Genomic DNA, 53,783 nt, shown 5'->3' on the forward strand with positions numbered 1-53,783 from the left:
CTCAAGGAAACCAAGGGCCAGCGGTTGTGCTGGTACATGGATTTGGGGCATCTTGGGGGCACTGGCGCAAAAACATCCCGGTGCTGGCTCAAAATTGCCGCGTCTATGCCATTGACTTAATTGGCTTTGGCGGTTCTGCGAAACCCACGCCAGGGGGCAAGATTTCCTACACCTTTGAAACTTGGGGACAGCAACTGGCTGATTTTTGCCGCGAGGTGGTGGGCGGTTCCGTTTTTTTAGTCGGAAATTCCATCGGCTGTATTGTGGCAATGCAAGCAGCAGTAGATCATCCAGATATTGTCTTGGGAACTGCCCTCATTAACTGTTCTCTGCGGCTGCTGCACGACCGCAAACGCGCCCAGTTGCCCTGGTATCGCAGCTTTGGGGCACCTATCGTTCAACGACTGCTGGCAGTTAAGTGGATTGGCAAATTCTTCTTTAGCCAACTTGCCAAGCCGAAGGTGGTAAGGAAGGTTCTCCTGCAAGCCTACAAGCATCCGGAAGCGGTGACAGACGAACTGGTGGATATGCTCATGGCACCCGCGTTTGATGAGGGGGCTGTGGACGTTTTTGTAGCCTTTACACGCTATTCTCAAGGGCCGCTGCCGGAAGACCTGCTGCCCCTTTTGCCCTGCCCGACAATCATTCTCTGGGGAACGGAAGATCCTTGGGAACCCATAGAACTGGGGCGAGAGTTTGCCAATTACCCGAAAATTGAGAAGTTTATTCCCATCGAAGGTGTCGGGCATTGTCCCCAGGATGAAGCGCCTGAGTTAGTTAACCCGATTTTGCAGGATTGGATATTGCAGATGTACTCGGACAATCAAGTTTTAGCTGAGAATACTTAGAAGTGCTGGAATTGGGGCATCTATAGCAATTCTCTATTGGATGCAGTACGGTTTAACCCCTCCTCTGCCCCTCCCCGTAAACCTCTCTAGGTTCAATATTCCCCCTCCCCGTTCACGGAGAGGGGTTGGGGGTGAGGTTCCGAGTGTGTATATTGCACCCAACCGAGAACTGCTAAATGCTTCATTTAAAATGAGTCCCGGTTAGCACTCCGCTTAAGCCAGTCTTGACCCAGCTGAATCGTTACATCCGAAACCAGATTGCCGGTGCTTTCAACACGCACTTCCCCGAATCCTAGCGAACGGTAAATGGCTTTGGCACTATTTCCATCTCCCTGTTGAGCCACTACGTGCGTTACCCGCAACGGTTCGGGCCACGGGTCGTCAACGTAGACGTTTCGGTAGCCAGCATTCCTTAGCGTGTTGATTAAAGATTGGACAGCCTTCATATCACCTGTACTATCTTGAATCGCTACCCGGATATAGGCTGGGTCAGTTGCTTCACCACCGTCCAATCCCTGGTCAAAATGCTGCGCCATCATCGTCTGGATGCGGCGGCGATTTGGCACCCAGTAACTTACCTCATGATGCCCACTGCCACTAAAGTCACCCGGTACCATTAACATTTGCACTTGGGAACGGTCGGTCTTGACACCATAGCCAACCAGGGCTAGTAACTCCTCAACCGTTAAGTTGGTGTCAATATGCGACTGAATAACCGAAAGAATCTTCGGCATTCTCGCTAAAGTGGTTGGATTCAGTGCTTGTTCCATCAGTGCCCGCATTACCATTTGCTGCCGCTGAATCCGACCGATGTCGCCATACTTGTCATAGCGGAAGCGCAGCAATTGCAGCACTTGATTGCCATTGAGATGTTGTTTTCCTGCTTTCAGGTTGATGTACAGGTGCTGGCTATCATCTCGATATTTCATATCCCTGGGGACATAGACGGTAACGCCACCCAAGGCGTCCACCAGCTTTTCTACCCCCTGAACGTTAATTCGGATGTAGCGATCGATTCCCACGCCGCTGAGGAGTTCGCTGGTTGCCTTAGCACTGAGGGCTGGCCCCCCCTCAAGATTCGCTGCATTAATCTTGGTAACGCCGACGCCCTCCACAAAGGTGCGGGTATCCCGTGGGATTGATAAAGCCGCGATTTTTTGCGCCTCCGGGTCAAACCGCAGCAAGAGCATGGTATCTGATAGACCCTCGAAGGAGTTTACCAGGGCGTGGTATCCCAGATTTTTCGTTTCAGGAGGAGGGTTATCCAGGTCGGAGGAGATGACCTTGATTCCCATGACTAAGATATTTACCGGGCGGGTCAGTTCTGGCAATCGCATACTGGTGCGGGAAATGCGATCGCCATCAAACACCGCAGCTTCTTCCGGACTTAGCTGGCTTTGCAGCAAAGGCGTACTGGAAAAAGACACGGCTAACAAAGCTCCCGCAGTTGCTGACAGCATTGCCACCCCAGTCAAGCCCAACCCAAGCCAAAGCCAGTTCACCTGGTTTCGTTTTTGAACAGGCCTTTTCTTGATGGGTTGATTGGATGTTTGCCCCCACGGGCGTTTTTCAGGAATTTTTCGGGCTGACACTGGCTTCCTCACACACGCAAAAAAGATAACACGAATTTGTGTTCAAGGTAGGGGCGCGGAATCTGGCAATCTGGAGCTGGGACGTTTATTTCTAACAAAATCCGTCCTTAAGAAGGATTGCACTAGAACACTCATAGCAGTTTTTCTACCGATTTACTGCAAAATCAGGCAAACACTGGCAAGAGTTTAACCTCATTTCGATAGAGATGCGTAGGCTAGAGGGAGAACCAGCTATCAAGTGCATAGGCAGAATCTTCATTCAACCTTCCCCATTCCTTACTTTTGTTCAAGGAAAGCATCCGGATACAAATGGGTTGCACTGGTAACTCCGGTTGCTTTCTTTAAAAAAATACTGTGCGCCTACAACCTCTCTTGCCTCGTCCCAAGCTGAGGCGAACCAATACACGCTCGTTTAGGACAAGTGTTTGCGAACGGCTCCCTCCGCAAGCCCGCTAACACCCGGAATACGTACAGACTTCCGTTGCCACAGACGCACCATCAACCATAAGCTGACCAAAAAATAACCCGATGTCAATAGACCATTGATAAATAACAAGCGTAGGGTTAACGTTTCTGAAGCTTGTGCAACTCCAGCCCCCAATAAACCATATGCCAACAGCCAACCGAGAGCCAGCGTCACCGACAGCCTACTCACGGTTTGTTGTTGCCGGTCGCTATCACGTCGGTATAACGTCCAGAGGGCTGGGAAAAAGCCAACTACAGGAATCAAATAGATAAACAGTTGGTAAAGTGGGGTTTCCAACCTGTCCCTCTTGATGTCTTGATTTTCAAACGGGTCAATGTCTTTCATTTTGGTTCCACAATAGACCCCATAAATAGAACGGTTCCAGTTTGATTATCCCGAATACAAGCGAAAAACGGGCGGTTAACAATCATCTCGAAGGGTTCCTCTGGCATCGGTGCAGATGTTGTCATTACTCCGACGACCGTGACTGCGGCTGCTTCGGTTCCTGCTTCGTTCACTTCCACAAAGGTTTTGTGCTTGACTTGATTAAGCTGGAGTGGGATAGAACTCATCTGAGTAAAATTAGCATTTGAGTCGAAAGCTACTTCCATACCCAGTGCTTTGAGAGCGTCGTTGAGTTCTATGTCGTAGTCCATTTTGAAGCGAGGCATCTGGATAAATCCCGGTTTCGTTTTGAATTGGGTCATCCATTCCTCCCATTTTTCAGTATTTAGCTGCTGGTAAAAATCTGTAAGTTTAAAATTTTCTTTTGGGAGAAACACATACAAACTAAGTTTTCCTTTCCCGTAGGGTAAGCTAATAGCTTGAAACTGGTCGTTTTCGTAGTATTTATATTTATCCCTTTGAGACATCATTGGGTGTTGTTTCTGAGTTCCATCGGAAAGGTAGAACGGTTCAGTTGTTGTTTGCTTCTGGTCAAATTTCTTTTTCCAAGTCCCTTTGAAGTAAAGAGCGTTGATCAAAAATAACACTTGATCGGGTGGAATTTCGTTGACGATTGAATTGATTTTACCGCGAGTATTTTGTTTTACCCAGTTATTAATGTCAGATATAGCGCTGGGTTTTCTAAAGTCTAGTTCTGCAATTTGCGCCTGATAAAATTGGCGATTTTTTTGAAGAAAATCTGGGTTAAAAGAGACGCCTTTCTTTGCCCAAAGAGAGTTGGCAATGGTGAGCTGCACTTGGGGGTCTGGATTTTCTAAGAGCGCTTTCAAGGCGTCATTGGATTGATTGACTTCTTGTAGGCTTAATCCTTGCAATTCCAAGGTTTTTGCCATTGCTTGTTGAGTATCGCCGCTAGCACCGTTGTAGGTCATCGAGAGTGCGATCGCTACACTAGAAGGCGAGACAAAAATATTCTTGCCGCTGTCCTCTTTTAAAATTTCCTTGAAGAGTTTGAACCCAAATTTTGTATTCGCCGCAACCAGTCTCGAATCCACGGTTTTCTTCTGGCGCTGACTGATGGTAGGAGAGGTTCCAGGCTGCCTGGGTTCGCCCATTGCAGCCTGCGGATTTTTGACCATCGACCATCCCAGTAAACCGAATAGGATGATACTGACTGATGCGATCGCTACCATTAAACTGAACATTGGTCGCTTCATATAGCTGTTTATATTGCCGTAACATTTCTTTTCTAGAATGACGGCTAACAGCCAGGGACGTTCCACTGGTTACGGTTTTGGCAACTGATACCAATTTACTATTTTGATGTCACATTTGCGATCGCCCCAACCCCCCTTCAAAAGGGGGGCAATAGACGTATTTGTGGCAGACATAAAGTGAAATGGTATGAACTGGATCGAAGAAGGTTTAAGGAGCGTGTCTATAGAAGGCGCGATATTTTGTTAAACGCACCCCTATATTCTTCAATCTCAAATCGCGATTTTATGTTTAATTTTTCCCTTTGAGTAGCTCTTTCGCCGGTACCGTCCACCAAGCTAAGGCATAGGCTTGAGTATTTTCATTGAATTTCTGACGATATTGGACGCGAATTTTGTAGCGACCCGTGGCAGGAATTTCCTGAAAAATGTGTTCTACACTATCAACATCGCTTTCCGAAGACCAGATACTCTTGCTGATATCATTATCTTCGGCTCGCATCAGGTAGATATCGAGATTGTTTAAGCCGCGATCGCTAAAACTCTCCCCGACATCAAACTGCTTGTTGTTATTTTGATCTTGTAACTCCACGCGCCTATCCCAGGCAAGCGTAATCGAGGCAAAACTCCCTTGCTGCAATGGTTGGTTCAAGACATAATCCTGAAATGCAGAGTCCTTCACTGTGCGGTAATCCCAGCCGACCAAGGGCACAGGCTTTTCAGAGTTCCACTGACCGGGACTAAATTGCTGGTAAGCCCGAAAAGTATTCATCTGTCCGGTACCCATTTGGAAGTCTAATGGGATTTTCCGGTCTTTGTAAGCATCGGAGGCTAACCAGTCGCGGTTATCTTTAGTCAAAATTGTGCGACTCATCGCTTGGCGCAGTCCATCGCCAGTGTCTTTGATTTTTTCTGCGGAGTTCAGCAGCACAGCTTTCATAACTTCATGACGACGGGCGTCTGGAGTCCAGTTGGGCTGTTGTGTTCGCAGTTGGCGATCGCTATATTCTTGTAATAACGCGACAGATGCGGTGACATGGGGAGCCGCAAAACTCGTTCCCGTAACCCGACTTTCCTTACCCTTAATATCTAATACCTCGATCTGGCTACCGGGTGCCACCAAACTAATCGAGCGACGGGGGCCAACATTAATTTCCCGGTCAAGCAGACGCTTCGCAATCCCGATAGGCGCAGCGCTCAAGTTGGCAAAATCTACTTTCGTAAAAATTCCCTCGCGGCGCGTTGTATAAGCAACATTGACGCCATTATAGTTATCGGTGGGAATCGGAATCCCCCCAGTCCCTTGATTCCCCGCTACTACATAAAGCGAGTCGTGGACGCGAGCCGACCAGTCAATACACTGGGTTAGTAGAGCGTTGCCATCCAGAATCGGGTTCGGTCGAGAATCTCGCTCCAGAGACTCTCCAAAACTAAAGTTAATTGCCCGAACATCGCCCCCATTTTGCATTGCCACATACTGCGTGGATAAGCACTCTTCCGGTTGACCTGTTTTTTGCGGTGCGCCTACAGCTGAAGCATACAGTCGTGCCTGCGGTGCCACTCCGGGGAAACCTTTATCCGAGCTAATCATCACGCTTGCTACCATTGCTGCGTGCCCATCAACATTACTATCAGCTTTGGCTGGGGCATCTCGATAAAAGACTCGGATCAAGGAGAAGGCTCGATTCCGGGAAACCGCTTTATCCAAACCAAATTGTCCCGGTCTTCCAATCTCCACTTGACCGATAGCAATCTTACGACCCAATAAGTTATAAGGAGCAGCGTGTAGCCTTTGGGCATCAATGCCCGCTTCTCCTAGTGATGAGGTTTCGTTAGCCAGAGAGGAAGGAGCGGTTAACGCGGTAATTCCCAGCCCCCAAACAAGCCATGTTAGTTTTTTAAAAATCTGCTGGTGAGCCACGCAAGCTTCTCCACTGAAGTTTTGAAGGTTGAAGGTTGAAGGTTGAAAATCTTAGTTTCAAGGTTGAAGGTTAGAGATTGAAGGTTAAATTCACACTTCATCGTTCATACTTCATACTTTTTTAAGGCTTGCCACGTCTTTTGTTAAACTGAATACCAGACGAGGACGCAAGAGAGTATAAATAACCATGACCCAAACGCCATCCCAGAAGCCGATTGTTATCGCTCCATCAATCCTATCAGCTGACTTCAGTCGATTGGGAGAGGAAATTCAGGCGGTTGATGCCGCCGGTGCAGATTGGATTCACGTTGATGTGATGGATGGTCGCTTTGTCCCGAATATTACAATTGGCCCGCTGATTGTAGAAGCGATTCGTCCGGTTACCCAAAAGCCGCTGGATGTCCACTTGATGATTGTGGAACCAGAAAAGTATGTGGCAGATTTTGCGAAGGCGGGGGCAGATCATATCTACGTTCATGCGGAACACAACGCTTCACCGCATCTGCACCGGACTCTAGGACAAATCAAGGAACTGGGTAAAAAGGCGGGTGTCGTTCTCAATCCTTCTACTCCTTTGGATTTGATTGAGTATGTGCTGGAGATTTGCGATCTGGTATTAATTATGAGCGTTAACCCCGGTTTCGGCGGTCAAAGTTTTATCCCAGAGATGGTGCCGAAAATCCGGAAGTTGCGTCAAATGTGCGATGAACGCGGTCTTGACCCTTGGATTGAAGTGGATGGCGGACTAAAAGTAGATAATACCTGGCAGGTTTTAGAAGCGGGAGCGAATGCAATTGTTGCTGGTTCTGCTGTGTTTAAGGCGAAGGATTATGCACAGGCAATTGAAGGAATTCGCAATAGTAAGCGTCCTTCACCAGAATTAGCGACTGTGTAAAAATAATTTAATAATTTGCCTGTAGAGACGCGATGAATAGCATCTCTACTAAATGAAAAAAGCCTGCGATCGCAGGCTTTTTTTGTTGTTAGCTGGAGAATGCGATCGCATTCTCCCCCTGTATGCCAAAAGTATCTTGTAAGTTAAGACAGAGATGATGACAATCAATCCCCGCCCATCGTAATTTTAGGTGAAGCTAATGCCACGCAGTGAAGACGAGTTACCGGATTTAAAGGCTGCGGTCGAGAACCTTACAGAACAGATTAGTAATCCCCAAACCTTTGTAGTTTCGGTAAAAAGGGACAGTACCGACATCAAGGAGTTCCACACCAAAATGGCTCATGTGGCTGATGCGCTTGAGAGTCGGTTGGGTGAGATGGAAATCAACATTATAGGTGCAGCCCGTGACGAAATGGGTGATTGGGCTAATAGGCTTGAGAGTCGGCTGGATAATATGGAAAAAAATATCATCCGCGAGATCGGCGATCTGCGTACCACAATAACAGAAGTAAATGACAAACTTGATGAACTTATTGCCAAGTTAGACAAATCGCTGGAGCCTGCCAAGTTAGACAAATCGCTGGAGCCGCATCAATCTTGGCGATGCGTACAGATGCTCAGTCATTCCGATGTTTGGTCTGTCGCCTTTAGCGCAGATGGGCAGCTACTTGCTAGTGGCAGTAGAGACAACACTATCAAACTGTGGCATCCGGGTACAGGCGAAGAAATCCGCATTCTCACTGGTCATTCTGACCGGGTTATATCCGTCGCCTTTAGCCCAGATGGGCAGCTACTTGCTAGTGGCAGTTGGGACGAGACTATCAAACTGTGGCATCCGGGTACGGGCGAAGAAATCCGCACTCTCACTGACTTGGTTTTGAATTCCATTGCCTTTAGCCCCGATGGGCAGCTACTTGCTAGTGACGGTTTGGACGAGACTATCAAACTGTGGCATCCGGGTACGGGCGAAGAAATCTGCACTCTCACTGGTCATTCGGTTAGTTCCGTCGCCTTTAGCCCAGATGGACAGCTACTTGCTAGTGGCAGTGGAGACAACACTATCAAACTGTGGCAACCGAGTACGGGCGAAGAAATGCGCACTCTCACTGGTCATTCCGACGGCGTTTATTCCGTCGCCTTTAGCCCAGATGGACAGCTACTTGCTAGTGGCAGTGGAGACAACACTATCAAACTGTGGCAACCGAGTACGGGCGAAGAAATCCGCACTCTCACTGGTCATTCCGACGGCGTTTATTCCGTCGCCTTTAGCCCAGATGGGCAGCTACTTGCTAGTGGCAGTGGAGACAACACTATCAAACTGTGGCATCCGGGTACAGGCGAAGAAATCCGCATTCTCACTGGTCATTCTGGCTTGGTTAGTTCCGTCGCCTTTAGCCCAGATGGGCAGCTACTTGCTAGTAGCAGTGATGACGAGACTATCAAGATTTGGCAGCGGGATTGAGGCAGGTAAAAGAAATAGAAAAGAGTTTGTTTTGATTTAGTGTGACATGAAAGGGAAAGTGCATTATGCGTAAATAAATTGTAGAGAGGTTGGCAGCACTCTTTTCAATGAAAATCAGCCCAAAAAACCGAACATCTCAGTTAGTCACTACCTAACTAACATCTAGTAAACACATTGAATTTCTTAAAGTATTAAGTTTTTAACCCGAAAAAGGCGCTCCAGTTAAATTGGAGCGCCTTTTTTGTCTATTACTCTCTAACAGTAACGGGTTTTAGTGTCTGCGACCACCCAGCCACTTAGCTGCCATGATGCCAAATACAGCGGCGACTACTGGATTGCTCAGAAACTTCATGATCGCTGGTTTGTCAGCTAATACATCTTGGAAGATGTCAGGATGAGTGTGATAGGTGAAGGTAGCCAATTTGCTAACATCATCCGCACTCATGCGGTTGGGATGATGGGTGGAGAGACTTAATTGTTGTTCCAATTGGCGGTCGTTGAGTCCTCTTTCCTTTAACCGCTTGAAGAACTCCCGTGCTACATCATCCCGTTCGCTGGGTTGAATTTGCGCGATCGCTTTTTGCAGTTCTGGTTCCATCTGGCTGACAGGAATGCTGTCTGGATGTAGAGACTTCCCAAACAGTTGACGGCGTTCGTCTCTAGAGGAACGTTGAGCAAAGTCATCAAAATTTTGATAGTCGCTGCTAGGATCGCTTGGAGCATCCTGCATCATTTCGGAGTCACCACCAGCCAAATCATTCATGATTTGACGCTTATATTGTTCGCTGCTGGTCATTTTCTTATCTCCTGATTCAAAAGCTGAAAGAAAAAATCGTAAATTTTGGGTAGAGAGGGGATTCACCCTATCTCTACAAATGCACCTTCTAAAGTAGTTAAAGCTAGATGAGTTGCCCCAGCTTTCACCGATTTCCCCTTAGTTAAACTAAGCGCCCTGATATTGAATTTGTTTTGACTGCTCATCATATTTGGCTGTCAAAATCAGTTTTTTATCTGGCGCATACATCAAAATGGTTAAATCTTGGTTGGGAAAATTCTTGTGGAATCCTTGAGCTAAAGAGCTTGCTAAACTTTTAACTTCGTTAGGACGAACTTGGGGCGTAATCACAACTCCCAATTTGTTGTTATCACGGACGTAGGCATCCTTGACTAATCCTTTCGCTGTCTGGACTACCCAGTTACCAAATTCTTGACCGGCGGCAGTGCTACCGCGTTCCAACTGTTGATATGCGACAATGCTGTTAGCACCGCTACTCGTACCCGGTAGAGCTTTCGGTTGAGTTGCTTGGCTGGCTCCACTACAAGCTGTAGCTGTAGAGAGGAACAGAACCAAGACTAAAGCCGTAAAAATTTTCCGAAATTGCTGAAGAAAATTCACCTCAGTCTCCTATTAAACTTGTCTTTACAAGACAGAATCAGGGTGTTGCCTGTCTGTGGTATTGGCTGCATTAAATAAGGGAGAAGGTCTAGATGAATCTTTTCAGTAGCTAGACCTCCAAAGTCAAGTATTAGGCGTTATCAACCAAATCTTTTGCCTTATCTTTCACATCTTCTTTGGTGTGACTTACTTGGGCTTCAGCTTGCTTGGCTTTTCCTTCAGCTTTATCTTCTGGATCGCCAGTTATATTGCCGAGCGCTTCTTGGGCTTTGCCTTCGATATTTTTGCCGGTTGCTTTAGCTCTATCTTCAACGCTCATTTTTTTCTCCTAATCTTTCAAACAGTTTTTATTTTAGAAGATGCGTTAAATTTACTTTATTGCCGCAGTCTTCTTTTGCTTCTATGTATTCAATGTATCTAGTTTTGTTTACATAGCCTTCTGCCCCCAGACAGAAAAAATGGGGATCGCTATTATTACTCTTTACCTATGCTCAAAGAATGAGCATTTCCTACGGCTAAAGGTAGATGATAATTTAAAAAACTTCTTAATTTTTACAATAGGAAATCTTGTCACGGCTAAAAACGTGGGATTATTATCCCATTCATAAGTTCCCTTCAACAGCTCTCTCGAACCTTTGCAGTAAAAGCGCCCCTGCGCTAGAAACAAGCAGCTTCCCAAAGTTGCAGAGGGAGTGCTAATCAAGTAAATGGGGAGAAGTAATTTAGTCCCAAGTGCAACTAAAATGCGATCGCTAAAAACTTGGATGACACAATCTCATTTGCAAGCAATGTTGAAGCCGATAAACGAATCAGCGATCGCTTTACCGCTTGAATACAAAAAATAAGAATTGTCAATATTTATTAAAATAATTATGCTGTTGGCGATGAACGTGCATGGCAGTGACAAGTTAGGATTTATTTCTGGCGATCGCTTAGATGAGCAAGGCATAGAAGAGGGCAAATGGCTAGGATGAGAGAGAAGAGAGATGTGGTAATCTGCCGACCAAGCTCCAGGCACGAAAAACAATTTTCTTAAAGCTTCTTAAAACTGTATGACGCAATTTTGTCTGCAAGCTCCCTTTCAACCGACGGGCGATCAGCCGAATGCGATCGCGCAACTCACGAAAGGCGTAAAAAAAGGCGATCGCTTTCAAACCCTACTGGGAGCGACGGGAACGGGCAAGACATTCTCAGTAGCAGCCGTTATTGAGAATGTCGGCAGACCCACGCTGGTATTGGCGCACAACAAAACGCTCGCTGCTCAATTGTGTAACGAATTGCGGGAGTTCTTTCCCCCAAATGCGGTGGAGTATTTCGTCAGTTACTACGACTACTATCAGCCAGAAGCGTATATTCCCGTCACCGACACATATATCGAGAAAAGTGCTGCAATTAACGACGAAATTGATATGTTGCGACACTCCGCCACGCGATCGCTTTTTGAGCGGCGCGATGTCATTGTCGTGGCTTCCATTAGCTGTATTTATGGTTTGGGAATTCCCTCGGAATATCTCAAAGCCGCGATTCCCTTAAAGATGGGGCGAGAAGTGAATCAACGCGAGTTGTTACGAGATTTAGCTTCCGTGCAGTATAGCCGCAACGATGTAGAAATGGGGCGAGGAAAGTTCCGAGTTCGGGGCGATGTGCTAGAAATTGGCCCTGCTTACGAAGATCGGATTATTCGCGTAGAATTTTTTGGAGATGAAATTGACGCCATTCGCTACGTTGACCCCGTAACCGGCGAAATTCTTCAGAGTATGGACGCCGTGAATGTGTACCCAGCGCGTCACTTTGTCACCCCAGAAGATCGGCTAGAAGCCGCTTGTAATGACATTGAACAGGAACTCAAAGATCGGCTGGAAGAATTAGAAAAAGCTGGGAAATTACTAGAGGCGCAACGACTCGATCAGCGCACTCGCTACGATTTGGAAATGTTGCGGGAAGTCGGATATTGCAACGGCGTTGAGAACTACTCCCGACATCTAGCAGGACGGCGTGCGGGAGAACCTCCAGAGTCTCTGATTGATTATTTTCCTAAAGATTGGCTATTGGTGGTGGATGAATCTCACGTCAGCGTCCCGCAAATTCGGGGGATGTACAATGGCGACCAAGCACGAAAAAAAGTGCTGATCGAGCATGGTTTTCGCCTCCCCAGTGCTGCTGATAACCGTCCTCTGAAGTCAGAGGAGTTCTGGGAGAAGGTGAATCAGTGTATTTTTGTTTCTGCAACTCCCGGTAACTGGGAGATAGAACAGTCAGAGGATCGAATTGTACAACAGGTAATCCGTCCGACTGGCGTACTCGATCCAGAAATTTTTGTGCGTCCCACGGAAGGACAAATTGACGACTTGTTAGGTGAGATTAAAGACAGGATTGACAAGCGAGAACGGGTGCTAGTTACTACCTTAACTAAGCGCATGGCGGAGGATTTGACAGAATATTTACAAGAACGAGGAATTCGAGTCCGCTATCTGCACTCAGAGATTAACTCGATTGAGCGAATTGAAATCTTGCAAGAGTTGCGCGAGGGCAATTTCGATGTGCTAATTGGGGTTAACTTGCTGCGAGAAGGGTTGGATTTGCCGGAAGTTTCTCTGGTGGCAATTTTGGATGCAGATAAAGAAGGTTTCTTACGCGCAGAGCGATCGCTCATTCAAACCATTGGTCGCGCCGCTCGTCACATCCGGGGACAAGCCATCCTCTATGCTGATAATCTCACCGATAGCATGATCAAAGCGATCGACGAAACCGACCGACGGCGGGGGATTCAGATGGCATATAACAAAATGCACAACATTACACCCCAGCCGATTATCAAAAAAGTCAATAACTCAATTTTGGCTTACCTAGATGTTTCGCGGCGGCTGAATTCTCAACAGTTGGAAGAAATTTACGAACAGGCGGACGATTTGCCTTTAGAGAATATTCCAGAGTTGATTACCCAACTGGAAGCGCAAATGAAGGAAGCAGCAAAGAATTTGCAGTTTGAAGAGGCTGCAAAATACCGCGATCGCATTAAGCATCTACGAGACAAATTACTCGGTCATTAAAAACGCTTAAGCGCCTCTCTTTTCTTACTTTGCGTCCTTCGCGTCTAAGCGCTTCGCGCAGGCTTCGCCAACGGGGTTCAAAAATTCAACAGCGATCGCACTTTGACTGGAAAAACAGGGTGAAGAGCGATCGCAGCCATACACCAATCAGCCATCTGAAAGCCAAGTTGAGCAATCTTCATAATTGAGTTCACCGACTCAGGCATCACCCGTGCAGCCTATGAACGCCATCACCAACGGCGTTGGCTTAGGATGGCTGATTGATCCAAAGACGAAGCAGGTAGAAATTTACCGTGTAGGGCAAGATGTAGAGGTGATGGAGTTTCCTTTAACTCTATCTGGCGAGGATGTGCTACCTGGATTTGAGTTGGATTTGGATGAGGTATGGTGAAAGCTGATTTTTGGTAAGCGATCGCATTCGGGTTGGATGCGATTCACTGCTAGAACATTGCTACACAGATGCCAATTCTCGATACGATCGGCACCACCTCATTAGTTCCGCATATTCCGGAAGGGCGCTAGATAAGGCATACCAAGGATTTCTGGAAAATTTAGCAAGCGCAATTTTTTGTCATCCCAGCTAATCCCCTCATCCAGAAATCATGCTCTCAAGGAAAATAAACCTTACCCTAAATTTCTACCTTTTGATTGTGGTGAATGGTACTGGCGATATCCGTACAATGTTGGCGAGCGCTGTCTGAAACTTCACTACCGTCAATGCAGTTAAACTTTATAAGAGGCGACTCTTACTTTGTCGTGCCCGTCTCATAACCCCAACGTTCAGGGTGCCACGAGAAAACCTAGCGTCCCTGGCGGCTCGTGGAGCGTCAATCTGGCTTTGAATCGTCAAATGTCGATTTTTCTCCGGCATCTACCCACAGCCGAGTCATCTCCCCGCGTCATCAGCGGCTGACGACGATCTTCCAGATTAGGCAGTGCTGAAACCAGAAAAACTAAATTTGCATCTGCATCTTCGATCTTGTTTGCAAAGGGCAGAGCTTCTCGATAATGTTAGCAATTCGCGCAGTCCTAATTATGTTCGTGGGGTTGCGATTTCAACCAGTACTTCTGGGCATACTAAGAGTATAGAAGAGCATCATTAAGCTTAGGAATGTAACATATGCTTAATTACGATCGCGTATCTGAAAAAACTGCTCTGAAACCGATGTCTGTTGATTTTACTGTAGCCATTCCGACTTATAACGGGGAAGACCGTTTACCTGATGTCTTAGAGCGACTGCGATCGCAAATTCATACCGAGCAATTTGTCTGGGAAGTTTTAGTTGTTGATAATAACAGCTCAGACAACACCGCCAAAGTTGTTCGAGAATACCAAGCAAACTGGCCTTTCGCTTATCCTTTAAGATATTGTTTTGAACCCCAACAAGGACTTGCCTTTTCCCGTCAACGTGCAGTCCAAGAAGCCAGAGGTAAGTTGATTGGATTTCTTGATGACGATAATTTACCAACATCTACGTGGGTTTCGGCAGCATACACATTTGGGCAAAATCATCCGAAAGTTGGCGGTTATGGGAGCCGCATTTATGGTGACTTGCAAGGGACTCCTCCCAAAAATTTTGAAGAAATCGCTTGTCTGCTCGCTATTGCAGACAGGGGAACAAATGCTCTATGCTACGAACCCCACAAAAAGGTTCTACCACCTGGAGCTGGATTAGTTGTGCGTCGCCAAGTCTGGCTGGAAAGCGTGCCGAAAAATTTTATTCTTCACGGGCGAATTGGCGACAATATGCTGGCAGGAGAAGATTTAGAAGCGCTATTACATATTCAACAAGCTGGATGGGAAATTTGGTACAACCCTGAAATGTGTATTTACCATCGAATTCCCCACTGGCGCTTAGAGAAAGACTATTTAATCAAATTATGTCGCGGCATTGGTTTGAGCCGCCATCGGACTCGGATGCTAAGTTTCAAACCTTGGCAGCGACCCGCCGTTTTTTTTATGTATATGGTTAACGATTTACGTAAAATATTATTTCATCTCATCAAGTATAAATTTTCCTTGAAAGATGATATTGTAGCTGCTTGCCAAATGGAGCTTTTTACTAATAGCCTGATTAGCCCTTTTTATATTTGGAAAACCCGACTACGTACTTATAACATAAAAATTGATTAAATTCTGTGTAGAGAATTTGCCGTTTATATTGTAAATATTCTCAATATAAAAGCTTTACTTTCTCTTCATACAGGGAGTATTCGTCTCGCTTAAACTGGTCTTTAGCTGGCTCAACAGTGAGAACTTTATGGAAGCGATCGCTCTAAAGGCCTAAGCTTTTCTTCCAATCAGTGCTGTTGATACCTCAAAAGGCATTCTCGTTGGCGATTCAAAAACCCTAGGAACTATCGGTAACTTTAATTCTCATACCGTATGAACAATATTACGACAGCAATTCCCTTTGTGGATCTTCAACTCCAACACCAGCCTCTTCAAACACAGATCGAGGAGGCAGTGCGGGGTACGATTCAACGAGGAGATTTTATATTAGGTCAGGCTGTAGCTGACTTTGAGGCGGCGTTTGCCAGTGCCTGTGGTGTGGCTTATGGCATTGGAGTCGCTTCGGGAACAGATGCGCTAGCGCTCGGATTAGAAGCCTGTGGTATTGGTGCTGGGGATGAGGTCATTTTACCCACCAATACCTTCATCGCCACTCTGATCGGCGTTGTCCACGCTGGTGCCACACCGATTTTAGTCGATTGCGATCCTCAAACTGCGCTAATTGACTTTACAGCCGCTGAAAAAGCAGTCACAGCCAAAACCAAAGCGATCGTTCCAGTGCATCTGTATGGGCAAATGGTTTCGCCCCGTCAACTTTTGGACTTTGCCAGCACCCACAACCTGATTGTATTTGAAGACGCGGCTCAGGCTCACCTAGCACAGCGAGAAGGTTATCGTGCCGGTTCTATTGGTAAAGCAGCAGCTTTTAGCTTTTATCCCAGTAAAAATTTGGGTGCCATAGGAGATGGAGGCATGGTCATCACCAATGATGAAGCAGTAGCGAAGAAAATGCGATCGCTCCGCAATTACGGGTGTTCCCGTAAGTATTACCACACCGAACCCGGTACCAATAGCCGACTTGATACCCTGCAAGCCGCTGTCCTCAACATCAAACTCCCTCATCTTGCCGACTGGAACCACTCACGTAACCAAGCAGCCCAGCAGTACGACGCCTTATTGAAGCCGCTGGCAAACTCTGGAATTTTCCCCATCCAAAACCAAAGTGGCAACGGTCACATTTATCACCTTTATGTTGTTCGTGTCACTGAAGCTTGTCCCCTCGACCGGCAGACGATTCAAGACAAACTAGCGGCTGTTGGTATTCAAACCGGCATCCACTACCCCATTCCCTGTCATCTTCAACCCGCCTTCGAGAATCTCGGCTATCAAGCCGGAGACTTCCCCCAAGCCGAAGCTCTAGCACTGGAAATTTTATCCTTACCGATGTATCCAGGCTTAAGCGATACCCAAGTCCATCAGGTCATTGATACTTTGCAAACCTTGTGTGTGAGAACCTGATGAATTTTCAATGTAAAAAACGCTAAGAATAATGATTCTAACTTTGCGCTTAGCTTTAAAAAAGCTTAGAAAATTAAGGTCAAACTATGCATTTTGAGCGAAAGATTCCGATTGCCATTGAGCGTTACTTGCTAGAAGGAACCATTGTTGCTTTGCTGGTGATTCTGTATGCTCCACTGTTATGGCACTGGTACGATGGCTGGTTGAACAAAAATATCAGTATTGAACATGAATATTACAGCCACGGTTTAATTGGGTTGCCTTTTGCCGCCTATATAACCTGGTCAAATCGACAACAATGGCGTCAGTTACCAGATACAAGTCATCCACTAGGCGCAGCCTTGCTAGCCTTGGGCGGAGTATTTTATCTCAGCGGCATTACTGACCTGATAAATTTATCCTTTCCTGCTGTATTAGCTGGACTTTGTCTGTGGCTGAAAGGAGTTCCTGGCTTCAAACTTCAAGGCTTTCCTTTGTTACTCGTATTTTTGGCAACGCCGACCCAAATTCCTTACTTACTAGCTCCCTATACCTTGCCCCTCCAGCGATTCATTGCTGCAACAGCTGGTTTCATCCTGACTCAGTTCGGGATGAATGTTACTGTCAACCAGATTTACTTATTCGTAGGCGGACGAATTGTAGAAGTTGCGCCTTTCTGCGCTGGACTTAAGATGTTATTCACCAGTCTTTATGTAACCTTGATGTTGCTTTACTGGACGGGTGCTTGGGCATCTCGTACGAAGACGATTTTGTTAGTCGTCGGTGCAGTAGTCATTAGCGTTACTGGTAATATCGTCCGCAATACGCTGCTAACTTTCTTTCATGGTACTGGCCAAGAAAAAACTTTTGATTGGCTGCACGAAGGCTGGGGCGGTGATGTTTATTCTGCCTGTATGTTGGGGTTAATTGTGCTTCTACTCAATGCGATCGATCGATATATTTCAGATGAGCCTCAGAAGGATGAAGCATGAAACTGCCCAAGAAATTGCAGCGCTTTCAATTTTCTAAAGTCGTCTTACTGAGTTTTCTTGTCGGACTGATGGCAATTGGCGCAGTTCCTAGTTACTTGACAGGACGCTGGTCTTGGGCAAATCCCCCACGAGTGACCAACCTCCAACAACTCAAAAATATACGGCAGGCTGGTCTATCGCTTCCCGGCTGGCAGACTCAACAACAGGATACCGTAACGATTGGCGGTCATAAATGGTCGATTCAGGAACTCCAGCAGGATGAAAAAACCCAGGTAACTTTGCTGCTTTTGCCTCAAGAAGATCGCAAGGCTCAACCAGAGGTTGAGTGGATGGATATTAATGGGTTTAAAGAGTGGCAGACCGATCAAGAGCAGCGGTTGCAGTTTAAGGTTGAAACTCAAGCACAAACGGGAACCCAAAACACTACAGAATCTGGAACTTCTGCTACACGTCCGACATCTTCCGATGTTAAAGCTCGTTTCTTTCGCGGTTGGACTCGGCAGCAGACCTTCGCCGTGCTTCAGTGGTACGCTTGGCCTGGAGGAGGCAATCCGTCTCCTAGTGGTTGGTTCTGGGCGGATCAAATGGCTCAATTGCACCGTCGCCGCTTGCCTTGGGTTGCTGTTAGCATCTTGATACCGATGGAGCCTTTGGCTGAGGTTGACACAGCTCTACCACTGGCTAAATCGCTCGGTCAAACGGTTCAAGCTGCTTTGATGAAAGAGTTATGAGTTGAGAGTGGGAGGAGAAATTTGCTTGACTCGCTTGGATTTGAAGAATGAATTTACTGATAACTACACTCTGTGCAATCTGTGCAACTTTTTGAGAATTGTCACCCTTGATGCAACCCGGTGGAGTTTAGAAGCCAAACGGCTTTCTAACGGGTAGAAGTTTATCGCATCTTGATCCAAGGATGTTGGAAGGGAACCTAAAGCTCCATAAGGGTTTTAGGATTTGCAATCGTGCCAGTCTAAAACATCACGGGATGAATTTCTGGGGAGGAATTTCTGGGGAGGAACTTCAAGACGCGATCGCTTTGTTGTGAATGCAAAGAAAGTTGCACAGTAAGTTATAACTGATAAATTTGATGATCGGTTCCCTAAGGTCTTAGTGAATATACTTATGTCTCGCACTTCTGGAGGCCGGTTCCACCGCTTCGCCGCCTTCTTTCTCTTCACTCTCCACACCACTGTCTACACGTTGCCGAGTAGTGTCCTACTCTGGATGCTACACTCAGGGACTTTTGCTGGTAGAGGGATGAGTCAAGCTTTACCCACCTTACCCAACTCGGTTGCGCCTCCCCTCCCGCCTCCACCTCCTCTCCCTAACACCAACGAGAACATACAATCGCCGGTGGTGATTCCAGCAGCAGCTCCTATCGATCCCACCAGTCCACCACCACCGCTGGGTTATCCACCGCCTCAGCTGTTTGAGGGACAGCCGACCCAGTTTAATAATCGCTACCTGCTGGGAACGGGAGATACGATTTCGGCGTTGGTTGAGCGTTTTCCAGACTTGAGTTTTCAAAGCGTCATTGACGCGGAAGGAAACATCGTGGCACCCCTATTAGGGAAAATATCTGTACTGGGTCTGACTCTGGAAGAAGCCCAGGAAAAAATTCGCTTGGGATTAAACCGCTTTGTCATCGATCCAGCTGTCACTGTAACGCTGGCAGGTCAACGTCCAGCCCAAGTTACTATCAGCGGCGAAGTCGTTAGACCTGGTTTTTACACCCTGGCTCCTGGCGCTCAACTTTCTGCGGCATTGCTAATCGCTGGTGGCAGCACTAATCTCGGAGATCTGCGATCGGTTTTGGTGCGTCGCGCCCGGATCGATGGCTCGACAATTGAGCAACGGGTTGATTTGTTTACGCCGCTGCTAAATGGACAGTCACTCCCCAATCTACGCTTACAAGATGGCGATGCAGTAGTCATCCCGAAGCTAGAAGTTGCCACGGAGCAAAACTACGATCGAGCGCTAGTTTCTCGTTCTACTGTGTCTCAGCAGCAGATCAACATCCGAGTTTTGAGCTACGCTGGTGGGGGAATTGGTAGTATTAGCTTGCCCAACGGTAGTACATTTGTTGATGCTTTAAGCGCGATTGGCCCTAGTCCAGATAATTCTAACCTGCGAAATATCGCCCTGATTCGATTCGATCCCGAACGCGGCAAAGCAGTTACTCAGAAAATAGATGGGAAAGCAGCGCTACTGGGAAACATTGCTCAAAATGTCCCCCTAAGGAACAACGATGTCATTGTGGTGGGTCGTAACTTAGTTGGGAAAATCACTTATGCCTTGAGTACTTTTACTCAACCTTTCCGGGATATTTTGGGATTTCTGCTATTTTTTGACCAACTAAGAGAAAGTGCTACCGATCTGTTTGGTCCGACGACTGATAGTAACAATAACTCTGACTAGAGAAGCTGGTAATAAATGCTGCCTGAAACCAAAAATATCTAAGAAAATAAATGTTAGAAAATATCAAGCCAAAGCAGCAAAATAAGGAAAATATTTAGCGTGAACTTTTGATTTCTACTTGATTTCTACTCCTGATTTCCTCATTAGGCCCTAGGCCCAAATACGACCATGACTCCTCCTATTGTTAAGCGTTATCTGATCGCCCTAGATCAACATAAATGGATTGGATTAGCTGGTTTTACTATCATTGTCGGTGCGTCAGCCGTCATGGGTATACAACCAGCACCAGCTCCTGTTTTCAAGGCCACAGGGGTGCTGGCTTATAACGGGCCGATTGCACCATTTTCAACGACGACGCAAGCGATTCAAAAGCAGGGTCAAGAGCTGAATGAGGATACGCTGCTAGCAGAGAATGTGGTCAAAGCAGCAGCAACGCGCGTGAAAGCAGACACAGCACAAATTGCTAAAAATGCGAAAGTAAAGCTGCCGGAGGAGGACGAACCGAAGGTTATTCAAGTTTCTTACAGCGATAGCGACCCGAAGCGGGCGGGTGCCACCTTGGAAGCGCTAATGCAGGGAATGGTGGAACAGAGCCGTTTGATTAACAGCTCCCGGCTACGGGCGATTATTGACTCTATCAGTGCCCGGTTATCTCCTGCTGAAATGCAACTTAAAGAGGCGCAACAGAGACTAGAGCAGTATATCCGCACAGAGGGACCCGCACTGGTTGCCGCTCAGGATGGGAGGACACTCGGTGCAATTTCTGGCAGCCAAGAACAGCAACGTCAGCTTCAGATGACTTTGGAGGGAATTGACACCCAAATTCGCAGTCTGCAAAACAAGTTGGGTTTGACGGCGGCTGAAGCTTACACGTCTTCTGCCTTGAGTGCTGACCCAATTATTAACAGCTTGCGATCGCAAATTCATCAAACTGAAACCCAGCTGCAAATTCTCAGCCGGGATTTGCGGCAGGAGCATCCTCAAATCATTCAGCTGAAAAAACAGCTAACAGCCTACAACGAACTGCTATCGTCGCGAGCATCGGAGGTGATGGGTGGAGGCGGTGTAGCAGCGCCCTTGCCCCCCAGCCAAATTCGCAGAGACAGCAGCCTTGACCCCACGCGCCAAGGTATGGCAAACACGCTGGTAGCTTTACAAACCCAGCGCGAAACGCTGCAACAGCAACTACAGGCTAGTCGCAAAACCGAGCAGCAACTCCGTGCTGAATATGTAAAAATCCCCAATAAACAGCTGGATCAAGCCCGACTACAACAGCAGGTTCAGCTCAAACAAGGTCTGTACGATAAGATGCAGGTGGCATTAGTAGATGCTAAGGCAGCAGAAGCCGAGACGGTCAGCAGTCTTACCATTGCCCAACCGCCACAAGTTGCCGCTAGCGAGCAGAAGAGCCAAAGCTTACCGATAACGGTAGCAGTAGGAGCTTTGGTCGGGGTATTAGTGGGTGGCGGATTGATTTTCCTGTTAGCGATGCTGGATGGCACGTTCTACACGGTCGAGGAAGTGCGAGCGGCACTACGACAACGGGATGTGCTGGTGCTGGGTGAAGTGCCTTTCGTTGCCCTCCAAGATCCGCAATTGGGCGAAACGCCGGTTCTACTCCAGCAGGATTCTGTTTATCACGAGTATTACGAACGCTTCCGCAGCAATCTGCGGCGAGCCAGCGATCAACCTTTGAAAGTCGTGTTATTGACCAGCACAATTAGCCAAGAGGGTAAGACAGTCAATGCTTATAACCTTGGAATCGCATCGGCTTGTGCTGGCAAGCGCACTCTAGTGATAGAAACTGATTTGCGATCGCCTTCTGAGTCCAAATTCCTGAAAGTCTCTCCCGATCCGGGTGCTAGTCTAGAACCCCTACGGTACTACACTCAGTTAAGTGAGTGTATCCGTTTAGTTCCAGATATTGAGAACCTATACGTGGTGCCTAGTCCCGGCCCGGTACGTAATGCTGCTGCCATTTTAGAATCCAGCGAACTCAGGCGGCTGATCGAAGATGCGCGAGGTCGTTTTGACTTGGTGATTCTCGATACCCCTGCCTTAAGCCGGTGCAACGATGCTCTCCTATTGGAACCCTACGCCGATGGTATCGTGCTGGTGACTCGACCCGGTTTCACCCAGGAGAGTATTTTGGTAGAGGCAGTCGATCAATTGACCGAAGCAGAACTACCACTGGTGGGAGCGCTCATCAATGCGGTAGACACGCCAGTACAGGTTCCCAGCGCGAACAATGAGGACATTGAAGCCGACATAGAAGAAGAAGAATTAGAACCTTCCCCTTCTCGGTCAGAAAAAGTGCCAAATGAGTACATTAAGCGCTAATCATCGCAAATCTGGTTCGGATATCCATCCCAAATGGAAACCGCTAATGACAAAAGGCTAACCGCTCATTGTAGAAAGGTAATGAGCAGTTAGCCATTCGTAAAAAACCAAGCTGTAAAGCGTCTAAAAAAACTAGTTTAGATTCTTGGTTGTAGCACAGGAGAAGAAGTGACTGCTTTTCCTGATTTTCCAAATATGCAGTTCCGCCAAGAACCGCTTGCTAAAAAGTTTGCTGTTCTGGATGATTGTCCGAATTAGAAGAAAACAAACCCAACAGCGGTGCTAAGATTGCCCCGAAAACAAAGCCACCAGCGTGTGCCCAATAGGCAACTCCACCTTGCTCCATACCAATATTCGCAGGCGCATTCAGACTCGCAACACCATAAAAAGCCTGCTGAACAAACCAAAAACCGAGGAAGAAAACAGCAGGAACGCGAATCGTGGTGAAGAAGATCCCCAGAGGAATTAATGTTAGCACTTGTATATTAGGGAATCTGAGAATGTAGGCTCCTAAGACACCCGCGATCGCGCCACTGGCCCCCAAGGAAGGAATGCCAGAGTTCATTGAAAAATACCACTGAGTTAAAGCCGCTAGAATCCCGCAAGTCAGGTAAAAAATTAAGTACCTAACGTGACCCAGCTTGTCTTCAACGTTATTGCCAAAAATCCAGAGGAACAGCATATTACCGGCAAGGTGTAAAAACCCGCCGTGCAAGAATTGCGATGTCACCAGTGTCAGCCACTCCGGTACCGGCTGATTCACGGGTATGCCACTAAAGCTAGCAGATAACTCTCTAGGAACCACAGCGGCAAGGCGAAAAAAACCTTCCAGCTGTTGTGGAGCCAAAGTCAACTCATATATAAAAGCCAAAATATTCGCAGCAATCAGTCCATAAGTGACATACGGAGTGAGGCGTGTAGGATTATCATCACGTAAAGGAACCACAGGCGTCTTTCCTAACTATCCAAGCAAAAGCTGGAAACAACATAACTTAATTTCTTCCTAGCTGTCTTTTCACCTCTGGATAGAGATCCAGTATGAGACGCTCTCGGTGAGAAGGTAGAGGCAATAAATAAACCCCTCTAGGGACATTAGAGGGGTTTAATCATGGTGCATGAAGAAATTATTGTCAGACTACCAGCCCTGTGCAGCCTTTTCCATGACATAGGCAGCAACATCCTCAATTTGTTGTTTATTCAGACGTCCTTTGAAGGCTGGCATAGCATTTTTACCATTCATTACCTGGTTGACAATGGCATCCATCGAGTACATCCCATACTTGTCTAGGGCATCCTTCTTTAAAGTTTTATTAGCCATAATCACGTTACCGCCGCCCACATGGCAAGCAGCGCAGTTAGCGCTGAAAATTTTAGCACCACTGACTGTATCAGCTGCATTGGCTGGGCGAGTCAAGGCAACTGTCAACACCGCAATCGTCAACAGTAAAACCGATAACAGTTTCCTCAACTTGATTCTCCTCTTCTTAACAGGTACAGTCATAAAAAAAAGCCTTGCAGAACTATTCTAAGCTTCTTCAAGGCTTTTTCTATCACCAAAGAGGAGAAGAAATCTTAAACCTCAAGGGTGATTATGATTGAATTGCCAGTCTAAAGGAACGGTTCTATTAACCCTCGACGGTGATTTTACCAACCATCCCAGCGCCTCTGTGAGGTTGACAATAGTACGTATAGGTGCCTGGTGGTGTGTCAGAGGGGAAAGTCGTTTCGTAGGATTCTCCTGGAGAGTTTAGCAACTTGGTGTGAGACAGATCTTTAGCCAGCGCTTTATCTCCGTTTGGCACTCCCTTATCATCAAAAACAGCATTATGGGGAGCTAGTTTATTATTGACAAATTTTACTGTGTCACCCGGCTTGATTGTGAGTTTAGCCGGTTCAAACTTCAACATCCCGGCATCTGTGCCCATTTTAATCGTATAGGTTTCTGCTGATGCAGGAGAAGCTGACAACACAAAGCTAGAGACTACTAGCAGAATTGTGCAAATTAGTAAACCTAAGCTTCGTGGAATTGCCATTCTCAATCTCATCGTTTCCTCCCAAAATTGTCAATTAATTTTGTTTAGTAGTATTTTAGCTTTAACGCTTACATTCTGTAGAAAATTAAAGCATTTTTGCTTTCTATCAATCGGAGGCATTGGCAGATGCATCCTGAATCGGCACGAAGATCAGAAATCATTTGTACCCCATCCCGGTGCTACCTGCGCGGCTCTAACAACAAAGGCTGCTATCGTTTCCACCTCCTGTCGCGGCATCCAACTTTCCGGTACTTGACGACACCAAAAGCTTTCTTCGCTCCCGTCGTAGGTCATCGGCTGTCGAAGGAAAGCCACGATGCTGTTGATGGTGTCGCGGGGTGGAGTGGCACCATTCAAGTCCTTCAGGGACAAAGACACGGCTGGATTTGGCAGGGTAGCACCGCCGACATGACAATTTAGACAGTGTTGTTCAAATAACTGCTTCCCTGCCGAGAAATCTTCCACAGAAAACTGGCGAGTCTGACCTTGCCCATCTAAGTCTAGGGAAATTGGTTCGGTAACTCGCAGGTACTGCCGAACGTAGGAGGCTGCGGCTTGAGCCGGTAAACTGACCATCCAGACGCCCCAGCAGATGCCCAAAATCAAAAATAAACGGCGAAGTGAGAAGAATTGACGCAGCATTGACCGTGTTACAGATTGACAAAATGTAAAAATTATGAGTTATGAATGCATTCAAAATTCATAACTCATAACTCATAATTTTACTTAGCGCACGGCTTTACCGCCTCCCCACTGTTCGCCGAGGATTTTCGGCTGTAGAAGGATATGACCGCCGATCTTAAACAGGTCATCATCTGTGAGATTTCTCATCACCGTATAAATATCGGAACTCTCTATGCTGGGGTGTACTTCAGAGATTGCAGTTTCCCCATCGTAGGTCGTGGGATGATGCATATAATCCACCAGAGCGGCAATGTTGTCGCGCGGTGGGGTTGCCCCAGCCAAATCGTCCGGACCTAGACCGACGTTGAAATCAGTCTTGGTAACGCCCCCAGCATGGCACGAAGCGCAGGCATAGTTAAATAGGCGTTTGCCTTCGGCGACTTGTTTTAGGTTTAATGTCACCTGCTGTCCTCGATCGTTTAATTTTACAGTGCGAACTTCGTCAGTTAGTTCGACTGCCATTACCTGAGTGACAAGCAATCCGAAGGTGAAAATTACAGTGGCTAAAGCCAGACTTATGTATCGCTTAAGCATGGTTCTCCTTAAGAAATTTGGTGCGAGTTTTTGATCCACAACACAGCTGGACTCAATCTTAGTAAGCCGACCCCTAAGTTGCAGGCTTCTCAACCAATCATCTGGACAAAAAGAAGCAAGCCGATTGCCAAAAAGGAAAATCGACTGTTGGGACTCAGGATAGTTGGTCGGGATTAATTTTACCCTCCGTCCGTGCCCGATCCCTGCTTTTGAGACAGAATCTTAGAAATGATGGCCTTGGCATCCTCCAGAGCCAGACGGCTCTGTTGGGTTTTATAGGCGATTCCCAATTGTTCGCACAGCTTGACAACCTCCTCTACTGGGAGGTTATAGTCTGCTGCGATTTCGGCAATGGACAGGTCTGCAAAACCCATGATGATTGAGAGAGATTGAACCGCTCTAATATCAATATCATCCCACTCTTGCGGTCGCTTTCCCTTCCCTGTCTAGTTGCTTGGGATCAATCTAGAAACTGGACGCTCGGAGTCGATCGTTTCTGACAGGGGAACGGGGGGCGGTGCAGGGGGGAGAAATTGGTGTAGCCGAATGAGTTGGGCTAGAGTTTTCTTTAACTGAGTGCGGGGCACAATAGCATCTACAAAACCGTGCTGGAGCAAATACTCAGAAGTTTGAAAATCATCGGGGAGCTTTTCTCGCAAGGTTTGTTCGATCACGCGACGCCCTGCAAAGCCAATTGTGGCTTTTGGCTCTGCGAGAATGATGTCTCCCAACATGGCAAAAGAAGCCGTGACGCCTCCCGTTGTAGGGTGAGTGAGAACCGGGATATACAGCAGTCTGGCTTCTTGATGACGCTCCAAGGCTCCGGAGATTTTCGCCATTTGCATCAGACTTAGCATTCCCTCCTGCATCCTGGCACCGCCGGAGGCACAGACAACCACGACCGGCTTTCTTTCCCAGGTAGCTCGTTCAATCAGGCGGGTAATTTTTTCTCCAACGACAGAACCCATGCTACCGCCCATGAAGCGGAAGTCCATGACACCGAGGGCGACAGGCAAGTTTTCCAATTGCCCCATTCCTGTCTGCACGGCGTCCACCAAGCCAGTTTTGTCTTGAGTTTCTCGCAAGCGATCGCAATATTGTTTGCGATCGCGGAACTTCAACGGATCGGTGGGAAACACCTGTTCATCCAACGGCATCCAGGTATTGGCATCGATCAGCTGGCGGATGCGTTCATCGCTGAACACCCGGTTGTGATGGTTGCACTCCAGGCAAACCATATTGTTTGAGCGGAGGTCTTTGGTATAAGCAAGGACACTACATGCCTCGCACTTTGTCCACAGCCCATCCGCAATCTCACGCTCTTGCCGCTGTTCACTAATTGGCTCTGATTTTCGTCGATTTGCAAACCAATCAAATAGAGACATGAAAACGGTTAATTCCTCTTATTAAAATGATTTTCCTACGCTTTAAGCTTGCTCTTCCTGAATCGGACTCAATAATAGCAGAGCGGCCCACCGATCCTGCGATCGCACCTGTAAGGCAGTAGGACTCCCCGCACCAAAATAAGGTGCCACACCGAGGTCGAGAATCCGACTAGGAATTTGATGAGCCGCTAGCATTTGCTGCATTAATTCAGCTTCCCAGCGAGCGCAATTTGTTTTTAGGGTAATCCAAGACACTGGAATATCTTACAATACGGCAGTATTGCGGTAAATCAGGGCAGGGGGAATGCGTTAATTGAGGGGGAAAAAGAGTTGCAGGTAAGCAGACCAAATCGCCTCACCCCAAAAAGCTGCCAAAAGCGCTCCCAGTGCTAGGAAGGGACCAAACGGCATGGGGCGGTGCCGGTCAAGCCAGCCAAGCGCGATCGCTCCCCCACCGGCAAAGGCTCCCACTACACAAGCCAAAAACCCAGCCAGTAGCAAATTCTTCCAGCCCAACCAGGCTCCCATCATTGCCGCCAGTTTAGCATCTCCTCCACCCATTGCCGCTCGTCCCAAAGCGATCGCTCCCGCAAAAGCAATGATGTCAAACAACCAAATTCCGACTACACCACCCACAATGCCTGACATCAAATGATTTGCACTTTCCGCCCAACTTGCTGCTGGCAGAAAACCTGCGATCCCCTGAAACACTAAACCCAAAATTAAGCCGGTTTGAGTAAGTGGATTGGGCAATGTCATTGTGTCTAAATCGATCAGCGATAGTGTTAACAACCAGCTAAAAAAAGCCCAATATCCTAGCGTTTGCACCGAAATGCCAAACGTCAAGAAAACTAGCAAAAACAACATCCCTGTTGCCGCTTCTACCAGTGGATAGCGCCCGGAAATCTTGCTTCTACAGTGGCGACAGCGCCCCTGTAACCGCAGCCAACCGACAATTGGGACATTTTCACCTTTACCCAGTCGATGCAGACATTGCGGGCAACGAGAAGGGGGCCAAAGAATCGATAAACCTGCTGGCAATCGATAAACTACCACATTGAGAAAACTGCCAATTGAGGCACCCAATGCGAAGACAATCGCAGCAGCAGGCAACGCCATCAAATCATCCATAGCAATTAGTTATCAGTCACGGGTCATGAGTCATGGGTCATTAGTAGTGGGTCATGACTCATGACTAAGGACAATTTAGACTAATCACTAATATATTTCCGACTCAATTTGACTAAAAGGCACAAAACATTCTTGCGGCAACAGAATCGGTTTGCCTGCAAAAATCAGCTTGCCCCGATAGGTATACCGATCGATTGCCACCCCTAGAGGGCGCTGCATACGGTCTGGATGGACTTCCGAGTAAGTCCGATAGATTTGTCGAGCTGCTCTGACGATGCTGGGGTCTAGCAACACGGGGATATCTATCCTTTCCGTCCGATTTTCTAACCGTTGCTGTGAAGCGTAAACCACTCATCTACCCCTGTTATTTGAGCTAGTCTATAATCTACCAGTGCAATTACTGCAATAGGTATACCAATTTTTGTTGCAGTTGAGGATGAAATTTTCTTAAGGCTTTTCTAGTGCTTGGATTAATGCATTGCCCATTGCACTGCACCCTAAAAGATTCATCCCCTCAGACATAATGTCACCCGTGCGATCGCCGCGCTCCAGAACTTGCATCACCGCTTGCTCAATTCTGTCGGCAGCAGCAGGCTGATCTAAGCCGTAGCGCAGCATCATCGCTGCACTCAGAACCTGCGCTAGCGGATTTGCTTTATCTTGCCCAGCGATATCGGGGGCAGAACCGTGGACGGGTTCAAAGACACCGGGGCCAGATGCACCTAAACTGGCAGAAGGTAACATTCCAATACTGCCAGTAAGCATAGCGGCAGCATCAGACAGGATATCACCAAATAGATTACCTGTCACAATTGTGTCGAATTGTTTAGGCCAGCGAAGAAGTTGCATAGCAGCGGCGTCTACATAGAGGTGAGACAATTCCACATCTGGATATTCTTTAGAGAGCGCAGTTATGCGATCGCGCCACAACTGCGACACTTCCAGCACATTTGATTTATCCACCGAACATAGCTTCCCACTGCGTTTTTGCGCTGTCTCAAACGCTACTCGCCCAATCCGGTCAATCTCTGATTCCGTATAAGCCATTGTATTGACGCCGCGCTTCTCGCCTGTTTCCGTAGCAAAAATTCCCCTCGGTTCCCCAAAGTAGATACCACCAGTCAATTCGCGCACCACCATGATATCAACGCCCTCAACCACTTCCCGTTTCAAGGACGAAGCATCCACTAACTGGGGTAATATTTTGGCGGGACGCAAATTGGCGAATAAGCCAAGACCAGCCCTGAGTCCTAGTAAACCCGTTTCCGGGCGTTGATGGCGAGGGAGGTTATCCCACTTATAACCGCCAATAGCAGCGAGTAAAACAGCATCGCTATTGCGGCATGTTTCCAACGTTTGGGCGGGTAGCGGTTCTCCTGTAGCGTCAATCGCCGCACCCCCCACAAGGGCTTCTTGAAATTCAAACTGAATCTCAAATTGTTTCCCGATAAGTTTCAGCACGTCTACCGCCACTGCCATAATTTCAGGGCCAATGCCATCGCCGGGAAGTAGGGTAATACGGTAGTTCTGCTGTGTCATAGGTTGTTCAAAACTCTTGCGAGTTATTAATCATACAGGGGAAATGTACCTGAAAAACGTTCAGATTCAGTTACAATCTGCCCAGCTAGAGCTAAAGCCCAGCTAGACCTAAATAGGTGCGGGAATACCAGCAATTCCTCTGATTGCTAACTTTCTGCCAAAAAAGAAGGCGGTGAGGGCAGCTAGGAGCGGGATGTCTGAGAAGTTGGTTATAACACCATTCATAATGTAATGGGCAAAGCATTCAGTCAATGCTGCTAACAAGGAGAAATTGCCGCTCGAATCGCTTCGTCTCTATAAAATGTCAATACTATTTTTCAGCATTTTATCAGCTCGATATCGGATGATTTATGTGCCATTGTCGAAGTTGATTTAGGACTTGTGTCTTTTACTAACTGGCTTTTGAACCTCTTTTGAATTTATTAAATAGTTACAAGTAAGAAAGTTCAAGATTAAAGAATAAAATATCTAAGGCTGATTCGCAAGCAAATTTATTAAAGTTTTTTTCAATAAATGATGTAATGTATTGGAGTTGTGAATGTGCAAAAAAAACAGTAAGCTTTATTAAATAAAATTAATTAAAATGCTTGCAGAGAATTATTAAAGATTACAGGCGTGCTATTTGAGGATTGGAAGAACAGAGCATCCGAATATTAACGAACGGCATTGACACAGAGCCAAAAGTGCGATCGCTCTTGTAAGAGCCTTCTATGCTTGAAGGTGCTAGCTGAACCAAATAGTAAAATGTCTGATCCCCCTGAAATTATCCTAATTGGGACAAATTAAGGAATTACAAGGCTAATCGGTTCTACAATCTTGTTTAAATTTCAGAAACGCTCGTGGCAAATGCTGTAGGTAAAGGCTACGCTAGCACTCAAGCAAGCCATCTTACAGTCAACCCTCAGCAGCTATGGCAAAAGAACTGGCAATTCAAACTTGTGGACTCACCAAGCAATTCGATCGACATATTGCAGTTAATGATATTGATTTACAGGTAAAAGCTGGTGAAGTCTATGGACTAATTGGACCGAATGGAGCCGGTAAAACAACTTTGCTGCGGATGTTGGCGGCGGCTGAAGAGCCAACGACAGGTGAAATTTATATTAATGGCGATCGCCTGCAACGCGATCACAGCAACCCTACCCTGAAGCGGCGACTCGGCTATCTACCCGATGACTTCCCCCTGTATGACGATTTGACAGTCTGGGACTACCTAGACTATTTTGGGCGTCTCTACCGCTTGCGAGAACCACACCGCAGCCAGCGCTTGCGGGAAGTTTTAGAACTGGTGCAGCTAACGGGTAAGCGCAATAGCATGATTGCCACTCTGTCGCGGGGGATGAAACAGCGCCTGAGTCTGGCGCGGACAATTATTCACGAACCAATTTTGCTGCTTTTGGATGAACCCGTTTCCGGATTAGACCCTCTTGCCAGGATGCAGTTTCGGGAAATCATCAAAGTATTGCAGGAAGCCGGGATGACGATTGTCATTTCGTCACACGTCCTCAGCGACTTAGAGGAACTTTGCACCTCAGTCGGCATCATGGAACTCGGCTTTCTCGTAGAAAGTGCGTCACTCAAGGAACTTCGCCGCCGCCTCAGCCGCCAGCAAATTTTCTTGTCTACGTTGGGTAAGCTAGAGTCACTTGTATCAAAGCTGAAAAACCATCCTTTAGTCGAAGAATTGGAGGTGATGACGGGACAAGAGCGAGTGCGCCTTTACTTTGCTGGGGGTCAGGAAGATTGTGCTAAGTTGTTGCGATCTCTTGTTGAATCTGACATCCCTCTGACCGAATTTCATTGCACTCAGGAAGACTTGGAAACCATTTTCCTGAAGCTGGGACACCAGCAAGCATCATAAGACAAGATTGAGGACTGAGGGCTGAGGACTGAAGGCTTTGGACTGAGTTATTAACAATGCTTACTCTTCACTCAGCACTGAATTTAATTCTGGAGATTTTTTAGTGATGAAAATTAATTGGAGCGACCGGCTGGGAGATTGGAATCCCCAGCTGTTACGAGAAATTAAAGGGCGTCTTAAACCCCGAAATGTATTAATTGCAGTAGCGATCGCGCTGATGGGTCAAATGCTACTGCTGATGAGTTTCGCAACTCAACTGCCAGTTGATACGGGTATGGGCGATATCTACAGTAGATATTGCCTAGACAATCGTCCTGATTATGGGCAGAGGTGCCTTGTAGATGCCCTGGGCAATTTTGCCATTAACTGGCAGTTGTGGTGGCTAGATGTGTTCGTGTGGCTGAGTGTTATTGGCTTCATGACCGTCTTGGTGGCTGGCACCTATATGCTAATTAGCGACCTATCGCGGGAAGAAAATCGCGGCACACTGAATTTCATTCGCCTCAGCCCCCAGTCAACAACCAGTATTTTCAGCGGCAAGTTGCTGGGAGTGCCGATTTTACTTTATCTCCTAGCCGGTCTGGCGATTCCTTTGCATTTGTTGGCGGGTCTGTCGGCTGAAATTCCTTTAGTCCTCATTCTGGGCTTTTATGGTGTCGTGGTTGCCAGCGCTGCTTGTATCTATAGCGCTGCCTTACTTTATGGATTAGTCGCTGGTGGACTCGGTGGATTTCAATCTTGGATTGGCAGCGGCATCGTGCTGATGTTTCTGACCCTCATGACTGGCTTGAGCCTTAACAGCAGCACAATCATCCATAATTCCCCCCTAGATTGGCTGCATCTATTTTCTCCTTCAATTGTGCTGGCATACCTCATTAATGCCAGTTCTCAAGGAAGTGCCTATCAAGCATCATCGGGAATGGTGCAACTGGAAGCCTGGAAATGGTTTTACTTACCTCTAGGTACCAGCGTCTGGAATGTCATCGGCTTTAGCGTGCTGAACTATGCGGTGGGAACCTTATGGTTTTGGCAAGGGATGAAGCGTTGCTTTCACAACCCCAGTACGACTCTCCTCAGCAAACGGCAGAGTTATATAATGACGGCTTGCTTTGAAGTGGCTGTTCTGGGATTTGCTCTAACCTTACCCAAATGGCGCGCAGATAATCCAGAATCTATACCAGGCGGACTGTTTGATAATTTTGGTGGTTTGCTGTTGTTAAATTTGCCGCTGTTCTTGTGTCTGATGGCAGCGTTGTCGCCGCACCGCCAAGTTTTGCAGGATTGGGCGCGTTACCGACGGGAGAAAACATCTTCTCGCGTGAAAAACTTGGTGCAGGATTTGGTTTGGGGGGAAAAAAGCCCCTCAGTGGTAGCAGTGGCACTGAATTTACTGATTGCTTCAACTATCATGGTGCCTTGGATACTCCTTTGGCCTGCAAGTGCGTATAAAGCATCAGCGCTGGCGACCTTCCTGCTGAGTGTCAATTTAATCTTGATTTACGCAGGCGTCGCTCAGCTAATGCTGTTCATGAAGACACCGAAGCGATCGCTCTGGGCAGCGAGTACAGTGGCTGGATTGATTATATTGCCGCCGATTGTGTTCGGCTTACTATCAATCTCTCCCGCTAAAATCCCTGGCGTATGGCTGTTTTCCGTCTTCGCCTGGGGTGCTGTAAAAGATGCTGCTGCGACTAGCCTGGGTCTGGCAGTGCTGGGTCAGTGGCTAATGTTCAGCTTGTTGAGTATTCAGACAGCGCGACAGTTACGACAGGCGGGTGAGTCCGCGTCGAAATCGCTGATGTCCAATCGTCCCTCTTTACCCGCTAACGGCTTGTAGAGAAGCGATCGCTCGAATCGATGCAGACACAGAAAAACTAAATCTAGAAAAACCCGTTTTCGAGGCAGAAAACGGGTTTCTTCTCAAAACTTGCGATCAAGGAAAACAGAGATGAACCTACTTTGGATGGAGCGATTGGGCGATTGGAACCCTCAGTTTCTGCGCGAACTCAAAGGACAACTGAAAACTCGCAAGTTAGCGATCGCTATTAGTGTGTCTTTGATTAGTCAGTTTTTACTGGTCTTGTATTTTTACGAACAACTAAATTTGGATGGAACCTACAGCAGCTTTTGTGTAAGAACCAGTAACTACAACTGCCGGTTGGATGCTGCCGGTCAGATTATCATCGAGTGGCAGCATTGGTGGCAGGCCATATTCAGCATTTTGAATTGGACTTTGCCTTTCATCTTATTACTCGCTGGGGTCTATATGATTATCAGCGACCTTGGCAAAGAAGAGCGTCGAGGCACCCTGAATTTCATTCGATTAAGTCCCCAATCCAGTCAAAGCATTTTGACGGGGAAAATCCTGGGAGTGCCTATCTTACTTTATCTGGGTGTAGCCCTAGCACTACCTTTGCATTGCTGGTCTGCGATTAGTGCCGGTGTACCTTTTCACTTTCTGGTGAGTTTTTATTTGCTCTCAGGTGCTAGTTACTATTTCTTCTATAGCGCTGCCTTACTTTATGGATTTTTGAGCGAATTTCAAGCTTCGTCAGCCAGTTTTTTAACCTTTGTATTTGCTTTGCCTTGGCTAAATGTAATTAATTGGTCTGTGTCCCTGGTTACACAGGCCAATTATGATTGGAGCGATTCAGTACTATACTATTGGCAATGGTTTTATATACCGCTCGGTAGTAACTTTTTGTTAGCTGAGACTTTTGCAATTCTAACTTTTAGTTTGTGGACTTACTGGATTTGGCAAGCCTTAAATCGGCGTTTTGCTAATGCCAACGCCACGCTTATCAGCAAAAAACAAAGTTACTGGATGGTCGCTTATTTTGAATTCCTGCTTCTAGGTTTTTGTCTACAAAAGAACCACTTAAATCCGGCACAATTTGCTGAATCTGGATTTCTGTGGGGATTGTTGGTCTTTATGGAAACCGTAAATCTGCTATGGTTCTTGGGTTTAATTGCTGCTTTATCCCCTCACCGTCAGGCATTACAGGATTGGGCGCGTTACCGCCGCGAAAAGGTTTCTAACCGGAAAGGTTTTTGGAAAAGCAGCTTAATGCAGGATTTGCTGTGGGGTGAAAAAAGCCCATCACTGGTGGCAGTAGCAGTAAATTTGGGCATTAAAACCGTAATTTGGGGTGCTTGGATTCTGTTTTGGCCTCAAAACAGTGCCAAGATTTCAGCTATTTTAGGTTTGATCTTGAGTCTAAACTGGATCTTGATATTGGCGGGTATCGCTCAGACGCTGCTATTTATGAAAACAGCAAAGCGATCGCTCTGGGCTGGCATAACTGTAATAGCCTTGATTGCATTTCCCCCAATCTTTTTCAGCGTGCTGTCGATGCCATTTTATCAAAGCTCTGGTGTGTGGCTGCTTACCGCCTTTCCGTGGATAGGGGTAAAAGAAGCCTCCACAATTCCCATTTTTCTGACAATCTTGGGACAGTGGAGCGTTACGACATTGTTAAGCTTACAATTGACGCGGCAGATGCGATTAGCAGGCGCATCTTCCTCCAAAGCAATCTTTGCCAATCGTCCATCAGCGCCCGCCCGCTAGAACACTTCAGAGAGGGAGAAATATCGCGACTGCTTCTCCCTCTCTTCCCGCTCTAACTCAATTTTCAACCCGACTTTTTGAGCGCCTTTTTCACCAAATCTGGAATTTGGGAAGGGCGCTCTGCTATTGGAATTTTCGCTTGCTTGAAAGCGGCAATTTTTCGGTTTTCAGGTGTCTGTTCGGCCGCAAGTTCAGCCTGTGGAGAAGCGAGCATCGCTTCCTGACGCCAAAAACCAAGTGCATTCCCTGGGCCTAAAAGTTTTTCTTGTGGAAGCAAGCGACCGACAAAATATACAATTACTGGCTTATCAAGTGTAGCAACGATGTATTCTGCTGCCGCCTGTTCATCACTAGAACTGGTATGGCTGATATGGCTGACTAAAACAATGACCTTCGTGTTTTTATCTGCTGCCAAAATTTCCAGCCATTGTACGACAGAAGATCCGACAAACGGCTCGCTGCCAATACTGACAGCAATCGACTGACCATAACCGGCTCGTGTCATTTCCCCGGCTACTTCGTAGGTGAGATTGCCGCTGCGGCTGAGCAGCCCCACCGATCCAGGACTATAAAATTCAGGTTCATGAGTGCCTAGTAAAACCTTGCCTGGAACAATAATCCCAGCACTGCTGGGACCGACGATGAGAGTTTGAGTCGCCTCTGCCTTTCTGAGCAGCCGAACCATATCCAGGGGAGGTATCCCACCCGTAATCAGAATAATTTGTCGGATACCTGCTGCGATCGCTTCTAGCGCAGCATCAAGCGCCGCGTAAGGTCGTACAAAGATAATGCTAATGTCAACCGCTCCGACCGACTGTATCGCCTGCTCTACCAGGTCGAACACCGGAATGCCATCCAGCGTTTGCCCTCCCTGACCGGCACTGACCCCAGCTACTACCTTCGTGCCGTAAGCTGTCATTCGGGCAGTGTAGGTTGACGCAAGTGGTTCTGCGATGCCTTGTATCAGGATTTTACTGTCTGGCGTTAACTTCATGATCCTTTACCAAAGTCTATTTTCCATGCAACGTTCGTGCGCGAACAGCACATGAGGTCTAATAACAAATGTCGGTATCTAACATCTCCTATACATCTATATCAGGTTGAGATGAGCGAGTCAGGTTGACAGGAGCAAGCCAACGTCCTGAATGTAACTTTAATGCCAAGCAAAGCAGCATGAAAGCTCGACCGCTAAAACAACCTTGCCTCACGATTTGGTGCTGGGAGTCCCGGATCTACTTTTAGCTGCTGCTTTGGCTAGGGAAATCGCTTGCTCAACAGCGTCATCCAGATTATCGCTCCAGTGTACGGGCATCGTGGCTAGAGGCTCTTGGCTTTTGTCGAGTTCGCCACCTGCTAAGCGCACAACAAATTGGGGAAGCAGGGTGAGAAATTCTGGTCTGCGATCGCCGATCCGGGTGCGAGAGTCCTTGGGGCTGGGTGTACTAACCCGTCGAGTCATTCGCTGCGGATGCTCTGTCATTTCATTAACTTTTCGTTGCAAATATGAATCAATCACTGCAACGACTTCCTGACTCGCTGCGATATTGCCCAAAATATTAACCAGCAATACTTTAATGTTTTTATTTTGAGTGAGACGCTCCAGCGCTTGTTCGAGCTGTTCTCTCCAAGATGCGGGTGTCAAATTTCCACTTGCCTCCTCACCCACAATTAGGCAAAGTCTCGGCTTACCGCCAGCGCTGTAAACCAAATCCACCATTGCCATCGCCAAGCTGGTGCCGTTACAGAGAATCCCAATATTACCATCTCGATTCAGCCAGTTCTGAATGGGTAGAAACTTACCGGGATCGATGTCTGTAGGCGTTTCCTTCGCGATATCGGACTGAGGCATTTTTGCCGCTAGAGAAGCCAAAGCGGGATGCCGTCTGAGAGCAGCATCATTGACTGTAATTTTGCCATCTAAAGCCATCAATTCGCCTGTAGGACTTACACCCAGGGGATTGATTTCCACTCCATCTAAATCGTTTTGGATAAACAGATGGTACATCTTTTCGATAACGGTGCTAACTGACTGGATCAAGGAACCTTGGAGTCCCATTTTCAGGGTCAGATGGCGGGCATAAAAGGAGGAAAATTCTTGGTCAACAACAACTTGCTGAAGAAGCTCCATCACCGCTTCCAAGTTCATGCCTCCTTGTGAGGAACCTAGCAGCACCGGGCGACGAAGGTCGTAGTCTAGGGTGACGGCTAGATAAAATTCACGAGTAGCATCGTATTTTGCTTCTGCTAGAAGCACTTGGGGATATTCACCCAGAATCGGCAAATTAAAAATCGTCCGTGCTGCCGCGATCGCATCGATGGTGTTTTCTGCAAATCGAATTCCACCCGCTCTACCCCGTCCACCAGCACGCACCTGCGATTTTAGGACAACCGGGTAAGGAATTTGCAAACCCTTGAGGTCTCTGGAATTATCAATTCGTTGAGAAGGCAAAACGGGAATGCCCATCTCCCGAAATAATTCTTTAGCTTGATATTCTAGTAAATCCATGAATGGCAATTTAAGGATGAGGGATGGGGAATGGGGAATGGTAATTGAGAAAAAAGGGATTCGTTATTCGGCAGTCGCAGCAAACCAAAGACGAATGGCTAACGATAATGACGAGTGACAATTACCCAATCCCGATTACCCCTGTTTCTGACGACTTTGCCAGTCTTTGGCGACTTTATCAATTCCATAGAAACGCTGCCAAAAGGCATCAACCGCCCTGGTAGGCAACACTTTGTTCATTAAAAACAGTAGAATATCTCCCCCAGTAGCAGCCACGTAGCGGGGACGAGGGTGACGGTCGGTGAGCGATCGCACAACCACTTTAGCAACCCGTTCGGAAGTCCAAGCTCGACTACTGGTTCGTTCCTCTAGCCCTTCTAGCCGCTCAAAAGCAGCCCGGTAAGGTGTATCTTGTGGCGTTGATATCGCTTGCTCAACCCGTTGCGCTGCTACCGCGAAAAACTCCGTACTGACTGGGCCTGGTTCAATCACGCTGACTTTGATATTGAATGGAGCCAGTTCCATCCGAAGTGCATCGCTAATTCCTTCCAAAGCAAATTTAGAGGAACTATATAACCCTCCAAAGGGAAACGCAAGCCGTCCGCCTAGAGAACTAATATTAACGATCCGTCCACCCCCTTGGTCCCGCATTCCTGGAATTAAAGCTTGAATTAAGGCAAGCGGGCCGAGTAAATTGACCTGAAACTGCCGCTGCACCGCCTCAAATGGAATCAACTCTACTGGTCCCATCTGTCCATATCCGGCATTATTGACCAAGGCATCCACGCGCCCAAAATGGTCGATCGTTTTAGTTGCCAAAGCTTTAGCCTGCTCAACTTGAGAGATATCGGTGGGAACAACCAGCACATCAGCACCCGCTTTGCGGCAGAAAGTTGCGACTTCCTCCAATTTTTCCTGGTTTCGAGCTGCTAAGACGAGCCGGATTCCCAACGACTGAGTCGCTAAAACTTGCGCCAGAGCAGCGCCAATCCCAGTAGAAGCTCCTGTAATTAGGATGACTTGTTCAGATAGCGGTGGAGTATCGATCTTCATAACTTGAGTTCAGTAGGCTAACACCTTAGCCGCGTGCCCGTACAGTTGTTAATGGTAAGCCCTAGCATTGCAAGCAATAGCCAATTCGCTGTAGCCAAGACAAATTTTTAGATTTTTGATTAGATTTTTTAATTATTGCAAGCACTACTGATGCGATTCCTCTGCTTGAAAGTAGAAAATTGAGCAAGCTTTTTAGCTGTCCTGCCTCAAAATGGAAGAAAGTGAAACGGAGGGTGTTGCTGGATGGAAACAGTAGCCCGCGAAAGCGAATTAGAGGTACTGGGGCGAATTCTACAAAATCGCCTTTACTCGGCATTACCGGAGAAGGTTCCCTTTCAAGTTCGGTGTGCCTTACCGCAGGAAGCGTTAGTTATTTTGACACAACACCCAGCGGATTTTCTGCCTGACCCGCAACGAACTTTTAGAACGTTAGAGCAAACTCTCAAAAGTCTGCAACCGGAATTTGCCCGTCAAGTCCAGCTGTATCTAAGAGTAGTCGGGCAAAAGCAACCCTATGCTTTCCATGCCTTCAGTGTCGATCCGCCTGTTGTGTCCCCGTCACCTGTGTCAACGTCAACTGTGTCAACGTCAACGACTGCTCTTGCTGATGCTACGGTTGTTAGCGAAGAGACAATCCCACATTCGACAGAAGTCAAAAATCCACCCAAAAAATTGAGGCGCGAGGAGACAATTCCAGAAAATCTCCCCAACGAGACACCTGCGGCAGATGACAGCATTGGAGTGGATACCGATTCGGCAGAAATCGGCTCAGCACCAACGATTGATGAATCTTCCTCCCTTCCCGCCGATGAACTTAGTTTAGAGCCGGATGATTCGCCGCCGGATGATTCGCCGGGGGAGGTTAAAAGCGAGGCACCACCGACTTCACTGGCTGGTAAACTCCAGCGATTGCCACTGCCGGTACTGTTGGCAAGCGCGGGGGTAAGTTTATTGACGTTTCTGCTCACTCTCTACGCCTTGACACGTCCCTGCGTCATCGGAACCTGTACGCCGTTACTCACGGCACAAGCGTTGAGCCAGGAGGCATCTGCAACCCTTCAAAGACCAAAATCTGGGCAAGAAATATTAGAAGCAAGAGAGAAACAACAAGAGGCAATCCGCCTTTTGAAGCTGATTCCATTCTGGTCTGGTTCTTATTCCGAAGCTCAGAAGCAATTGAACGACAATTCGCAGCAAGCCGAATTGCTCGATCAGCTGGTAATGGCTTTGAGTAAAGGTTCCGCGGCGGCTAGACAGAGCCAAAATCCTCCCCATTCAGCGACAGAATGGTTAGAAATTCAGAAGCTATGGCGAGAAGCGATCGCACTTTTGGAACCCGTGCCCAAAAATAGCACGGTCTACCAACTGGCTCAGCAGAAAATTAAGGACTATCGAATAAATTTAGCCGCTATTAACGGGCGAGTGAATGCCGAACGACAGGCGCTTAAAAACCTCGACGCTGCAAAAGAAGGGCTTCAGGTAGCAGAAGCCCGTGAAGGAGTGGCTAATTCGATCGCTACTTGGCGACTGGCTGAAATGAACTGGGAGATGGCAATCAATCGGCTCAAGGCGATTCCTGTCGGCACGACTTCCCGTCCGGAGGCGCAGCAACTGCTGGCGACGAATCTGCCCAAATTGTCAGCAGCACGCGATCGCAAAAACAAAGAACAAATTGCCGCTAACGCCTACAATTTCGCTCAAACCCTCGCACGCAATGCCAAAAATTACGAACAGCGCAACCAATGGACATTAGCGGTGCTGAACTGGCGCAATGCAATCGTTAACATTCAAAAAATTCCTAGAGGCACTTTTTTCTACAATCAAGGCGATTCGCTAATGAGTTCTTATAAAGCCGAACTCAGGCAAGCAGAAATCCAACTAGGGTATGCCAGCTTGCTCCAAAAAGCGAGTACCGATTTGATTAAAACTTGCGCTGGGACGCCGAAAGTCTGTGAATACACTGTCACCAGTCAGCTAATCAGAGTTCAGTTGACACCCGCTTATATGCAGATGGTGACGCAAACCGTAAACGCCGCACAATTAAGGGGAGATGCTAATGCTCAAGCTGGGATAGCTGCTCATTTGCGAACCCTAGGAGATGCACTGGAAGCGATTAGCGATAACGCCCGTATTCCTCTTGAACTCTATACTCCAGATGGGTCTTTGTTGAACAAGTATCCCAAGGTTAGCTAGGAGTAAAAGCCTCAGCTAGGGTCGATTCTGTTTTCTGTCTCAACCCAAAAAATCCTGACGCCGGGTTAGTTTTTGCTGTTGCTACTTATACCATTTTACCGCTACATTTAAGCTTCTCTTCGCCCCCAATTAATCGGGGGTGGGGAAATCAAATGTGTAGCCTTATCAAGGGAATTTGGGATTACATCTTGCATCTGTCACACCACCAGTACGCCACAGATGCAAGGTTGTAACCAGACTAATTACTAAATTCGAGCTAAACTAACCAGCAGTTATTTTTAACAAAACCTATTTATAATTTTTAATGATTCTTGAGTTGGGCTTCGCTAGTAAAAAACTGGCGGCAAAGCCCTTGAGTGACTAATAAAGTTGTCACTAAGTTGGTAAAAGCAAGCATAAACATAATTAAAATTTGGTAGGATGCAGCATTCAGCGGGTCAACACCACTCAATAATTGACCTGTAATAATTCCCGGTAGTGTCACGACTCCAACAACCATCATTTGGTTCAGAGTGGGAATCAAACCGGCGCGGATGGAATCTTTGCGGTACTGTGCAACCGCCTGTTGTGGCGTTGCACCTAAGCTCAGGTGGGTTTCAATTTCGGCGCGACTAGCGCTGACGGTGCTGCTCAAACGTTCGCCCGCGATCGCTGCTCCATTCATCGCATTTCCGAGTACAATTCCCGCTAAGGGAATCAGGTACTGGGGTTCATACCAAATGGGCGGTTCAAGGATCAACAAAGTGGTGTAACTCAATGTCAGGGCGCTACTCACCAAAATCGACCCCCACACCACGGGCAATACTTGGGGAATTTTTTTGCCGATGCGATTGCGAGCAACAATTGCGGCAATGCTCAGCATCACCATCAAAAGTGCCAAAACTGCCCAAGGATTTTTCCAGGCGAAGACAAAGGCTAATACATATCCAACGCCCAACAGCTGGATAATAGTGCGACCAGTCGCGATCGCCAATTGCCCTTCTAATCCGAGTTGTTGAATCCTGGATAAACCAATGGCAACTGCCATCATGCCTAACGCCAAGACAAGGTCTGTAAAGTTCAGTGCGATTAAAGAATCCACAGTTCAAAATGAGGTCTTGCTTTCTCCCTAATTCTGCCAGGATTGAGGAAGTTTTGATTGCGGAGGGCGGAGGACTGAGGGCTGAGGGCGGAGTGCTGAGGACTGAGGACTGAGGACTGAGGAGTTAGGAGTTAGGAGTTAGGAGTTAGGAGTTAGGAGTTAGGAGTTAGGAGTTAGGAGTTAGGAGTTAGGAGTTAGGAGTTAGGAGCTAGAGCTGAGGAGTTAGGAGTTAGGAGTTAGGAGTGAGTGAAAATAGGAATGCTCCCCTTGTCCTCTGTGGGTCTGCCTCGTTTTCCTGTTATCGTCCCTCTATCTGCCAAATTCTGCGAAACAATTTTGTAAGTTCGGCATTCTGAATCAAAAAGGATGGTGAGGCGTGGATTCCCTTTCTGAGCAAAATTTGGTTCTATGTAGATAAAAATTTGTGGTGTCAACGAGTGAATAATATTCCCCCCCTAGACCTGTCGCGGCAGTACAAAATTATCAGTGAAGAAGTGAATGCAGCCGTTCTAGGCATCTTAGCTTCTGGTCGTTATATTGGTGGTCCTTCGGTTGCAGGCTTCGAGCAACAGTTTGCAGCTTACACGGGCGTTGCAGAGTGTGTAGCGTGTAACTCTGGTACAGATGCCCTCTATCTAGCTCTCAGGGCTTTACAGATTGGGCCGGGGGATGAGGTAATTACGACGCCGTTCACCTTTATTGCCACTGCTGAAGTAATTAGCGTAGTGGGGGCAACGCCGGTTTTTGTTGATATTGATGTCCAAACGTTTAATTTCAATATCGATCAGCTGCAAAAGGCTATTACCGCTAAAACTCGCGCCATTATCCCAGTTCACCTGTTTGGGCAGCCGGTAGATATGACGACAGTGATGGACGTAGCACAGGCTCATAATCTAGCGGTGATTGAAGACTGTGCCCAAGCCACAGGCGCTGAGTGGGCAGGATCTAAAGTAGGCAGCATCGGGCATATTGGCTGCTTTAGTTTCTTTCCTACCAAGAATCTGGGTGCTTGTGGAGATGGCGGTGCGGTGACGACGAACGATCCAGCGATTGCTTCTGCTATACGGATGCTGCGGGAGCATGGAATGCGCGATCGCTACCATCATGAAGCAACTGGCATCAATAGCCGCTTGGATGCTCTACAAGCCGCCATTCTGCAAATTAAACTGCGTTATCTGGATACGTGGAATGACCTGCGTCGCTCAGTTGCACAGCAGTACCACCGATTGTTAGAGCCGGTGCCTGGGGTGGTGAAGCCGCAAGAAACGCCAGGAGGTCACTGTGTTTGGAATCAATACACGATTCGCCTCACCCAATCCAGTAACGGCAGCTATCGGGATGAGGTTCGCAATCAGCTACAGCAGCAAGGCGTTAGTTCGATGGTTTACTATCCCCTGCCTTTACACCTACAGCCGGTCTACAAGAATTTAGGCTATAAATCTGGGGACTTCCCTGTGGTGGAGCAAGTCTGTCACGAGGTTTTGGCCTTGCCCATGTTTCCAGAACTTTCTCTGGAGGAACAGGAGCAAGTGGTTTACAGCTTGAAAGACTGCTTGGGATAAGTTTTGAGTTTTGAATTTTGAGTTTTGAGGGTCGATTTATTAACCTCGATTTCTGGCGTAGGGGCATAGCACTGCCATGTCCCTACAGAACGTGAATCAGTGTAAGTTTTTTAATCCACGTTCCTTAGCCAAGATTTATTCAAAATTCAAAACTCATCACTCATCACTCCGACCGCTTAGGGATTACGCATGAATACGTTCGCGGCTGACAGTGGATAGTGCTTCCACCAAGCTACGAACAGCCGCTACCATCGCGACTTCACTGTTGAGTTGGTTGATGGCAGAACCGACGCCGACACCCGCAGCACCGGCAGCGATCGCCATCGGTGCGGTAACGCTGGAAATCCCGGAAGCACACAGGACTGGAACGGAAACAGCGCGGGAAATTTCGTAAGCTGCTGCTAAGGTAGGAGCCGCTTTTTCAATCAGTCCCAGCGTACCGGCGTGAGTTGGGGTTGAGGAAGTGCCTCCTTCGGTTTGGATAATATCGGCACCGGCTTTTACCAATGCTTCTGCGAGTTGAACTTGCCGATCTAGCTCCAGAATATGGGGCACGGTGACAGACAAGGTAATATTTGGCAGCAGCGATCGCGTTGCTTGCGTCAGCGCCAACACTTCTTCTGCTTCAAACCGCCGTCCCTGCGCGTAAAAACTATCAAAGTTGCCGATTTCAATCAAATCCGCTCCAGCTTCCACTGCGATCGCAAACAGTTCTGGTTCTACTGCTGACACACAAATTGGCAGGCTTGTCAACTGACGAGCCAACCGCACCAAATTAGGTTCTGCGGCAATATCGACGAAAGTAGCACCGCCTAAGTCGGCTGCCTTAACGGTGGCAGCAACTCGCTCCGGATTGAAGTTATTCAATCCGGTAATAATTTTTAAAGCACGACCTTGGTCAAAGACACGCTGTAGTGTAGTATTCATGGTCATAAGCCCGATTCGGCTCGCAAATTTTGCATCTTAATTGTACAGACCGAATCATCCGGTCTCTACATTCAGAACGATCTACCTGGGAATATTACTGCGGAAGGTTGTGCATCCCCGCTGATTGCCATACCATCAGGAAATAAAAATTACGCTCTGCTTTTTATCACAACTGGGATCTAGACTAGGAGCATAGCGCAGATCCTGCCCCCTCCTGCCCTCCTCCTGCCAGTGACGGTCATGAATTTTCCACCCACAAATCTGTCAACTTTTCACTCAGATGTTTTACAGCAAACTGAACTAGGGCAGCTGTGTGGTACCGAGCAGTTGTTCCGCGATCGCTATGAGATCCTGCGAATGTTGGGAAGAGGTGGCTTTGGTATCACCTTTTTAGCCAGAGATGCCAACTTGCCAGGCGATCCTTTGTGCGTGATTAAGCAGCTGTGTCCCAAGTTTAGCGATCCGATTGGACTGCAAACAGCGCGGAAACGCTTCGAGCAAGAAGCAAGAACCCTCAGTAAGTTGGGCAGCCATTCCCAAATTCCTATGCTGCTAGATTACTTTGTAAACGAGGGAGAATTCTATTTAGTTCAGGAATATGTACGAGGGTATACCCTCGCACGCTTGGTGCGGCGCGGAGGTCCTTTATCGGAAGAGGGCGTTAAATATTTCCTTCGTCAAATCCTGCCATTGTTGCAGTACATCCACGGCAATAATGTAATTCACCGCGATATTAAGCCCCAGAACATCATCCGTTGCCAGGACGATGGGAGGCTGGTACTGATTGACTTTGGTGCTGTCAAAGAGGAGATGGTTCCTTTAAGCGATACAGGAGGTCAGAAGCAAACCACCCAGTTTATCGGCACGGTTGGATTTGCACCGCCGGAACAATTTTCACTGCGTCCTGTTTATGCCAGCGATATTTATTCGTTAGGCGTAACGTGTCTTTACTTGTTGAGTGGGAAAGCACCGCTAGAATTTGATAGCGATCGCTCTACGGGTGAGATTCAGTGGCAGGACACGATATCAGTCAGTAAAGACTTTGGCAAAATTCTCAACAGAATGCTGAAAATCTCTTTACGCGAACGTTATCAATCTGCAACAGCGATTATGCAGGCATTTGGCTGGGAATCGCCTCAAGACAATTTAGCGCAGTTTATGACAACTCAGCGTCCTTCAGGGAAAGATTCAGATAAGAAAAAATCAGAAGCAAATTCACCAAATTATGTTTCTCCTACCGCCAGAACAGCGATCGCGCTTCGAGATTGGAAAGCTAGGTGGCAGGCAAAGCAACGAGATCCTAAGAAAAGACACCGTCATAGCATCATTAGCAGTTCTGGTAACTCAGGACTTTAGGAATTGGTAGTGGAAAAATTATAGTTGGTTATTACACCATTGCTCGACAAAAGCTTCCGCTTTTGAGCAGAAGTTTCCTATTGGGTGCAGCAGTTTATTTCCTGAGAGTGAAAGCCCAGACAAGATGCCAATATCCCTTTCAGATATCTTCTAAAAAATTTTTTCCCTAAAGGAAAAAGGGGAACGGTTGCTTATATAGCAATCCCATTTAAGTGGCGGACCAGCGGTTCATATCCTCGAATTCTCTAAGAATTCGAGGATATCACCTTCATGAATCGTTTAGGCTCACTGCATTATCTCGGTCTATTATTAATTGATAAAATATAAAAAGTTGTTTTAGATTTCTCAAGCTTACAGAGGGAAACATTTAGCTCAATCAAGCGTCTAATTTAGTAAAAAGTTTGAGAGCGAGCTGATATCAATTCACTTGTTTAAGCGCTAAACTTCAGTTCCTTATTATCTCTTTTTCTTCTAGCGTAGCAGCACTCCCACCTCAGGGGGTGAGGTATCTGATGTGTATCACCAAAGACCAAAGGAAAATCTTATGAAAATAATTTGTTTTAGATCATAATCATTAACCATAGAAAAGCCAATGAGGTTGTGACAGTTATTTAAAATGGCACTCAATCAAAAAAGCTTTAGTCACGAAAATACCTTAGAAATTATGTGGCAACTTAAAAAACTGGCATCGCATTGATGAAGCTTGCTACTTAGAAAGCTCAAAATCAGTTTTATAAGTTATTTCCTCGTCAAAAAATGATTGGTGAGGGTATTTCTATGAGTAAAAAAATGGGAATAAATACCCAACTGCTTTAGCAAGTTAATCCTGAAAGCAGTAAAAACAAACAAGCAAGATTTGCGCTGGCTCCGCCAAAGATAAGGCATTGAAAACGTAGGAACTTGGAATACTGAACAGGAGGGGAGAATGAAACCTTATCAAATTTTAATAATATGCGCGATCGCTATAGGAGCGATCGCAGGTTCCACTTTAGCAACGATTAGCTACCGCAACAGCCAAGCACCACAAGCCACAACTGAAGTTCCATCTCCTCCAGCGACAACGGAGACACTAGAACCGACAATATCCCCGTCTGTGGCGGTATCGCCCCCACCGTATACGCCGCCGACTTCAAAACCAACTGGGACTCAAACAACTCCGCCAGACAAAAGTTCGTTTTCTCAGTTTCGCGTGCGTCTTTTAGATGCCATTAGTCGGCGGGATGCTAATTTTATTCGCACGCTTGTCACCTCAGAAACTGAATGGAACTATGGCGGTACGCTCAATTTGGACAGCTACAACATTGATGACAAAAATTCTAAATTTTGGGCATACATGGATAAGGCACTTAGTTTAGGTTGTGCTACCGACAATCAGGCAAAAGTGGCGAACAAAGAACCGGGATCTGATGTTTGGATGTGTCCAGATATCGCAAAAGCACTGGAGTCAATTCGCCCAGATAAACCGAATGTTGGACAACTGGCAATTTTAGGACAAAATGTGAATGTCCGTGCAAACCCTGGGGCAGGTAGCAAAGTTGTGGGGGTTGTGTCTTACGATTTTGTAGGGTTTGATGGCAACACCTTTAACAGCCTACCAGAGCAGATGCAGAAAGCGGTGAAGGAAAAGGTTATCGATGGTTGGACGCCAGTGAAACTCGGGAATGGTAAAAAAGGTTGGGTTCTCAACCGCTATGTGTACGATTCAGAAACCGATTACCGCGTCAGTTTTGTGCGGACTCGCGGACAATGGCGACTACGTTACTTCTTGCCAGGAAATGGGAATTAAGCGGTCGCAATTTCTGAAATAAAAAGGTTAATCCACAGTCAAAGTCTTCGTCAAATTTCTGGGGCGATCGACATCTAATCCCCGGTGAACAGCCGTGTAATAGGCTAAGAGTTGCAGCGGAATAACTGTCAGGATGGGAGAAAGTAATTCGTCCACCTCCGGGACAGTCAACATCCGCTCAAATAAGCCAGTAATTTCTGAATTGTTTGTGGATGTCACGCCAATGAGCCGAACCCCCCTTGCTTTTGCTTTTTGGGCATTAGCAAGGATTTTTTCGTACACAGTTCCGGGCATCGCGATCGCTACTACAGTTACAGAAGAATCTAGCATCGCAATTGGACCATGCAAAAACTCTCCAGCGTGATAACCTGTTGCGTGGATATAGCTGGTTTCTTTCAGTTTCAGTGCTGCTTCTAGAGTGATGGGAAAATTAATCCCGCGCCCTAAAATAATGCAGTTTTGGGTATGGGTAAAGTCTTTGGCTAGCTGCTCGACGGCGTGCTTTTGGCTTTGTAAAATTAAATCAATTTGATCGGGGATTTGGCGCAATTGCGTGAGGATTTGATGCAGTCGATCGCTCGATAGAGTTTGACGGCAGTATGCTACATCAAGCGCCCAACAGTAGAACGCTATCAACTGAGCGACAAAGGTTTTGGTGGCAGCGATCGCTACTTCACTTCCTGCCAAAGTATGAATTGTACGATCTACCAGCTTTTCTAAGGAACTTCCCGCCTGATTGGTAATTCCTAAAAATCGAGTTTCACCAGAACAATGCTGTTTTTCTATTTCTAAGGCCGCGAGAGTATCTGCGGTTTCTCCAGATTGGGTAACGCCAACAATGAGAGTATTCGGAGTTGCAGGCGATGGTGCATCCCGAAATTCTGAGGCATAGTGTACGCTTGTTGGCACTTTAGCCACTTGCTCTAATAGATATTTACCTACCAAGCTGGCATGAAGACTACTGCCACAAGCAAGAATTTTAATCTGGTCTATACCATCGTAAAAGTTGGATGATAAACCTAAGTTTAGAGGTTGTTGAGTCAATTCAAGCCGTGGCTGTTGATCGTTGAAACGAATTTCTGAGAAAGCCTCTAAACAAGTTCGGACAACTTCTGATTGCTCATGGATTTCCTTGAGCATGAAGTGGGAAAATACCTTTTCTTTAGGAGAATTCACGCTGCACTAGAAATGTTAATTGGATTGGCTGCTGCCGATAGGAGCTAGAGCCTCCTATCAGCAGTATTCCCGGACTTAGTTGGGGAAGAAGGAAAAATAACCTACCCTTAAAAGGAAATTGCTCCCTCTTCTAGGTTCCTATGCCCTACTACGAGCAGTTTAGCGATGGGGAAATAACTTCGGCTCTGTCGCTGAATTTGTAGCTGCCTGGTTAGAGGTAGGTGGTGAAGCCGATGAAGTTGAGCGCAACTCTTGATAGAAACCAAGAACTTTTTCTGTATAAGGGCCGGTTTCGTTGCTGTTATAGCGGGTCGGATCGCCCGTCATCCACCAGGAAGCCGCCCGTTGTACCGCTACCACCTCATTGTTGCCACTCGCCTGAAACTCGTCCCGCAACACGTCGCGCATGACACACACCAGAATGCTTCGTGCGGTTACGGGACTGCTTTCAAATTGCGCTGGTGTTAGTTCCCGATTGATACATTGTTGTGACCAGCCGGGTATATTGTCTGGTTTAACTTGCCACTCGCTGTACAGTCCATCATCAGCGGTGCCAGTTTGCGGTGCTGCCCGTCGTAACGCTTCCACCAGTGCCCCTACATGGGTATCAGAAATCTTTGCTGAATTGGTAGCCGCCGCCGTTGTGACAGGGGGTTTTGCGGGTGGCTGGTTTGAGGTGGGTGATGGTGATGGCGTGGGAGTTGGAGTTGGTTTAGCCGCTGGTTGGGTAGCAGGTTTGGGTGGGGTTGAGGCAGGCGGTACTGCGGATGAAGTTGAGCGCGACTGCTGGTAAAAACCAGAAACTTTTTGGATGTAGGAAGCGATGTCTTTACTGTTATAGCGGGTGGGATCGCCTGTCATCCACCAAGCAGCCGCCCGTTGTACCGCTACGGATTCATTGTTACCCGCCGCTTGATACTGTTGGCGAAGAATATTGCCCATGATGCACTCTACAACTTTCCGTGCGGTGGCGGGATTTGCTTCAAATTCCGCTGTGCTTAGGGCACGTCCGGTGCATTGTTTTGACCAGCGGGGAATGTTGTTTAGTTTGATTTGCCAGTCGCTGTAGAGTCCATCGTCCTGTCTTCCGGTTTGGGGTGCTGCCTTCCTGAGCGCTTCTGCGAATGCCGCTACTTTAGCATCTGTTATCTGTGCTTGAGCGGGCAGTGCTGACAGCCCAACGCTGAGGATTGCTCCCCACAGTAACCACTGTAATCGCATGGCTTGCGTCCTACGAACTTAAAACTCTTTTTTATCCTAAGTGCTATTCAATGATGCGCGATCGCTCTTAGCTATGAGAATGCGCTGAGAATGCGATCGCGGCCCTTGCTTCAAAATGAGAAGATATCTTGGGATAATCGGTGGTCGAAAAATCCTCAACCAGCATGAGCAAACGATGCAAAATTTCCTGGAAGCGATCGCTCAGTGCCATTACCCTTAGTCTGGTCCTGTTGTCTCTGGGACTCTATGGTGTCTTCTATGGCGTTTCGTGTCTAAGACGTCCACCCCGCACCGACGTTCAGCAACCGCTATTTCAAGGTATCGTTTATCGGCGCATTCCCCGCTCAACACCGCGCCCCCTAACGATCCACGTTGTCACTATCGACCTAAAAGCGCCAGGAATTGGGGTGTTAGTAACGCCAGGAAAACCCACCCAAGGAAAAGAAACCGTAGCACAAACGACCAGTGACTTTTTGCGGGAATTTAACTTGCAATTGGCAATCAATGGTAGCTTTTTTTACCCATTCCAAGAGCAATGGCTGTTATATTATCCCCACAGTGGCGAACCCGTGAACGTATTGGGGCAGGCGATTTCTAACGGCGTCACCTACTCTGCGTTTGAACGAGGCTGGCCCGTTTTGTGTTTTTCTCAGGATAATCGTGCCCAAATCAGCAAGGCGAGTTGTCCTGCGGATACGGCTCAAGCTTTGGCAGGCGGCGAAATCATCATCGAACGCGGCAACTTAGTGGTGATGAAAGATAACCGCGATCAAAAAAAGTTATTTCCGCGCACAGTGGTTGCGACTGATGAAAGCGGCGAGACATTGTGGTTAATTCTGGTTGATGGTCGCCAGCGTTTCTATAGTGAGGGTGTCAGTATAATTGAGCTGCAAAATATTCTTGCCGAGTTGGGTGTTTATCGGGCGCTGAACTTGGATGGCGGCGGTTCGACAACGCTGGTGGTAGGGCATCTTGGGGGGAAGCAGAGCAAAGCATTAGCAGCATCGCTCAATTCACCGATTCATACTCGCATCCCTATGCGACAGCGCCCAGTGGCGAACCATCTGGGCTTTTATGCGCGACCGATAAAAATTAAAAATTAAAAATAAACAATCTTATTTTTTAATTTTTAGTTTTGCATTTTTTAATTTACCTGCACAATCATCCCTTCACGGGCGAGGAACGAACCAGGCGAGACTTCTTGAACTTGTGTCTCAATTTGATCGAGAAAGTCATCGCTGTGGTTCGGTTCGTGGTGAAAAATTGCCAACCGCTTGACTCCTGCTGCCTGCGCCACTTTCACCCCTTCCTGCCAAGTGGAGTGTCCCCAGCCGACTTTCGGAGATTTGGGGTTGTTATACTCCTCGTCGGTGTACATGGCATCATAAATCAAGATATCGGCTTCGCGGGCTAAGTGCAGCACATTTTCATCTGGACGATCCGGCAAATGTTCCGTATCCGTACAGTAGAAGACTGTGTGCCCCTGCCACGTCACCCGATATCCCATCGCGCCGTTGGGATGGTTCAGCGGACCGGTTTCAATGGTGATATCATCCACCTGAAAGGTATCGCCACAAATTAACTCGTAAAACTTCAAGTCAGCTTCCATGCCTTGCAGCGGCACTGGAGAATTTGAGTGCATCACGCGATCGCAGAAATGCTGTTTCATGGAGTCTGCATCTGGTGGCACTGCCCCATAAATGTGGAAGCAATTGCCTTCCATAAAAGCTGGCTTAAAAAACGGTACTCCTTGAATATGATCCCAGTGGTAGTGAGTAAAAAACATATAAGCTTCTACTGACTGCTGCTGGTTTATCAAATCCTTAGATAGAAGACGCAAGCCGGTGCCGCCATCAAAGATCAGGCGTTTTCCACCGATTTGCATTTCTATACAAGAAGTATTGCCACCGTAGCGAACGGTATCTTTTCCAGGGGAGGGGATACTGCCTCGCACACCCCAAAACTGAAGCAAAAACTCGGAAGAAGGGCTGGTTTCCATTTCACTCTCAAGGCTTTAAAGTACCGCACTGACCCTGATGGCGTAGCAAATGATCGCAAAGCACCAAAGCCACCATTGCCTCTACCATAGGCACCGCTCTGGGCAAAACGCAAGGGTCGTGACGCCCCTTAGCTGCTAGTATAGTCTCTTCACCCTCGCGGGTCACGGTGCGCTGTTCTTTGCGAATGGTGGCTGTTGGTTTAAATGCCACCCGAAGAATAATATTTTCTCCGTTGGAGATGCCCCCCTGAATCCCGCCGGAACGGTTCGTTTTGGTGCGAATTTCGCCACTTTCGTCAATCGAGAATTCGTCATTATGCTCGCTGCCCGATAACAAAGTACCGGCAAAACCAGAGCCAATTTCAAATCCCTTACTTGCTGGTAGAGACATGACACCTTTAGCCAGGTCTGCTTCCAGCTTATCAAATACTGGCGAACCTAGCCCTTTGGGTAGATGACGGGCAACACATTCTACAACTCCGCCGATAGAGTCGCCTTCTCGCCCTACCTGCTCAATTTTTTCAATCATCCGCTCTGCACATTCGGCATCGGGACAGCGGACAATATTACTTTCTACTTGTTCTAAAGTGACAGTATTGGGATCGACAACGCCTTCTAAGTCTTTGATGCGCTTGACATAGGCGATGATTTCAACTCCAGCAACTTGATGAAGGACTTTTTTAGCGATCGCCCCAGCAGCTACTCGTCCAATTGTCTCCCGCGCTGAGGATCTGCCGCCACCTTGCCAGTTGCGAATTCCATATTTAGCATCGTAAGTCGCATCAGCATGAGAAGGGCGATATTTCTGCGCCATCTCATCATAATCTTGGGGGCGAGTGTCCTTGTTTCGCACCAAAATTGCGATTGGCGTTCCCAGGGTTTTGCCTTCAAATACGCCGGAAAGAATTTCGCAGGTGTCAGCTTCTTTGCGGGGTGTGACGATTTTACTTTGTCCCGGACGCCGCCGATCGAGTTCTACCTGAATTTCTTCGGCAGATATTTCCAATTGCGGTGGACACCCATCGATAATCACCCCGACGCCGCCGCCGTGGGATTCGCCAAATGTAGTGATGCGAAATAGATGCCCAAAGGTATTGCCCATAATACTTAAGGAGGATGCATAGCGATTTGTATCTTAACAGCGATCGCTATTGATATGGGGAGCGATCGCGCTTCTCGCTGCAACTGTTTTTATTTAAACGAACCGCCAAGGACGCAAAGGGCGCAGAGGTAAGAGGAGAGAGAGCTTATATTTTTTTAATTTTCCTATCTACTTATCAGCAGCCACACGTACTCCAGCACGCTTGCTCACCTTATCAAGCAAAGTTTTATAATCGGTTGCGATCGCTTCTTGTACGTCCTTTGCTTTTTCTATTTCCCCAAACAAAAAACGCCCCCCTTGCGGAGAGCGTTTTTATTTAGCTAGAGTTTCTAGCGATTAGCCATTGATGCTGGGAGCCATCAGAGCCACTGGAGTAGACTCACCTGCTGCCAAGTCGAGGGGGAAGTTGTGAGCGTTGCGCTCGTGCATTACTTCCATACCCAGGTTGGCGCGGTTGATCACGTCTGCCCAAGTGTTGATCACCCGACCTTGGCTGTCAATCACTGACTGGTTGAAGTTGAAACCATTCAGGTTGAAGGCCATCGTGCTGATTCCCAAAGAGGTGAACCAGATGCC

Annotated in this window: 46 protein-coding genes and 3 pseudogenes (1 of these 49 only partly in view); 21 read left to right on the top strand and 28 right to left on the bottom strand. The window is 47.3% G+C overall.

Going from position 1 to position 53,783, the window contains the following annotated elements:
- Positions 1–848, top strand: the 3' portion of a protein-coding gene (locus NDA03_RS15015; protein ID WP_348238492.1) for an alpha/beta fold hydrolase. The gene continues 97 nt to the left of window position 1, outside the view; the window shows 848 of its 945 coding nt (coding positions 98–945); the start codon falls outside the window, past its left edge; its stop codon occupies positions 846–848.
- 185 nt (positions 849–1,033) lie between these two features.
- On the opposite strand, the gene NDA03_RS15020 is transcribed toward NDA03_RS15015, so the two are convergent.
- From NDA03_RS15020 to NDA03_RS15035, 4 genes are all read right to left on the bottom strand, one after another.
- Positions 1,034–2,440 carry an LCP family protein gene (locus tag NDA03_RS15020; RefSeq protein WP_190529180.1) on the bottom strand — a complete coding sequence of 469 codons (1,407 nt, stop codon included), beginning with the start codon at positions 2,438–2,440 and terminating at the stop codon, positions 1,034–1,036.
- A gap of 412 nt (positions 2,441–2,852) precedes the next feature.
- On the bottom strand, positions 2,853–3,251 hold the full coding sequence (locus tag NDA03_RS15025; protein WP_348238463.1) for a hypothetical protein: 399 nt from the start codon (positions 3,249–3,251) through the stop codon (positions 2,853–2,855).
- Positions 3,248–4,528, bottom strand: a complete 1,281-nt coding sequence (locus tag NDA03_RS15030; RefSeq protein WP_348238493.1) for a serpin family protein — start codon at positions 4,526–4,528, stop codon at positions 3,248–3,250. Before NDA03_RS15030 ends, NDA03_RS15025 begins: the two co-directional genes overlap by 4 nt.
- A 289-nt stretch (positions 4,529–4,817) precedes the next feature.
- Positions 4,818–6,431: a S8 family serine peptidase gene (locus NDA03_RS15035; protein WP_348238494.1), complete on the bottom strand. Its 1,614-nt coding sequence runs from the start codon at positions 6,429–6,431 to the stop codon at positions 4,818–4,820.
- Between the two features lie 202 nt (positions 6,432–6,633).
- On the opposite strand from NDA03_RS15035, the gene rpe reads away from it, so the two are divergent.
- Positions 6,634–7,341 (top strand): ribulose-phosphate 3-epimerase, encoded by a 708-nt coding sequence (gene rpe / locus NDA03_RS15040; protein ID WP_190414261.1) that lies wholly within the window; start codon positions 6,634–6,636, stop codon positions 7,339–7,341.
- 613 nt (positions 7,342–7,954) lie between these two features.
- Positions 7,955–8,803: pseudogene (locus tag NDA03_RS15045) on the top strand (WD40 repeat domain-containing protein); the annotation flags it as partial.
- Between the two features lie 271 nt (positions 8,804–9,074).
- Here NDA03_RS15045 and NDA03_RS15050 read toward each other — a convergent pair.
- The 3 genes from NDA03_RS15050 to NDA03_RS15060 form a co-directional block, all read right to left on the bottom strand.
- Positions 9,075–9,599: a hypothetical protein gene (locus NDA03_RS15050; protein ID WP_348238465.1), complete on the bottom strand. Its 525-nt coding sequence runs from the start codon at positions 9,597–9,599 to the stop codon at positions 9,075–9,077.
- 147 nt (positions 9,600–9,746) lie between these two features.
- Complete coding sequence (locus NDA03_RS15055) at positions 9,747–10,199, bottom strand: hypothetical protein (protein WP_348238467.1); 453 nt, start codon at positions 10,197–10,199, stop codon at positions 9,747–9,749.
- A gap of 130 nt (positions 10,200–10,329) precedes the next feature.
- A complete protein-coding gene (locus NDA03_RS15060) occupies positions 10,330–10,518 on the bottom strand; it encodes a CsbD family protein (protein WP_190414269.1) in 189 nt (62 codons plus the stop codon).
- A gap of 733 nt (positions 10,519–11,251) precedes the next feature.
- Here NDA03_RS15060 and uvrB point away from each other — a divergent pair.
- From uvrB to NDA03_RS15110, 10 genes and pseudogenes are all read left to right on the top strand, one after another.
- Entirely contained in the window at positions 11,252–13,249 is a 1,998-nt protein-coding gene (uvrB, locus tag NDA03_RS15065; protein WP_190428900.1) for an excinuclease ABC subunit UvrB, read from the top strand.
- Positions 13,250–13,478: 229 nt separating this feature from the next.
- Positions 13,479–13,640, top strand: a pseudogene (locus tag NDA03_RS15070) (Uma2 family endonuclease); the annotation flags it as partial.
- A gap of 360 nt (positions 13,641–14,000) precedes the next feature.
- Complete coding sequence (locus NDA03_RS15075; RefSeq protein ID WP_190428899.1) at positions 14,001–14,162, top strand: hypothetical protein; 162 nt, start codon at positions 14,001–14,003, stop codon at positions 14,160–14,162.
- 252 nt (positions 14,163–14,414) lie between these two features.
- Positions 14,415–15,383: a hormogonium polysaccharide biosynthesis glycosyltransferase HpsE gene (gene hpsE, locus NDA03_RS15080; RefSeq protein WP_348232939.1), complete on the top strand. Its 969-nt coding sequence runs from the start codon at positions 14,415–14,417 to the stop codon at positions 15,381–15,383.
- Between the two features lie 252 nt (positions 15,384–15,635).
- Complete coding sequence (locus NDA03_RS15085) at positions 15,636–16,781, top strand: DegT/DnrJ/EryC1/StrS family aminotransferase (RefSeq protein WP_190414273.1); 1,146 nt, start codon at positions 15,636–15,638, stop codon at positions 16,779–16,781.
- Positions 16,782–16,867: 86 nt separating this feature from the next.
- Positions 16,868–17,752, top strand: a complete 885-nt coding sequence (gene crtB, locus NDA03_RS15090) for a cyanoexosortase B (protein WP_190414275.1) — start codon at positions 16,868–16,870, stop codon at positions 17,750–17,752.
- Positions 17,749–18,483 carry a cyanoexosortase B system-associated protein gene (locus NDA03_RS15095; RefSeq protein WP_190414277.1) on the top strand — a complete coding sequence of 245 codons (735 nt, stop codon included), beginning with the start codon at positions 17,749–17,751 and terminating at the stop codon, positions 18,481–18,483. Before crtB ends, NDA03_RS15095 begins: the two co-directional genes overlap by 4 nt.
- Before the next feature lie 25 nt (positions 18,484–18,508).
- A complete protein-coding gene (locus NDA03_RS15100; protein ID WP_277877629.1) occupies positions 18,509–18,640 on the top strand; it encodes a hypothetical protein in 132 nt (43 codons plus the stop codon).
- 234 nt (positions 18,641–18,874) lie between these two features.
- A complete protein-coding gene (locus NDA03_RS15105) occupies positions 18,875–20,170 on the top strand; it encodes a polysaccharide biosynthesis/export family protein (RefSeq protein WP_242037123.1) in 1,296 nt (431 codons plus the stop codon).
- Between the two features lie 168 nt (positions 20,171–20,338).
- The gene (locus NDA03_RS15110; RefSeq protein ID WP_190414279.1) at positions 20,339–22,510 is read left to right on the top strand and encodes a tyrosine-protein kinase domain-containing protein; all 2,172 of its coding nucleotides are present in this window, start codon (positions 20,339–20,341) and stop codon (positions 22,508–22,510) included.
- Between the two features lie 220 nt (positions 22,511–22,730).
- Here NDA03_RS15110 and NDA03_RS15115 read toward each other — a convergent pair whose 3' ends face one another.
- The 11 genes from NDA03_RS15115 to leuB form a co-directional block, all read right to left on the bottom strand.
- Complete coding sequence (locus NDA03_RS15115; protein WP_190414281.1) at positions 22,731–23,456, bottom strand: rhomboid family intramembrane serine protease; 726 nt, start codon at positions 23,454–23,456, stop codon at positions 22,731–22,733.
- 189 nt (positions 23,457–23,645) lie between these two features.
- Positions 23,646–23,978, bottom strand: a complete 333-nt coding sequence (gene petJ / locus NDA03_RS15120; RefSeq protein WP_190435860.1) for a cytochrome c6 PetJ — start codon at positions 23,976–23,978, stop codon at positions 23,646–23,648.
- Positions 23,979–24,135: 157 nt separating this feature from the next.
- Complete coding sequence (petE, locus tag NDA03_RS15125; protein ID WP_190535733.1) at positions 24,136–24,555, bottom strand: plastocyanin; 420 nt, start codon at positions 24,553–24,555, stop codon at positions 24,136–24,138.
- Positions 24,556–24,693: 138 nt separating this feature from the next.
- The gene (gene psbV2, locus NDA03_RS15130; RefSeq protein ID WP_190535731.1) at positions 24,694–25,185 is read right to left on the bottom strand and encodes a photosystem II cytochrome PsbV2; all 492 of its coding nucleotides are present in this window, start codon (positions 25,183–25,185) and stop codon (positions 24,694–24,696) included.
- 84 nt (positions 25,186–25,269) lie between these two features.
- Complete coding sequence (psbV, locus tag NDA03_RS15135; protein WP_190414289.1) at positions 25,270–25,761, bottom strand: photosystem II cytochrome c-550; 492 nt, start codon at positions 25,759–25,761, stop codon at positions 25,270–25,272.
- Between the two features lie 179 nt (positions 25,762–25,940).
- Positions 25,941–26,135, bottom strand: coding sequence for a translation initiation factor IF-2 N-terminal domain-containing protein (locus NDA03_RS15140; protein WP_348238469.1), 195 nt, complete (start codon positions 26,133–26,135; stop codon positions 25,941–25,943).
- Between the two features lie 72 nt (positions 26,136–26,207).
- On the bottom strand, positions 26,208–27,146 hold the full coding sequence (gene accD, locus NDA03_RS15145) for an acetyl-CoA carboxylase, carboxyltransferase subunit beta (protein WP_190414293.1): 939 nt from the start codon (positions 27,144–27,146) through the stop codon (positions 26,208–26,210).
- Between the two features lie 42 nt (positions 27,147–27,188).
- The gene (locus tag NDA03_RS15150) at positions 27,189–27,401 is read right to left on the bottom strand and encodes a hypothetical protein (protein WP_190414294.1); all 213 of its coding nucleotides are present in this window, start codon (positions 27,399–27,401) and stop codon (positions 27,189–27,191) included.
- 54 nt (positions 27,402–27,455) lie between these two features.
- Positions 27,456–28,277: a prepilin peptidase gene (locus NDA03_RS15155; RefSeq protein WP_348238471.1), complete on the bottom strand. Its 822-nt coding sequence runs from the start codon at positions 28,275–28,277 to the stop codon at positions 27,456–27,458.
- A gap of 87 nt (positions 28,278–28,364) precedes the next feature.
- The gene (locus NDA03_RS15160) at positions 28,365–28,628 is read right to left on the bottom strand and encodes a hypothetical protein (protein ID WP_190414298.1); all 264 of its coding nucleotides are present in this window, start codon (positions 28,626–28,628) and stop codon (positions 28,365–28,367) included.
- Between the two features lie 96 nt (positions 28,629–28,724).
- Positions 28,725–29,816, bottom strand: a complete 1,092-nt coding sequence (gene leuB, locus NDA03_RS15165) for a 3-isopropylmalate dehydrogenase (RefSeq protein WP_190676652.1) — start codon at positions 29,814–29,816, stop codon at positions 28,725–28,727.
- 910 nt (positions 29,817–30,726) lie between these two features.
- Here leuB and NDA03_RS15170 point away from each other — a divergent pair.
- The 3 genes from NDA03_RS15170 (at position 30,727) to NDA03_RS15180 (ending at position 35,245) form a co-directional block, all read left to right on the top strand.
- Positions 30,727–31,677, top strand: a complete 951-nt coding sequence (locus NDA03_RS15170) for an ABC transporter ATP-binding protein (protein ID WP_348238474.1) — start codon at positions 30,727–30,729, stop codon at positions 31,675–31,677.
- Positions 31,678–31,783: 106 nt separating this feature from the next.
- Positions 31,784–33,514 carry an ABC transporter permease gene (locus NDA03_RS15175; protein WP_348238476.1) on the top strand — a complete coding sequence of 577 codons (1,731 nt, stop codon included), beginning with the start codon at positions 31,784–31,786 and terminating at the stop codon, positions 33,512–33,514.
- A gap of 111 nt (positions 33,515–33,625) precedes the next feature.
- Positions 33,626–35,245, top strand: a complete 1,620-nt coding sequence (locus tag NDA03_RS15180) for a hypothetical protein (RefSeq protein WP_348238478.1) — start codon at positions 33,626–33,628, stop codon at positions 35,243–35,245.
- Between the two features lie 64 nt (positions 35,246–35,309).
- On the opposite strand, the gene NDA03_RS15185 is transcribed toward NDA03_RS15180, so the two are convergent.
- The 3 genes from NDA03_RS15185 to NDA03_RS15195 form a co-directional block, all read right to left on the bottom strand.
- Entirely contained in the window at positions 35,310–36,239 is a 930-nt protein-coding gene (locus NDA03_RS15185; protein ID WP_190427265.1) for a CoA-binding protein, read from the bottom strand.
- A gap of 210 nt (positions 36,240–36,449) precedes the next feature.
- The gene (locus NDA03_RS15190; protein ID WP_348238480.1) at positions 36,450–37,751 is read right to left on the bottom strand and encodes an ATP-grasp domain-containing protein; all 1,302 of its coding nucleotides are present in this window, start codon (positions 37,749–37,751) and stop codon (positions 36,450–36,452) included.
- Positions 37,752–37,886: 135 nt separating this feature from the next.
- Positions 37,887–38,804, bottom strand: a complete 918-nt coding sequence (locus NDA03_RS15195) for an SDR family oxidoreductase (RefSeq protein ID WP_190427258.1) — start codon at positions 38,802–38,804, stop codon at positions 37,887–37,889.
- A gap of 243 nt (positions 38,805–39,047) precedes the next feature.
- Between NDA03_RS15195 and NDA03_RS15200 the strand changes: the two genes are divergently transcribed.
- The gene (locus NDA03_RS15200; protein ID WP_348238482.1) at positions 39,048–40,997 is read left to right on the top strand and encodes a hypothetical protein; all 1,950 of its coding nucleotides are present in this window, start codon (positions 39,048–39,050) and stop codon (positions 40,995–40,997) included.
- Positions 40,998–41,298: 301 nt separating this feature from the next.
- On the opposite strand, the gene fetB is transcribed toward NDA03_RS15200, so the two are convergent.
- Positions 41,299–42,078: an iron export ABC transporter permease subunit FetB gene (fetB, locus tag NDA03_RS15205; protein ID WP_348238484.1), complete on the bottom strand. Its 780-nt coding sequence runs from the start codon at positions 42,076–42,078 to the stop codon at positions 41,299–41,301.
- Positions 42,079–42,515: 437 nt separating this feature from the next.
- On the opposite strand from fetB, the gene NDA03_RS15210 reads away from it, so the two are divergent.
- On the top strand, positions 42,516–43,640 hold the full coding sequence (locus NDA03_RS15210; RefSeq protein WP_348238485.1) for a DegT/DnrJ/EryC1/StrS family aminotransferase: 1,125 nt from the start codon (positions 42,516–42,518) through the stop codon (positions 43,638–43,640).
- Between the two features lie 183 nt (positions 43,641–43,823).
- On the opposite strand, the gene NDA03_RS15215 is transcribed toward NDA03_RS15210, so the two are convergent.
- A complete protein-coding gene (locus NDA03_RS15215; RefSeq protein WP_190414319.1) occupies positions 43,824–44,573 on the bottom strand; it encodes a DUF561 domain-containing protein in 750 nt (249 codons plus the stop codon).
- A gap of 234 nt (positions 44,574–44,807) precedes the next feature.
- Between NDA03_RS15215 and NDA03_RS15220 the strand changes: the two genes are divergently transcribed.
- Both NDA03_RS15220 and NDA03_RS15225 read left to right on the top strand, forming a co-directional pair.
- Complete coding sequence (locus NDA03_RS15220) at positions 44,808–45,923, top strand: serine/threonine-protein kinase (RefSeq protein ID WP_190529213.1); 1,116 nt, start codon at positions 44,808–44,810, stop codon at positions 45,921–45,923.
- Between the two features lie 925 nt (positions 45,924–46,848).
- Positions 46,849–47,709 (top strand): SH3 domain-containing protein, encoded by an 861-nt coding sequence (locus NDA03_RS15225; RefSeq protein WP_348238486.1) that lies wholly within the window; start codon positions 46,849–46,851, stop codon positions 47,707–47,709.
- A 27-nt stretch (positions 47,710–47,736) separates the two neighbouring features.
- Here the strand turns inward: NDA03_RS15225 and NDA03_RS15230 are convergent, their stop codons facing one another.
- Entirely contained in the window at positions 47,737–48,885 is a 1,149-nt protein-coding gene (locus NDA03_RS15230) for an isomerizing glutamine--fructose-6-phosphate transaminase (RefSeq protein ID WP_348238487.1), read from the bottom strand.
- 159 nt (positions 48,886–49,044) lie between these two features.
- Positions 49,045–50,106: a hypothetical protein gene (locus NDA03_RS15235; protein WP_348238488.1), complete on the bottom strand. Its 1,062-nt coding sequence runs from the start codon at positions 50,104–50,106 to the stop codon at positions 49,045–49,047.
- A gap of 164 nt (positions 50,107–50,270) precedes the next feature.
- Between NDA03_RS15235 and NDA03_RS15240 the strand changes: the two genes are divergently transcribed.
- Positions 50,271–51,209, top strand: a complete 939-nt coding sequence (locus NDA03_RS15240; protein WP_348238489.1) for a phosphodiester glycosidase family protein — start codon at positions 50,271–50,273, stop codon at positions 51,207–51,209.
- 41 nt (positions 51,210–51,250) lie between these two features.
- Here NDA03_RS15240 and NDA03_RS15245 read toward each other — a convergent pair whose 3' ends face one another.
- The 3 genes and pseudogenes from NDA03_RS15245 to NDA03_RS15255 form a co-directional block, all read right to left on the bottom strand.
- Positions 51,251–52,105: an MBL fold metallo-hydrolase gene (locus NDA03_RS15245; protein ID WP_348238490.1), complete on the bottom strand. Its 855-nt coding sequence runs from the start codon at positions 52,103–52,105 to the stop codon at positions 51,251–51,253.
- 7 nt (positions 52,106–52,112) lie between these two features.
- Positions 52,113–53,207 (bottom strand): chorismate synthase, encoded by a 1,095-nt coding sequence (gene aroC / locus NDA03_RS15250; RefSeq protein WP_190414330.1) that lies wholly within the window; start codon positions 53,205–53,207, stop codon positions 52,113–52,115.
- 336 nt (positions 53,208–53,543) lie between these two features.
- Positions 53,544–53,783: pseudogene (locus NDA03_RS15255) on the bottom strand (photosystem II q(b) protein); the annotation flags it as partial.

This window comes from Trichocoleus sp. Lan (genome assembly GCF_039961855.1).
Classification (GTDB): Bacteria; Cyanobacteriota; Cyanobacteriia; order Cyanobacteriales; family FACHB-T130; genus FACHB-T130.

Coding starts and splice junctions, on each gene's coding strand:
- psbV2 (WP_190535731.1), bottom strand. CDS start 25,185: ATGCTGCGTCAATTCTTCTCACTTCGCCGTTTATTTTTGATTTTGGGC.
- NDA03_RS15060 (WP_190414269.1), bottom strand. CDS start 10,518: ATGAGCGTTGAAGATAGAGCTAAAGCAACCGGCAAAAATATCGAAGGC.
- crtB (WP_190414275.1), top strand. CDS start 16,868: ATGCATTTTGAGCGAAAGATTCCGATTGCCATTGAGCGTTACTTGCTA.
- NDA03_RS15170 (WP_348238474.1), top strand. CDS start 30,727: ATGGCAAAAGAACTGGCAATTCAAACTTGTGGACTCACCAAGCAATTC.
- NDA03_RS15105 (WP_242037123.1), top strand. CDS start 18,875: ATGTCTCGCACTTCTGGAGGCCGGTTCCACCGCTTCGCCGCCTTCTTT.
- NDA03_RS15220 (WP_190529213.1), top strand. CDS start 44,808: ATGAATTTTCCACCCACAAATCTGTCAACTTTTCACTCAGATGTTTTA.
- NDA03_RS15185 (WP_190427265.1), bottom strand. CDS start 36,239: ATGAAGTTAACGCCAGACAGTAAAATCCTGATACAAGGCATCGCAGAA.
- NDA03_RS15225 (WP_348238486.1), top strand. CDS start 46,849: ATGAAACCTTATCAAATTTTAATAATATGCGCGATCGCTATAGGAGCG.
- accD (WP_190414293.1), bottom strand. CDS start 27,146: ATGTCTCTATTTGATTGGTTTGCAAATCGACGAAAATCAGAGCCAATT.
- aroC (WP_190414330.1), bottom strand. CDS start 53,207: ATGGGCAATACCTTTGGGCATCTATTTCGCATCACTACATTTGGCGAA.
- NDA03_RS15085 (WP_190414273.1), top strand. CDS start 15,636: ATGAACAATATTACGACAGCAATTCCCTTTGTGGATCTTCAACTCCAA.
- NDA03_RS15155 (WP_348238471.1), bottom strand. CDS start 28,277: ATGGATGATTTGATGGCGTTGCCTGCTGCTGCGATTGTCTTCGCATTG.
- hpsE (WP_348232939.1), top strand. CDS start 14,415: ATGTCTGTTGATTTTACTGTAGCCATTCCGACTTATAACGGGGAAGAC.
- NDA03_RS15050 (WP_348238465.1), bottom strand. CDS start 9,599: ATGACCAGCAGCGAACAATATAAGCGTCAAATCATGAATGATTTGGCT.
- NDA03_RS15030 (WP_348238493.1), bottom strand. CDS start 4,528: ATGAAGCGACCAATGTTCAGTTTAATGGTAGCGATCGCATCAGTCAGT.
- rpe (WP_190414261.1), top strand. CDS start 6,634: ATGACCCAAACGCCATCCCAGAAGCCGATTGTTATCGCTCCATCAATC.
- leuB (WP_190676652.1), bottom strand. CDS start 29,816: ATGACACAGCAGAACTACCGTATTACCCTACTTCCCGGCGATGGCATT.
- NDA03_RS15200 (WP_348238482.1), top strand. CDS start 39,048: ATGGAAACAGTAGCCCGCGAAAGCGAATTAGAGGTACTGGGGCGAATT.
- NDA03_RS15095 (WP_190414277.1), top strand. CDS start 17,749: ATGAAACTGCCCAAGAAATTGCAGCGCTTTCAATTTTCTAAAGTCGTC.
- NDA03_RS15195 (WP_190427258.1), bottom strand. CDS start 38,804: ATGAAGATCGATACTCCACCGCTATCTGAACAAGTCATCCTAATTACA.
- NDA03_RS15245 (WP_348238490.1), bottom strand. CDS start 52,105: ATGGAAACCAGCCCTTCTTCCGAGTTTTTGCTTCAGTTTTGGGGTGTG.
- NDA03_RS15140 (WP_348238469.1), bottom strand. CDS start 26,135: ATGGGTTTTGCAGACCTGTCCATTGCCGAAATCGCAGCAGACTATAAC.
- NDA03_RS15175 (WP_348238476.1), top strand. CDS start 31,784: ATGAAAATTAATTGGAGCGACCGGCTGGGAGATTGGAATCCCCAGCTG.
- NDA03_RS15190 (WP_348238480.1), bottom strand. CDS start 37,751: ATGGATTTACTAGAATATCAAGCTAAAGAATTATTTCGGGAGATGGGC.
- NDA03_RS15240 (WP_348238489.1), top strand. CDS start 50,271: ATGAGCAAACGATGCAAAATTTCCTGGAAGCGATCGCTCAGTGCCATT.
- petE (WP_190535733.1), bottom strand. CDS start 24,555: ATGAGATTGAGAATGGCAATTCCACGAAGCTTAGGTTTACTAATTTGC.
- NDA03_RS15235 (WP_348238488.1), bottom strand. CDS start 50,106: ATGCGATTACAGTGGTTACTGTGGGGAGCAATCCTCAGCGTTGGGCTG.
- uvrB (WP_190428900.1), top strand. CDS start 11,252: ATGACGCAATTTTGTCTGCAAGCTCCCTTTCAACCGACGGGCGATCAG.
- NDA03_RS15110 (WP_190414279.1), top strand. CDS start 20,339: ATGACTCCTCCTATTGTTAAGCGTTATCTGATCGCCCTAGATCAACAT.
- NDA03_RS15025 (WP_348238463.1), bottom strand. CDS start 3,251: ATGAAAGACATTGACCCGTTTGAAAATCAAGACATCAAGAGGGACAGG.
- psbV (WP_190414289.1), bottom strand. CDS start 25,761: ATGCTTAAGCGATACATAAGTCTGGCTTTAGCCACTGTAATTTTCACC.
- NDA03_RS15215 (WP_190414319.1), bottom strand. CDS start 44,573: ATGACCATGAATACTACACTACAGCGTGTCTTTGACCAAGGTCGTGCT.
- NDA03_RS15180 (WP_348238478.1), top strand. CDS start 33,626: ATGAACCTACTTTGGATGGAGCGATTGGGCGATTGGAACCCTCAGTTT.